Annotated in this window: 46 protein-coding genes; 19 read left to right on the top strand and 27 right to left on the bottom strand. The window is 37.7% G+C overall.

Going from position 1 to position 57,671, the window contains the following annotated elements:
• Positions 1 to 56: 56 nt before the first annotated feature.
• The 13 genes from H4J57_RS16770 to H4J57_RS16710 form a co-directional block, all read right to left on the bottom strand.
• Entirely contained in the window at positions 57 to 1,181 is a 1,125-nt protein-coding gene (locus H4J57_RS16770) for a zinc-binding dehydrogenase (protein ID WP_182243673.1), read from the bottom strand.
• A gap of 114 nt (positions 1,182 to 1,295) precedes the next feature.
• Positions 1,296 to 1,712 (bottom strand): DoxX family protein, encoded by a 417-nt coding sequence (locus H4J57_RS16765; protein WP_182243672.1) that lies wholly within the window; start codon positions 1,710 to 1,712, stop codon positions 1,296 to 1,298.
• Positions 1,713 to 1,847: 135 nt separating this feature from the next.
• On the bottom strand, positions 1,848 to 3,515 hold the full coding sequence (locus tag H4J57_RS16760) for an AMP-binding protein (protein ID WP_182243671.1): 1,668 nt from the start codon (positions 3,513 to 3,515) through the stop codon (positions 1,848 to 1,850).
• A gap of 82 nt (positions 3,516 to 3,597) precedes the next feature.
• Positions 3,598 to 4,779 carry an acetyl-CoA C-acyltransferase gene (locus H4J57_RS16755; protein WP_182243670.1) on the bottom strand — a complete coding sequence of 394 codons (1,182 nt, stop codon included), beginning with the start codon at positions 4,777 to 4,779 and terminating at the stop codon, positions 3,598 to 3,600.
• Positions 4,780 to 4,825: 46 nt separating this feature from the next.
• Positions 4,826 to 5,749, bottom strand: coding sequence for an SDR family NAD(P)-dependent oxidoreductase (locus H4J57_RS16750; RefSeq protein WP_182243669.1), 924 nt, complete (start codon positions 5,747 to 5,749; stop codon positions 4,826 to 4,828).
• Positions 5,750 to 5,790: 41 nt separating this feature from the next.
• Entirely contained in the window at positions 5,791 to 6,252 is a 462-nt protein-coding gene (locus tag H4J57_RS16745) for a MaoC family dehydratase (protein WP_182217076.1), read from the bottom strand.
• Between the two features lie 44 nt (positions 6,253 to 6,296).
• Complete coding sequence (locus H4J57_RS16740; RefSeq protein ID WP_182217075.1) at positions 6,297 to 8,102, bottom strand: acyl-CoA dehydrogenase; 1,806 nt, start codon at positions 8,100 to 8,102, stop codon at positions 6,297 to 6,299.
• 49 nt (positions 8,103 to 8,151) lie between these two features.
• Positions 8,152 to 8,913 (bottom strand): SDR family NAD(P)-dependent oxidoreductase, encoded by a 762-nt coding sequence (locus H4J57_RS16735; RefSeq protein WP_182217073.1) that lies wholly within the window; start codon positions 8,911 to 8,913, stop codon positions 8,152 to 8,154.
• Between the two features lie 65 nt (positions 8,914 to 8,978).
• Positions 8,979 to 10,022: a phosphotransferase family protein gene (locus H4J57_RS16730; protein WP_182243668.1), complete on the bottom strand. Its 1,044-nt coding sequence runs from the start codon at positions 10,020 to 10,022 to the stop codon at positions 8,979 to 8,981.
• A 52-nt stretch (positions 10,023 to 10,074) separates the two neighbouring features.
• Entirely contained in the window at positions 10,075 to 11,283 is a 1,209-nt protein-coding gene (locus tag H4J57_RS16725; RefSeq protein ID WP_182173479.1) for an acyl-CoA dehydrogenase family protein, read from the bottom strand.
• Between the two features lie 125 nt (positions 11,284 to 11,408).
• Positions 11,409 to 12,524 carry an NADH:flavin oxidoreductase gene (locus H4J57_RS16720; protein WP_182243667.1) on the bottom strand — a complete coding sequence of 372 codons (1,116 nt, stop codon included), beginning with the start codon at positions 12,522 to 12,524 and terminating at the stop codon, positions 11,409 to 11,411.
• 88 nt (positions 12,525 to 12,612) lie between these two features.
• Positions 12,613 to 13,383, bottom strand: a complete 771-nt coding sequence (locus H4J57_RS16715) for an SDR family oxidoreductase (protein WP_182243666.1) — start codon at positions 13,381 to 13,383, stop codon at positions 12,613 to 12,615.
• A gap of 36 nt (positions 13,384 to 13,419) precedes the next feature.
• The gene (locus H4J57_RS16710; protein ID WP_182243665.1) at positions 13,420 to 14,145 is read right to left on the bottom strand and encodes a histidine phosphatase family protein; all 726 of its coding nucleotides are present in this window, start codon (positions 14,143 to 14,145) and stop codon (positions 13,420 to 13,422) included.
• 313 nt (positions 14,146 to 14,458) lie between these two features.
• Between H4J57_RS16710 and H4J57_RS16705 the strand changes: the two genes are divergently transcribed.
• From H4J57_RS16705 to H4J57_RS16695, 3 genes are all read left to right on the top strand, one after another.
• A complete protein-coding gene (locus tag H4J57_RS16705; protein WP_182173488.1) occupies positions 14,459 to 15,358 on the top strand; it encodes a LysR family transcriptional regulator in 900 nt (299 codons plus the stop codon).
• Between the two features lie 305 nt (positions 15,359 to 15,663).
• On the top strand, positions 15,664 to 16,653 hold the full coding sequence (locus tag H4J57_RS16700; protein ID WP_182243664.1) for a permease: 990 nt from the start codon (positions 15,664 to 15,666) through the stop codon (positions 16,651 to 16,653).
• A gap of 23 nt (positions 16,654 to 16,676) precedes the next feature.
• Entirely contained in the window at positions 16,677 to 16,913 is a 237-nt protein-coding gene (locus tag H4J57_RS16695) for a thioredoxin family protein (RefSeq protein WP_182243663.1), read from the top strand.
• Between the two features lie 121 nt (positions 16,914 to 17,034).
• On the opposite strand, the gene H4J57_RS16690 is transcribed toward H4J57_RS16695, so the two are convergent.
• The 4 genes from H4J57_RS16690 to H4J57_RS16675 form a co-directional block, all read right to left on the bottom strand.
• Positions 17,035 to 17,445, bottom strand: coding sequence for a hypothetical protein (locus tag H4J57_RS16690; protein WP_182243662.1), 411 nt, complete (start codon positions 17,443 to 17,445; stop codon positions 17,035 to 17,037).
• 73 nt (positions 17,446 to 17,518) lie between these two features.
• Positions 17,519 to 18,532 carry a glycosyltransferase family 2 protein gene (locus H4J57_RS16685; RefSeq protein ID WP_182243661.1) on the bottom strand — a complete coding sequence of 338 codons (1,014 nt, stop codon included), beginning with the start codon at positions 18,530 to 18,532 and terminating at the stop codon, positions 17,519 to 17,521.
• Positions 18,522 to 19,802, bottom strand: coding sequence for an oligosaccharide flippase family protein (locus tag H4J57_RS16680; protein ID WP_259366886.1), 1,281 nt, complete (start codon positions 19,800 to 19,802; stop codon positions 18,522 to 18,524). Before H4J57_RS16680 ends, H4J57_RS16685 begins: the two co-directional genes overlap by 11 nt.
• Positions 19,803 to 19,995: 193 nt before the next feature.
• Complete coding sequence (locus H4J57_RS16675) at positions 19,996 to 21,462, bottom strand: sigma-54 dependent transcriptional regulator (protein WP_182243659.1); 1,467 nt, start codon at positions 21,460 to 21,462, stop codon at positions 19,996 to 19,998.
• A 303-nt stretch (positions 21,463 to 21,765) separates the two neighbouring features.
• On the opposite strand from H4J57_RS16675, the gene H4J57_RS16670 reads away from it, so the two are divergent.
• The 16 genes from H4J57_RS16670 (at position 21,766) to H4J57_RS16595 (ending at position 42,586) form a co-directional block, all read left to right on the top strand.
• The gene (locus H4J57_RS16670; RefSeq protein WP_182243658.1) at positions 21,766 to 23,052 is read left to right on the top strand and encodes a response regulator; all 1,287 of its coding nucleotides are present in this window, start codon (positions 21,766 to 21,768) and stop codon (positions 23,050 to 23,052) included.
• A 15-nt stretch (positions 23,053 to 23,067) separates the two neighbouring features.
• Positions 23,068 to 23,613, top strand: coding sequence for a heme NO-binding domain-containing protein (locus H4J57_RS16665; RefSeq protein WP_182243657.1), 546 nt, complete (start codon positions 23,068 to 23,070; stop codon positions 23,611 to 23,613).
• Position 23,614: 1 nt separating this feature from the next.
• A complete protein-coding gene (locus H4J57_RS20305) occupies positions 23,615 to 24,565 on the top strand; it encodes an ATP-binding protein (RefSeq protein WP_182243656.1) in 951 nt (316 codons plus the stop codon).
• 295 nt (positions 24,566 to 24,860) lie between these two features.
• Positions 24,861 to 25,592 (top strand): glycosyltransferase, encoded by a 732-nt coding sequence (locus H4J57_RS16655; RefSeq protein WP_182243655.1) that lies wholly within the window; start codon positions 24,861 to 24,863, stop codon positions 25,590 to 25,592.
• Between the two features lie 184 nt (positions 25,593 to 25,776).
• Entirely contained in the window at positions 25,777 to 27,072 is a 1,296-nt protein-coding gene (locus H4J57_RS16650) for a WecB/TagA/CpsF family glycosyltransferase (protein ID WP_182243654.1), read from the top strand.
• Positions 27,072 to 27,752: a sugar transferase gene (locus tag H4J57_RS16645; RefSeq protein ID WP_182243653.1), complete on the top strand. Its 681-nt coding sequence runs from the start codon at positions 27,072 to 27,074 to the stop codon at positions 27,750 to 27,752. The genes H4J57_RS16650 and H4J57_RS16645 overlap by 1 nt, the downstream gene beginning before the upstream one ends.
• A gap of 287 nt (positions 27,753 to 28,039) precedes the next feature.
• Positions 28,040 to 29,317 (top strand): polysaccharide biosynthesis/export family protein, encoded by a 1,278-nt coding sequence (locus H4J57_RS16640; protein ID WP_182243652.1) that lies wholly within the window; start codon positions 28,040 to 28,042, stop codon positions 29,315 to 29,317.
• Positions 29,318 to 29,324: 7 nt separating this feature from the next.
• A complete protein-coding gene (locus H4J57_RS16635; protein ID WP_182243651.1) occupies positions 29,325 to 30,716 on the top strand; it encodes a hypothetical protein in 1,392 nt (463 codons plus the stop codon).
• A gap of 386 nt (positions 30,717 to 31,102) precedes the next feature.
• Complete coding sequence (locus H4J57_RS16630; protein WP_182243650.1) at positions 31,103 to 32,371, top strand: O-antigen ligase family protein; 1,269 nt, start codon at positions 31,103 to 31,105, stop codon at positions 32,369 to 32,371.
• A complete protein-coding gene (locus tag H4J57_RS16625; RefSeq protein WP_182243649.1) occupies positions 32,364 to 33,506 on the top strand; it encodes a polysaccharide pyruvyl transferase family protein in 1,143 nt (380 codons plus the stop codon). The genes H4J57_RS16630 and H4J57_RS16625 overlap by 8 nt, the downstream gene beginning before the upstream one ends.
• A complete protein-coding gene (locus H4J57_RS16620) occupies positions 33,466 to 34,410 on the top strand; it encodes a glycosyltransferase family A protein (RefSeq protein WP_182243648.1) in 945 nt (314 codons plus the stop codon). Before H4J57_RS16625 ends, H4J57_RS16620 begins: the two co-directional genes overlap by 41 nt.
• A 265-nt stretch (positions 34,411 to 34,675) precedes the next feature.
• A complete protein-coding gene (locus H4J57_RS16615) occupies positions 34,676 to 37,942 on the top strand; it encodes an LruC domain-containing protein (RefSeq protein ID WP_259366882.1) in 3,267 nt (1,088 codons plus the stop codon).
• An 11-nt stretch (positions 37,943 to 37,953) separates the two neighbouring features.
• On the top strand, positions 37,954 to 38,481 hold the full coding sequence (locus H4J57_RS16610) for a hypothetical protein (protein WP_182243647.1): 528 nt from the start codon (positions 37,954 to 37,956) through the stop codon (positions 38,479 to 38,481).
• 218 nt (positions 38,482 to 38,699) lie between these two features.
• Positions 38,700 to 38,948 carry a DUF3297 family protein gene (locus H4J57_RS16605; protein WP_182173540.1) on the top strand — a complete coding sequence of 83 codons (249 nt, stop codon included), beginning with the start codon at positions 38,700 to 38,702 and terminating at the stop codon, positions 38,946 to 38,948.
• Positions 38,949 to 39,204: 256 nt separating this feature from the next.
• Entirely contained in the window at positions 39,205 to 40,353 is a 1,149-nt protein-coding gene (locus tag H4J57_RS16600; RefSeq protein WP_182243646.1) for an ATP-grasp domain-containing protein, read from the top strand.
• 118 nt (positions 40,354 to 40,471) lie between these two features.
• Positions 40,472 to 42,586, top strand: a complete 2,115-nt coding sequence (locus tag H4J57_RS16595; protein WP_182243645.1) for a S9 family peptidase — start codon at positions 40,472 to 40,474, stop codon at positions 42,584 to 42,586.
• 129 nt (positions 42,587 to 42,715) lie between these two features.
• Here H4J57_RS16595 and trxC read toward each other — a convergent pair whose 3' ends face one another.
• The 10 genes from trxC to H4J57_RS16545 form a co-directional block, all read right to left on the bottom strand.
• Complete coding sequence (gene trxC / locus H4J57_RS16590) at positions 42,716 to 43,138, bottom strand: thioredoxin TrxC (RefSeq protein ID WP_220470324.1); 423 nt, start codon at positions 43,136 to 43,138, stop codon at positions 42,716 to 42,718.
• A gap of 278 nt (positions 43,139 to 43,416) precedes the next feature.
• A complete protein-coding gene (locus H4J57_RS16585) occupies positions 43,417 to 45,813 on the bottom strand; it encodes an RND family transporter (RefSeq protein WP_182243644.1) in 2,397 nt (798 codons plus the stop codon).
• 40 nt (positions 45,814 to 45,853) lie between these two features.
• Positions 45,854 to 46,717, bottom strand: coding sequence for a VacJ family lipoprotein (locus H4J57_RS16580; protein ID WP_182243643.1), 864 nt, complete (start codon positions 46,715 to 46,717; stop codon positions 45,854 to 45,856).
• Between the two features lie 436 nt (positions 46,718 to 47,153).
• Positions 47,154 to 49,085, bottom strand: coding sequence for an EAL domain-containing protein (locus tag H4J57_RS16575; RefSeq protein WP_182243642.1), 1,932 nt, complete (start codon positions 49,083 to 49,085; stop codon positions 47,154 to 47,156).
• A gap of 4 nt (positions 49,086 to 49,089) precedes the next feature.
• Positions 49,090 to 49,749: a transglutaminase-like cysteine peptidase gene (locus tag H4J57_RS16570; protein WP_259366455.1), complete on the bottom strand. Its 660-nt coding sequence runs from the start codon at positions 49,747 to 49,749 to the stop codon at positions 49,090 to 49,092.
• Between the two features lie 63 nt (positions 49,750 to 49,812).
• Positions 49,813 to 50,451 (bottom strand): OmpA family protein, encoded by a 639-nt coding sequence (locus tag H4J57_RS16565; protein ID WP_182222906.1) that lies wholly within the window; start codon positions 50,449 to 50,451, stop codon positions 49,813 to 49,815.
• Positions 50,444 to 51,838 (bottom strand): TolC family outer membrane protein, encoded by a 1,395-nt coding sequence (locus tag H4J57_RS16560; RefSeq protein WP_182222905.1) that lies wholly within the window; start codon positions 51,836 to 51,838, stop codon positions 50,444 to 50,446. Before H4J57_RS16560 ends, H4J57_RS16565 begins: the two co-directional genes overlap by 8 nt.
• A 57-nt stretch (positions 51,839 to 51,895) precedes the next feature.
• Positions 51,896 to 53,269 carry an HlyD family type I secretion periplasmic adaptor subunit gene (locus H4J57_RS16555; protein WP_182173561.1) on the bottom strand — a complete coding sequence of 458 codons (1,374 nt, stop codon included), beginning with the start codon at positions 53,267 to 53,269 and terminating at the stop codon, positions 51,896 to 51,898.
• Positions 53,266 to 55,440 carry a type I secretion system permease/ATPase gene (locus H4J57_RS16550; RefSeq protein ID WP_182218377.1) on the bottom strand — a complete coding sequence of 725 codons (2,175 nt, stop codon included), beginning with the start codon at positions 55,438 to 55,440 and terminating at the stop codon, positions 53,266 to 53,268. Before H4J57_RS16550 ends, H4J57_RS16555 begins: the two co-directional genes overlap by 4 nt.
• 110 nt (positions 55,441 to 55,550) lie before the next feature.
• The coding region (locus H4J57_RS16545) for a tandem-95 repeat protein (protein ID WP_182243641.1) at positions 55,551 to 57,671 on the bottom strand (2,121 nt) is incomplete at its 5' end.

Below are 57,671 nucleotides of genomic sequence, written 5' to 3'. Positions count from 1 at the left end.
AGTGAAAAGCACAAATGGGGAGACCAAACCCAAAGCGTTCAGTCTCCTAACAGAGGTTAACTATTTTTGTTGGGATTAATCAGATATTTTTCGCCTGTTTTCTTAGCATTGTATTGTAAAACAATCGCTGGGGTCATCGCTTGTTCAAAACTTAATTCGTCAGTAAACGCACAAGCAAAAGTGGTTTTTATCTCATCGGCCACTTGCTTTTGTAATTTTGCGATTTGTTGTGGTTGCAACTTGCTCAAAAAGCTCATTAATAACCAACCGCCTATGCCCCATGTCATTCCGTAAGCGCGATTTAAGATACTTGGGGTGAAGTCTAACCCCCCATAAATATAAACTTGTTTATTAGTCTCTGAACCATAAGTATTAAAGCCAACAGCGTCTTTACTGCCAGACTGCTCCATTGCGTTTAGGATATCACTGACAATTTCGCCACCACCTATTGCGTCAAAGGCTAAAGTTGCCCCTGTTTCATCAATCGCTTTATACAAATCAGCCTTGAAAGTTTTACTCGATGAATCACAAATATATTGAGCACCAATTGCTTTAAGTATCTCGGCTTGCTGCTGACTTCTAACAATATTGACCAAAGGAATGTCTTGTGCCAAACATATTTTATTTAGCATTTGTCCTAGACTTGACGCTGCAGCGGTATGCACTAATGCACTGTGCCCCTCCATCCGCATGGTTTCTACCATACCTAAAGCAGTTAAAGGATTTACAAAAGAAGAAGCAGCATGCTTAGCTGTAGTCCCTTCATGGTGAACAATACAAGCTTGTGCGGGCACGCAACAATATTGGGCATAGGCGCCTCCGGTTAAAACCGCGACTGTTTTCCCCATTAACGACTGGGCAGCTTCACTATCACCGGCAGCAACCACAGTACCTGCGCCTTCATTACCAATAGGTAATACTTGATCTAAACGAGATTTAATTCGAGGTAGTATACTGCTATGCACAGGTGCACTGAGCGTTAATTTATCTGCACTTAATGCCGCCTCGGCTAAATTAGCAGGTCCAAACATCGGCCACATATCAGATGGGTTGATGGGAGCGGCTTCAATGCGAACGATCACTTCATGGGATTTAGGTGTCGCTACCTCGACCTCTTTTAAAGATAGTTCAAGTGTTCCGCTTGCAGAAATATGAGTAAATAATTGTTTTGAGTTTGTCATGATTAGATATTCTCCAGCTGTTTGTCGTCACTTTATGACGTGGTAATTTTTATAGCGTTAGGTGCTAGGTTTGTGTTGTGTTGGCTACAATAACGGTTACATCTATTAGCGTCTTTAAGGCTCAGTCACTTTACGACCCTCAAAACTAAACTTGCCTGTTCCTAGGCCAGTGATGATTAATAAACCGGCGATTATACCCATGTTTTTAAAGAAATTTTGTAATTCATGACTGCGTGCCACACCTTCTGTCATTCCCCAAAAGTCATGCATAAATAGGCTTATAAACAAGGTTAAACCCGCTAATATAAACGCAGACACTTTACCTTTGAAACCAACAATGATGGCCACTCCACCAATCAATTGAATAATAATGGTTAACACTAATAATAACGATACCATAGGAACATTGTGCTGTTCCATGTAGACACTGGTGCCCTCAAATTTGTTAATTTTACTTATCGCAGGGATAATAAAGTAAAGGCCCATCAGTAAACGTCCCAACAAAAGACAGCTATTTTCTAATATATTCAAGGGTAAGTCCTTATCGTGTTAATGAGTTTTTTAGCTTTCCAGCAGAATAAAAAACGCCTAAAGACTAGCATAACACTAGCCGTAGGCGTAAATACTCAATCGATTTATTAGTTGAAAAAAGTCAACTTTGTCTACTTATGCAACGTCTTTTCGTAACTCTTTTCGTAACACTTTACCGACATTACTTTTTGGCAACTCATCGATGAACTCTATCAACTTAGGACGTTTATAGTTTGTTAGCATTTCATGACAATGATCAAATATATCTTGCTCTGCTAAATTAGGATTTTTCTTAACAATAAAAACCTTAACCGCTTCTCCCGTTGTATCGTGTGGAATACCAATAGCAGCGGCTTCAAGTACACCATCATGCATAACGAGTACTTCTTCAATTTCATTAGGAAAAACATTAAAACCTGAAACGTTGATCATGTCTTTTTTTCGGTCAACAATTTTAAAAAAGCCATTTTCATCCATGGTGGCAATATCGCCAGTAGCTAGCCAACCATCTTTGAGCACTTCATCTGTTGCATCGGGTCGGTTGTGATAACCTTTCATCACCTGAGGACCTTTAACCCACATTTCACCGGGCTCACCTAGCGCAACTTCCTGACCATCATCGCCAATTAAGCGAATATCGGTCGAAGAAACAGGTAAACCAATAGAGCCATTATAGCTTTGTTGATTAAAAGGGCTCATCGTCACTAATGGCGCACACTCTGTTAAACCATAGCCTTCTAACAATCTTGTTTTAGTGACTTTTTCCCAAAGCTCGGCTACCGGACGTTGTACTGACATTCCGCCACCAAAACCAAGTTTTAATGGGCTAAAATCAAGTTGGTCAAACCCTGGGGTATGTAATAAAGCATTAAACAAAGTATTTACACCCGTGATAATAGTAAAAGGGTATTTAGCGAGCTCTTTAACAAAGCCTTTCATATCTCTTGGATTGGTAATTAAAATATTAGTACCGCCAAAAGGCATAAAACATAAGCAATTAGACGTTAGCGCATAGACATGATAAAGCGGTAAGGCTGTTACCATAATTTCTTTGCCAACTTCATATATATTTTTAGTCGCTGCATTTGATTGTTCAAGGTTAGCCACCATATTGCGATGGGTAAGCATGGCTCCTTTTGATGGACCCGTCGTACCACCGGTATATTGTAAGAAAGCTAGATCTGAACCAACCACTTTGACAGGCTTAAAGGTTAATTTAGCTCCTTTTGTCATCGCTTGATTAAACCTGACTGCTCCAGGAAAATTAAAAGCAGGCACCTGCTTTTTAACATGCCTAAGGACACTGTTAATAAGTAACCCTTTAACTGCCCCTAACCTGTCGCCTACAGCCGTAAGAACAATATGTTTAACATCGGTTTTATCAATAACTTTTTCAAGGACATGGGCGAAATTCTCGAGGATGAGAATAGCTTTAGTGCCTGAGTCTTTTAACTGATGCTCTAATTCGCGTGCTGTGTATAACGGGTTAACATTCACCACGGTAAGTCCAGCTAATAAGGCACCAAATAATGCAATCGGGTATTGAAGAAGATTGGGGATCATAATCGCGAATCTATCGCCTTTAACTAATCCTAAATCTTGTTGTAAATAAGCCGCAAAGTCATGAGCTTGTTGACCAAGTTCTTGATAACTAATGCTTGCTCCCATATTAATAAAAGCGGTGTTATCTTGATATAACTTAGTATATTTAGTAAATAAATCTGCTAATGAGTTATATTTATCTGGGTCTATTTCGAAATCAACACCAGGTGGGTAACTCTTTTCAAGCCAAATTTTTTCCATTATATTTATCTCCCCAATCACAAATTGTTTACGTGGCATTATTATTATAGTTACGCCACGGTAAATGTTTTAATTAAAACGGTTAAAGTACTTCAAACAGACCCGCTGCGCCCTGTCCACCACCAATACACATGCTGATCACAACATATTTAATTCCACGACGTTTTCCCTCAATCAGTGCGTGCATCACCATACGTGTGCCACTCATACCATAAGGATGGCCAATAGAAATTGCACCACCATTTACATTCAGACGATCTTCAGGAATGCCTAATTTTGTCGCACAATATAAAACTTGTACCGCAAAAGCTTCATTGATTTCCCATAAACCGATATCGTCAATCGTTAAGTTATTACGCGCTAACAATTTAGGTATCGCATAAATAGGCCCAATACCCATTTCATCGGGTTCACAACCGGCAACGACCATGCCACGATACACACCTAAAGGCTTAAGACCTCTCTGCTCAGCTAAACCTCGTTCCATTAGAACAACGGCTGCAGCGCCATCAGATAACTGCGAAGCATTGCCGCCCGTAATAGCGCCATTATCTTTGACCGCCTTTAAAGCCGACAGTCCCGCTAACGTTGTTGATGGACGATTACCTTCATCTTTAGTTAAGGTGACTGCTTCTTTACTGATATCGCCCGTCGCTTTGTCCATAACCAGCTTAGTACAGGTCACTGGCACGATTTCATCATCAAACCTACCCGCTTGTTGTGCTGCGGCGGTACGTTGTTGAGATTTAAGTGCATAGGCATCTTGCTCTGCTCGAGAAATACTATAGCGATTGGCAACGATTTCGGCCGTATCAAGCATCGGCATATAAGTTGCTGGTCGATAGGCTTTAACACTCGGGTCAACAGCTCTATACATATTCATTTTATCGTTTTGTACCAAACTAATGGAATCGCAACCGCCTGCAAGGACCACTTGTGCGCCATCACAAACAATATGATTTGCCGCAGTAGCAATAGACATTAAGCCTGACGAACATTGACGGTCGATAGTCATGCCTGGCACAGAAACCGGCAACTCAGCCGCCATTGCCACTTGCCGACCAAAATTCATCCCTTGATTGCCTTGCGTTAGAGCGGCACCAAAAATACAGTCTTCAATTTCATTGGCATCGATTCCTGCTCTTTCAACGGCGGCTTTAACCGCAACAGCCGCTAAAGTTGGCGCCGATAAATCATTAAAGGCACCTCGGTATGCTTTACCTATCGGGGTACGTGCGGCAGATACTATTACGGCTTCTCTCATCATTATTCCTTTTAATTATTATGTAAACGACAAACAAGTCGTCTATTTACTCTTGCTGCTGTGACTTCATATAAGCCATAGCTTTGCTGACAAATTTCTCACCTTGTTTTGATCCAGAAGATAAAGCTGCTTGGCCTGCTTCATCGGTTAACTGTGACCACTGTCCGCGCACGGATTCTGGTGTTTGTGACGACTGTGGGATAAAACAACCTTGAGTTTCAAACATGCTTGCACTTGAGTAACCGCCCGCACCTGCACATAAAATAAAACGGGTCGGCGCATCGTCATCGCAAAGGGTTAACAAACCAGCCGTTACCGCTTCAGGAGCAAATGCTTTTACAATTTCTTCAGGCATTAGGTCCTCAGTCATACGTGTGCCAGCAGTTGGGGCAAGCGCGTTAATCCTAATGTTATTTTTAAATCCTTCAATCGATAACGTATTCATTAACCCTAAAACTGCCATTTTAGCTGCGCCATAGTTAGCTTGGCCAAAATTACCATACATGCCACTGGATGAGGTTGTCATCACAATACGGCCATAGTTTTGTTCACGCATGATATCCCAAACAGCTTTAGTACAATTAACGCTGCCCATCACATGAACATCCATCACCAAGGAAAAGTCTGCTAAGGTCATTTTAGTAAAGGATTTATCTCTTAAAATACCGGCATTGTTGATTAATATATCAACACGACCCCATTTTTCCATGGCTTGATTAACCATGTCTTGTACTTCATCAAAGTTCGCAACATTTGCGCCATGGCTGATGGCTTCTCCACCCTTTTCTTCAATTAAACGCACAACATCTTGTGATGCTTGTGAAGACGCCCCGCTACCATCGCGCGCACCTCCTAAATCATTAACAACGACTTTTGCGCCACGCGCAGCAAGCGCTAAGGCATGTGAGCGACCTAATCCGTTACCTGCGCCGGTAACTATAGCGACTTTTCCTATAAAACTGATTGTCATGATATTTCCTTAAAATACTTTAAAATTACTTTTTAGCCATGTTATTTTACCATTTGTACTGAAATCCACTGTGCGACTAGCGCAGGTGTTTCACTGCCTTCAATTTCAACACTTACTTGGGTAGACAAACGATATTGTCCTGGTTTTTTTTCTTCAATCGCCAACGTTGTTGCATGTGCTCGAATACGACTATTGACCGCAACGGGTTGCAAAAATCTCACCTTGTCAAAACCGGCATTTAAGCCCATGTAAAATCCGTCAATGATAACGCTAAAGTCTTCAGCAAAATGAGAGAGCATTGATAGCGATAAGAAACCATGAGCAATAGTACCGCCAAAGGGTGTCGCTTTTGCCTTTTCTTCATCAACATGGATAAACTGATGATCGAGTGTACAATCAGCAAATTGATCAATTTGTTGCTGAGTAACTAAGTGCCAAGGCGTTGGTTTAGCTTGAAAACCTATATAATTTGCTAATTCTTCTTTGTTAATTATAGTTGGCATAAGGTGTCTCTATTATTTATTTAACTGCTATTTTTAATGACTTTTTAAAACCATTCAGCTTTCATCTGATAAGTGCTGTCATCACTGTCTATTAACAGCGCTGACCATAACGCTATTTGCGGTAATTCAAACCTGTAGAAATACTGTAAGGTTTGCAGTTTTCCTTGATAGAAATTTTCATCACTTTGGTGTGGTTTATTTTCAAGCGCTTTCGTGGCAACAAGGCCTTGTTTGAGCCATAACCAAGCGACGATCACATGTCCAAACAACTCGAGGTATTTAACCGAATTAGCTAAAGCTAAATCAATATTTTTGCTGGTCATGGCGGTTAATAGTGCTTCGGTAGTTAGCTGTAAACTTTTTACCGCTGCCGTTAGTTGTTGGCTAAATTCAGTTAAACTTTGATAATTTTTGGCTTGTTCTATCGTTATATTTATTTCAGTTAACGTTGCTAAGTATCCTGCCATCTTATTCATTGGCACCTTTCGCGTTAATAAGTCCAACGACTGAATACCCGTTGTACCTTCATGAATAGCGTTTAAACGATTATCACGATAAAATAATTCCACGGGGTGTTCATTAATATAGCCATGACCACCGAGTACTTGAATGGCTAGGTCATTGGCTTTAGTGCCATATTCAGAGGGCCATGTTTTAATAATAGGGGTAAGAAAGTCTAATAAGAGATGCGCGTGCTCTTTTTCTTCAGCACTAGCTGCTGTTTTCTCATCATCACTCAATTGTGTGCCATAAAGTACTAATGAAAATGCGCCCTCTGCGTAAGCTTTTTGTGCGAGAAGCATTCTTCGTACATCGGCATGTTCGATAATATTAACCATAGGTGATAGTGGATCTTTACTCGAGGGTAAACGACCTTGTGGCCGATTTTTAGCATAATCTAATGAGTACAAGTAACCTGCTATACCGATAACCGCCGCACTGGTTCCAACCATAATGCGTGCTTCATTCATCATATGAAACATATATTTAAGCCCTTGGTTTTCTTCCCCGACTAAGTAACCAACAGCACCGTTCTTTTCTCCAAAACTCAACGCAGTAGAGGTTTGAGCTCGCCCGCCCATTTTATGAAATAGTCCGGATAAGGCGACTTCATTGTCATCGCCAATTGAGCCATCGTCATTAAGCAAAAATTTTGGCACAACAAAAAGCGAAATACCTCTTATCCCTTTTGGCGCGCCGGTTAATCTCGCAAGCACTAAGTGAACAATATTTTCACTGAGATCATGATCACCACCCGATATATAAATTTTATTACCACTAATACGATAGCTACCGTCTTCGGCCTTAGTCGCTTTAGTGATTAAATCACCTAAGCCTGAACCACTGCCCGGCTCTGTCATCGCCATTGTGCCCATAAAACGACCCGCTCGCATTGGTTTTACCCACTTTTCGATGAGGTCTTCACTGCCATGCGCGCTAAGTAAATTAGCATTCGCGGTGGTTAACATGTTGTAACCTAAACCGACACCACCAGCGACAGTTAAATATGAAGTAGCGATGCTGGCGATGATTGGCGGCAGTTGCATACCACTGGTTTCATAATCTGCGGTCGCTGAAGATAAACCCGAGGCAATAACGGCATCAATAGCGGGTTTGAGCTCAGGAATTAAATGTACCTTTTTACCGTCAAACGTCGGTTGGTGAGTATCAAGTTTTTGACGAATAGGTAAGAAATGTTTTTCTGCTATAGTTTTAGCCGTAGCAATAACTTCGTTAAATGTATGCCGGTCATGATCTTGATAACGTTCTCTTTTTAAAAGAGACTCACTATCAAAGAATTCATACAGCATAAATTCAATATCTCGTTGATTCATTAATTCACTGGCCATTCGGGTCTCTTCTTATTAACTATTTAAAAAAGTAACACAAGATTATTGTTTACTGCGCTGATACACCGCCATCAATCGCGATACATTGCCCGGTCATATAAGTGTTCGCGGGTGACAGCATCATTAGCATCACGGCAACAACTTCTTTAGGCTCGGCTAAACGCTTCATTGGCGCACCTAAACTCATTTTACTTTGCATACTTTCATCGGCCATGTCAGTGACCATTTTAGTTAAGGTAAAAAAAGGACATATCGCATTGATACGAATATTATGGCGACCATATTCAACAGCGCCCGTTTTTGTCAAACCAATAACGGCATGCTTTGCCATAGAGTAAGCCGCAACTTTTGCCGCACCGCCAAGACCTGCCATTGAGCTAACGTTTAAAATGGCGCCACCTTGTTGCGTTAACATCTGCTTAATTTGATGACTCATGCCAAACTGCACACCTTTAACATTAACGGCAAATTGTCTATCCATCAGGGCTTCGTCAATTTCGTGTAAGGCATGAAAATCATGAGCAACACCAGCATTATTAACACCAATGTCAACACGACCAAATTTTTCAATGGCTAAGTCGACCATAGCTTTACAATCTGCATTTTTAGCAACATCGCATTGAAGTGCGAACACCTCAGCGCCTGAAGCTGCAATATCGTTGGCTACCTTGTTAACACCTGCTTCGTTAATATCACTGATCACTAACTTAGCACCACGCTGAGCTAACTCTTGGGCTAATAACATACCAAACCCCTGAGCAGCACCCGTAATAACAGCAACTTTTCCGGTAAAATCTAATAATGGATCCATTTTTTTTCCTTAAAATATTATTTGAACGTGTTTATTGTCATGGTGCTAAATTGAATAGCTAGCGGCTATTTTCTGACCTTTTCTTGCGCTATTATCTCAAGAGCCATCAGTGCTAAAGGTTCGACAAACTGACCAATTTTACTGGCATTTTCATTCGACGCATTGCCCTGTGACGCTCTTTTGGCAACACCTTGAACAATGGCGGCTAACCTGAAAAAACTAAAGGCGAGATAAAATGTCCAGTTATCTATCTTTTCAATGCCCATACGCTGACAATAGGTTGCCACATATTCTGCTTCCGTTGGAATGCCTAAACTGGCTCTATCTACCCCTTTTAAGCCATCGATACTGCCAATACCTTGGGGCATACGTAATCCCATACATTGATAGGCTAAATCAGAAAACGGATGTCCTAAGGTTGAGAGCTCCCAGTCAAGAATGGCTATAATTTCTGGTTTGTCTTTAGCAAACATCATGTTGTCTAAGCGAAAGTCGCCATGGACTAAACAAACTTTGCCATCATCTGCGGGCAAATTAACTTCAAGCCATTGGTTTAACTTGTCCATCGCTATTATTTTTTTGAGTTCTGAGGCACGATATTGCGCAGACCAACGATCATATTGACGTTGAAAATAATTACCTGCTTTTCCGTACTCACTTAAGCCAACACTTTCAACATTAATGCGATGTAAAGCAACCAAAGCATTGTTCATTGCGTCATACATTTTACTGCGATATTCATTAGTTTTGACTTCTGCTAATGAGGCACTCCAATAAACGCTACCATCACAATATTCCATCAGATAAAACATCGAGCCAATAATGCTAGTATCTTCGCAAAGGTGATAAACCTCGGCGACAGGAACGTCTGAAGATTTTAACGCGGCTAGCACTTTATATTCACGGTCAACCGCATGTGCTGATTTTAGGAGTTTTCCTGGCGGTTGGCTGCGCAAGACAAATATTCCGGACTGCGCTATCACTTTATAGGTTGGATTAGATTGTCCGCCTGAAAATTTATCAAGCGTAATGGGCCCGATAAAACCATCAAGATGAAGCGCTAAATAAGCGGTGAGTTTTTCAACATCAAAAGGTACGTTTGCTGCCATGTATTTATTCTCTTTCAGATTTAAGACGATTAATTTCAATAATCATTTAATGTTATGTCGATTTCTTTACTAAATCTCTTCCAAGTTGCATCATGTGAACTTGATCAGGACCATCTGCTAAACGCAAGGTTCTTTGAGCCGCATAAGCATGCGCTAAAAAAGTATCCTGACTAACCCCTACCGCGCCGTGACATTGAATAGCTCGGTCAATAACGTCAAGCGACATATTCGGTGCAACTATTTTTATCATGGCAATAATATCTTTGGCCGCTTTATTACCTTCAAGGTCCATTTTTTGCGCCGCTTTTAACGTCATCAAACGCGCTTGTTCAATTTGACAAGCTGAAATAGCAATATCTTCGCGTATTGATTGTTGTTTTATCATCGGACGACCAAAGACAATACGTTCATTAACACGCTTACACATTAAATCTAACGCACGTTGAGCAATACCAATCGAACGCATACAATGATGAATACGACCAGGACCTAAACGCCCTTGCGCGATTTCAAACCCTTTACCTTCAGCAACAATAATATTGTCGATAGGCACTCGAACATTTTCAAAAATAATTTCGGCATGCCCTTCTGGCGAATCATCATAGCCAAACACTTTCATTGGGCGAACCATAGTGACACCGGGTGTTCTCATTGGCACTAGCACTTGCGATTGTTGAATATAACGATTTTCATTGTCGGGGTCGGTTTTACCCATAACGATCATAATTTCACATTGTTTACGGCACGCGCCACTGATGTAAAACTTTTTACCGTTGATGACATATTCATCACCGTCACGTTCGATACGTAATTCAATATTGGTCGCATCACTTGAAGCAACTTCAGGCTCTGTCATGGCAAAAGCGGAACGGATTTTTCCTTCAAGTAGCGGCTCTAGCCACTGCTTTTTCTGGGCTTCACTACCATATTTAGCGAGAACTTCCATATTGCCTGTATCAGGAGCCGCACAATTAAACACTTCTGGCGCCCACATCACTTTACCCATAATTTCAGCTAAAGGTGCATATTCTAAGTTAGTTAAACCCGCACTATATTTGCCATAACTCAAAGGTAAAAATAAATTCCATAGCCCTTCTGCTTTTGCTTTCGCTTTTAGCTCTTCCATTAACGGCGGTGTTGACCAAGGCTCTTGTGCAACTTGTTCATGCATTTTCTGTTCAGCAGGATAAACATATTTATCCATAAATAAATTTACACGATTTATTAATGCGTTAACTTTGTCACTGTATTCAAAATCCATGAGAGATCCCTTTAATTTAATAGCGCCCGTTTACTAACGAGTGCAGTGAGAATTTTTTGTCACGATATTCAAAAATCATTGTCGGTTCAAAGTTGATTAATCAACCGACAATTGACTTAATTTATTTAACTTAACTTCATTAACGCTTCTTTATTAAATGGGGCTATTTGGTCTTCTTTTTTATCTCGTATTTTATTAACCCACTCTGGATCGACTAATAACGCTCGGCCAATAGCAACCAAATCAAATTCATCATTATTTAGGCGCGTTAATAAACCATCAATTCCAGTTGGGTTAGAAGCACCACCCAGGTCCATACTACCTTCACCGGTGAAGTCACTGTCGAGCCCAACACTGCCCACGGTTATTACCGGTTTATGGGTTATTTTTTTCGTCCATCCGGCTAAATTCAGCGTCGAGCCTTCAAATTCTGGTAACCAAAAACGGCGGGTGCTCGCATGAAATATATCGACCCCAGCATCACTTAATAGTGTTAAAAAAGTCGTTAACTCTGCGGGTGTTTGGCAAAGTTTTGCATTGTAGTCTTGTTGCTTCCATTGAGAAAATCTAAAGATAATAGGAAAATCTTCACCAACAGCGGCGCGAATTGCTTGAACAATTTCAACACCAAAACGGGTACGATTTTCTAATGAACCTCCGTAGCCATCATTACGTTGATTTGTGCCTTCCCAGAAGAACTGATCAACCAAATAACCATGAGCACCATGAACTTCAACGCCATCAAAGCCGATATTTTTAGCATCGAGAGCAGCTTGTGCAAAAGAAGCAACAACTTCGTCAATATCAGTTTGGCTCATTTCAATACCATTGGGGGCACCGGGTTTATATAAGCCAGATGGACTATAGGCAGGTACTGATTTATCAGGGCCAATACCTTCTTTTCTCACTGAGCCAACATGCCAAATTTGTGGCACGATTTTACCTCCAGCCGCATGTACCTCATCGACAACATGTTTCCAACCAGCTAAAGCTTCTTCACCAAAAATAGCAGGAACTCGCTCATAACCATTAGCCGCTTTATGCGAAATAAAAGTACCTTCGGTAATAATTAAACCGACATTACCTTCTGCTCTGCGTCGATAATATTTTGCAACATCGGTATTGGCAATATAGTTAGGCGAAAAGGTCCGAGTCATCGGGGCCATAACCGTACGATTTTTTAACGTGAGTCCACCTGATGAAAATGATTCAAAAAGTTTGGCTGAATTATTATTACTCATTGTGTTTCCTGAAATTTATTAATACTAAATATTGCAGCAGACAAATTAATGCCAACGGTTGCCAGAGCCTTGTTAATCACTTTATTGCCTAGCCAATTAGATAACCACCATCAACGTTAATCGCAGTGCCTGTCGTGTAACTTGATGCATTTGAAACCAAGTAAAGTACAGTGCCAGCCATTTCTTCAGGCTGCGCAATACGCTTCATTGGCACGTGATGCAACATTTGTTCAAGTATCTTGGGATTATTGACTAATGTTGACGCAAATTTTGTATCTGTGCCGCCGGGTAATAAAGCATTAACTCGAATATTAAATTGAGCACACTCTTTGGCAAAGGTCTTAGTCATAGAGATAACCGCGGCCTTGGTAATGGAATAAATCCCCTGAAAGTCACCAGGAATAACACCGTTAATAGAAGCCACATTGACAATAGCGCCACCATTATTTTCTTTCATTAGCTTTGCCCCAATAACAGACATGAAAAAATATCCGCGAATATTGACGTCGACTGTTTTTTGAAAAGCACTTAAATCAGTATCTAGCACATGGCCAAAATAGGGATTAGCCGCGGCGTTATTAACTAAAATATCAAGCTTGCCATGTTGTTCTTTAATCAAAGAAAAAATGTTTTCTATTTGGTCCATTTCTCCAATATGACAAGGTATAGCTTCAGCGCTGCCACCTGCGGCAATAATATCGTCAACAACAGTTTGGCAACCTTCAACTTTACGGCTAGAAACAATGACATGGGCGCCATTTTGCGCCAGTAATTTAGCTATTTGCTCACCAATGCCACGACTTGCGCCAGTAACCAAAGCGATTTTTCCTGTTAGATCGAATAAGTTAATCTTGTTCATGTTAAGTCTCCTTCTTAATTGTTAATATATTATCGATTATCTAAACGTAACCCAGTCTTCACCTGCTAGGGTCAAATGACTATAATTGTTAAAATAATCAATGCTTAAATTCTTTTCTGAAAAGAGTAATTTAGTAACACCAGTATTGCGTGACTGTTGATTGATGATTAATGTTTTTTCATCAGATAAGCCTAAAACATGCTGAATAATGACAGCTATGGTGCCACTTGAAGTAAAGATACAAATATTGTTTGTATGTTGATTATTTTGTGTAATAGTTTTTCTTGCCGTTAGCTCTTGCTTAATGACATCTTGTAATGCGCTAATACAACGTTTTTTGAATTGACTCCAACTTTCTTTATACTCATTGTCGTGGTTGCCACCTGTCCACCGAAGCAGTGCATTAGCAAACTCTTTTTGAAAAGCTTTATTTGCGCTCGGCTGTTTACTCATTATCGTAGCCATTTTTGAAAAATCTTTCCATTGCGCATCATAACAAGTTAACAATTCTTGATGATTAAACTCATTAAACCCTGAATGCAGTATCACAGGTGATGGTTCACTTTCATAACCCAGTAAGAAATGTTCTAGGGTTTGTCCATGTCGCAGCAAATCACCCGAGTAAATCTTTTCTGGTGCAGATATGGCTTGCCAATACTTACCCAATAAGCGCGATTGTTCACTGCCTTTTTCAGACAAGAGGTCGTAGTCGGCTTTACCAAAAGAGGCTTGCCCGTGACGTATAAGATAGATGGCCGTCATGCGTTTACCCTTTCACAGAAATAGGTTGCGATTTTAATAGCGGGCTTATTATCATCTTCATCACTTATTAATATTCTTTAAACATCTGTTTTTTCGATATATTGATATTAATTGCCAGTCAACAATTAAACAAATGAATAGTTATTATGACCTACTATTCATCTTACAAATAAAGAAGCCAAAATATAATAACGATTGATTAAATATATGACCCTAATTAAATTAAATAATAAACTTAATGATTAACTATTCATTTTATGAATAGAATGGCAATATTAATTTCTTATTTTACGAATTAGGTTGAAATATAACGATGAAAGTCGACTTAAATTTATTTGTGGTCTTCGAAGCCATTTACTGCGAAGGCAATATTACCAAAGCAGCATCAGCACTGAATTTGTCACAGCCAGCAGTGAGTCACTCTTTGAGTAAATTACGCGCACATTTTGACGATCCACTTTTTGTGCGACAAGGCAATGAAATGCGGCCTACTGTAGTGGCTAATAATGTAGTTGCAGATGTTCGTGAAGCTTTACGTCAATTACAAATATGTTTAGCACAGTCAAAACAATTTCAACCGATGACCTCGCGCAAAAGTTTTACCATTTCGTTGCACGTTGCCTTAGAAGCTTCTTACTTGCCGCCTTTGATACAGAGAATTCATAAAGAAGCGCCCTGGGTAAATATACAAAGTAGCCGCCGAGTTAATCGCCATGAACTGGAAAATAAACTCGCCAGCGGCGACATTGATTTAGCCATAGATACTTTATTACCCGTTAGCGACAATATATTACACACCCAATTAGAAAAAGATAAATTAGTCGTTATTGCACGTAAAAATAATCCACAAATTAACGCAATACTCGATTTAGAAAGCTACTTGGCGATGGACCATATTTTAGTGTCGTCGCGTTCTACAGGACCAAGCATTGAGGATTTCGAATTAGCTCGTCTTGGATTACAACGTAAAATAGGTTTGCGTTGTCAGCATACATTTTCAGCATGTCGTGTTATAGCTGGTAACGATATGTTGCTTACGGCAACAGAAACAACTGCTAAAATGTACGCGCAATTACTCGATTTGGTTATATACCCATTACCTGTGACACTACCTGATATTGATATGCATCTTTATTGGCATACAAACCTCGACTTTGAACCCGCTAACAAATGGCTTAGAAATAAAGTGATTCAAGCAACACCCGGCGTTTAAAGACGCTTATTGCTAGATATACCCTTTGCCTAACGCCTAAAATAGCTCAAAGGGAAAATATCGATCCTCAACGAACTCACCTACTAATACTACCGTCTTTTTATCGGCAATAATTAGCGATAACCTGACTTAAGTCAAAGTATAACAACGCTGTACTATTATAATAATGAGTATATCAATCGCTTATTATTGTCTTTTATCGGTTTAAATTTTACCGTCAAGGCTGTTTAAAACCGTGTTACAAAATCCATACTACCTTAGCGAACTTATTTTATTACTTATTATCCACCTCGATAGGACAGCTTATGTTTGAGATATTTACCGATTTAGCCACATGGTTAGTTGTTGATATATTTGGCTTATCTAGAACAACAAAACTAGGCGATGCCCTACATTTTTTTATCGAAGACACCACTAAGATATTCTTTTTGTTATTGATAATGATCTACGCTATTGCTTTATTAAGAGCGTCAATGAATGTTGAAGGTATTCGTGATTATTTAGCCGGTAAACATTCAGGGGTTGGTTATTTACTTGGCTCAAGTTTTGGCGCAATAACGCCGTTTTGTTCTTGCTCGAGTATTCCGGTATTTTTGGGTTTTACATCAGCAGGGATCCCTGTGGGTATAACGATGTCATTTCTCATTACATCACCACTGATAAATGAAGTAGCAGTATTGCTGTTACTTAGTTTATTGGGATGGAAATTTACCCTGCTTTACATTGTGGTTGGGATGTCTGTTGGCATATTAGGCGGTATTTTTCTTGATGCCATAAAAGCTGAACGTTGGTTGCAATCTTTTGCCGCCAAAGCGTTACAACGCGGTCAAAACACGGTAAGAGTTAAAATTGAACAATCTGCAATATTATCGTTAAAACAAAGACATACTTTTGCAAAGGAAGAGCTCAGCGAAATTTTTGGACGAGTATGGAAATGGGTCATCGTAGGTGTAGGGTTAGGCTCAGCTTTACATGGTTTTGTTCCCAACGGTTGGATTCAAGCGCATTTAGGCGATGGGCAATGGTGGTCAGTCCCTTCTGCAGTTTTACTTGGCATACCTTTATATTCTAATGCGACTGGTGTTATTCCTGTCATGGAAAGTTTACTTAAACAAGGTCTTCCTGTAGGTACCACACTGGCTTTTTGTATGAGTACTGTAGCTGCAAGTTTTCCTGAATTTATCTTATTAAAGCAAGTCATGCAATGGCGGTTATTGGCGATTCTTTTTATCCTATTGCTTAGTGCATTTACTTTAATTGGTTGGACATTTAATTTTTTAAGCCCCTTTATTTAACACCTAACTAAAGAGAAAATATTATGAAAGAAATAAAAGTACTGGGTACTGGCTGTACTAAATGTATAAAGACTATTGAAAAAATTTCTAAAATAGCTAAAGAATTGAATATTAATGTTCAGGTAATAAAAGAAACAGACCCTGAAGTTATTATGGAATATGGCGTAATGACTACCCCGGCAGTTTTAATTAATGATGTTAATGTACATAGCGGTTCTATCCCAGACAGAGATGCTATTCAGTCATGGTTAATCAACTAAGTGTATCTGGCAAGTGATACATACGGCTTAATAACTAACAGATAGCATTATCAAGCTGTAAGCAATGTTATATACAAATCTATCATTATGCCTGTTAAAGCATTTACTTTGCGTAAAATCGCTAAAAAAGATTTTTGAATGCATCCCAAATACCTAAAGATTCGTTTGGAAAAATATCTATTCCTAACCATGATTTTAATAAATAAATTAACAAAAACACACAACCAATCATGGCTAAACCAAAGACGAATATAAATAATAAAAACATAGCAAAAGCAATAAAACGTTCAGTGTGTGTAAGCCCCCTTCTATTAATACCCACTAGAAAAACAATATAGAAACTCCAAGGGAGAAAAGGCAATGCTAATGTAGGTCTAAAATCTACATTGTGACTTCGCCAGTCTTGCGTACTAATGCTTTTTTGTAATGCTTTACGTTGTTTATAAGTGAAACTTTCTGCAACAGATTTATCCATGCCACTTAATAGCTGATTAACTTTTGAGCTATCATCTGATTTATTATTACGCGCCATAGTGCCTCTAATTAACTATTATAAGTAGTACAAAAACTGATATAGATTATAGGTCTTCATTACACTTTTAACCTTATTGTTTAATTGAACTATTGCCAAAATTTAACATGGCAAACTTCTCTATTCGCCGATATAGCTTGCTCGGTAAAAACTTTAACCAAGCACAGCCTAACGTCATTATCGTGCGACTAGGCTCTTGAAAAAGGATCCTGTAATTACAAAAAATTGCTTGATGAATAAGCTTAAAAGCTGTCAGTTTACTTTCAGACTGTATCGCCCGTCTGGCTAAATAACGAAGCTGGTATGCCCTTGCTAAGCTATAAAACTGTTTGAAAAAGGTTGGATCAGAAGCTTGGTTTAGCATAACGGCATGTTGCCAACTTGAATACTGCTTATCAACATCTGCTGAAAGGCCAGTATAGTTAACTCGATAATAAGTTAAAGGTTTGGCAATACCAGCAAATTTCCATGTAGTGGTTAATGCTATGCGAGTCCATAATTCGATATCTTCAGATTGTCTCAAACTTTCATCAAAATACATTTTTCGATATTTATCTCTTTTAACACCAAAATAGCCAATTTCAGCTAATAACGCTATTCTAATCACTGGCGATGAGCCATTACCTACTGGATTACGACAAAAAATATGTTGTTTAGTTATATTGCTAAGCTTAGGAAATTGACCAACGCCCAAAACTGCGCCTTCTTCATTAACAAACAATGACGGACAGTAACTTACTCCTACCTTAGGGTTTGCTGATAAATGCTTGATATGCTTTACTAATTTATCTTTAGCCCAGTAATCATCAGCATCGAGCAAAGCAACATACAAACCACGAGCCGCATCTATACCGGTATTTCTTGCACCAGACAAACCTCGATTAGTTTGGTGAATAAGTCTAATTCTAGGGTCTGTAAATTTATTCACTTTATTTAAGGTATCATCAGTACAACCATCATCGACTAAAATAATTTCAAAATGATGATAGGTTTGTTTAAGAACGCTATTAATACTTTGTTCAATATATTTTCCAACGTTATACATTGGAATAATAACTGACACTATTGGAACTGCGTTAGATTTCATGTGATTTATTCCTATTAAATAAAGTGCGTAGGTTATAATTTAAGGGTTTTAGAACATTAATTAAGTAAATGGGGATTAAGCAAAATAGATTGTTAAAAAAGATAACAACGGCAAATTCCATTGGCTCTTTTGGCATCATAATAATGAGCGTGAGTAAAGAAACTGACAGGCAAACTAAACGAGTAAAGGTTTCAAGGTGGTATTGCTCTGTTGCTCGCTGAAAACAACAAAAAATATCAATAATTAAATTAGGTAATGCCACTAAACATAATATTGTGATGATAGGTACAGCTGACAACCATTTATCGTCGAACAAAATCGGTACATAAATAGGAGCAATTAAGGCCTGAAAAACGAATAAAAAACCAATGGATAATGAAAGAGCAAATATTTTCTTTTGTTGTGCTAATAACTGCCCTTGCCGTGCTAACTTGCAAATATAAGGATATAAAGCAGCCATATAAACTTGGTTAATTGACTGACTTAAACCTACCCCAGCATTTTTTGCAAAACTATAAAAACCAAACAACTCAGGGGTTAGTAACTTACCGGCAATAAAAGTATCGGCATGAACTCGAATTCCACGTAAAAATTCCGTATTAAAAAGCTTTCCTGATGTTCTTAACATGTGCTTGATTACAGTTTTATCAAAACCAACCCCATATGATTGAACCGGTGCGAATGAAAATAGCAACAACCAAAACAGTGAAAAGGCAATTTTACCCAAAGCAACAGCAAAGATATCAGCCCCAAGTAAAGCTGCTACCGCTATAGATACATTTTCGATGATGACACAAACACCATTTCTGATACTAAACCAACGCATTTTATTATCGCGCTGCAACAAAAATATTTTTACACTCACCCAAGGATAGAGCAGATAAATTACAGCCATTATTTTTAGTAATGAGGCAATATTATCATTGTCATAAAGTGACGATAGAAAGTCTGCAGAGCTCCACTGACCTATGGCGATAGTAAGACAGATAGCCCATTGGATGACTATACCACTTTTTGCAAAACAAGCGACTTGCGCTTGTTTGCAGTTAATAATTTGACTACCTACACCGGCTCGTAATATTAATGCAAAGACATCGTGAAAGGCCAGCGCTAACATAGCTGTACCATAAGAGATTGGCGATAATTGTGCGGCAAGTACAACGATAGTGAAAATTCTAGAGACTTTAGCAACAAACTCTGCGCTAAGTAACCAAATAGTATTTGATAACAGCTCAATTACCGCATTAACTTGCGTCCTAAATAAAGACATTAACTGCACTAGAACACTCCTAAATTATCATTGCTAAATCGTTAACAATGATACAATCAAGTTTCGTTCCAATGTTTGAATTATTTTAATACACTGATTATTATGAGTTTTATTTTATACCCAGGTGATGTACTGATAATAATTTGCACTTTGAAAAAAAATTACCCGCGCTTTTTGCAAATTAAAAATGGTATTAATCTAGCGTTGGTACTTGCCATTGCTGAATTTTTCGATAAAGCGTTGATGGACTCACACCTAGTTCACTGGCCGCTTTGACGATGTTATCTTCACACAAGGCAATCGCTTGTTCAATGGCATACTTTTCGACATCAGCTAAGGTAATTATTGAAGGTGTTAAATTAGCTGTATTGAGCATCGGTGTCTGCATATTTATATCATCTTGTGCCGAGGCAACCGCTTTTTGCGGGGGAGGTGTTGCAAGAGCAGGCTGCTTAAACTGCTGACCAAGTTGCTGAACAATCACTTGTTCAGAAATTAAGGGTCCTTCAGACATAATTGTTGCGCTATGAATAATATTTTGCAGTTGTCTAACATTACCTGGCCAAGAGTATGATGTAATTAATGCCTCAGCCTTAGTTGAGAAACCCACAAAAACTTTTTCTTCAATTTTACTAAAGTGACTTAAGAAATATTCAGCTAACTTCACAATATCACTACCACGTTCATTTAAAGCGGGTAACACAATAGAAATGACATTGAGCCGATAAAAGAGATCTTCACGTAGTTTCTTTTCATCAATGGCAACTTGAGGGTCTCGATTGGTTGCACTGATAAAACGAATGTCTACTTTTTCTTCTTTACCGCTACCGACCTTTTGAAAACAACGGGTTTGAATAAAACGTAATAATTTAGCCTGTAAACTGATATCCATTTCACCAATTTCATCAAGAAATAAGCTGCCGCCGTTGGCCAATGACGCTGCACCGTCACGATTTGAAACAGCACCAGAAAATGCTCCTTTGATGTGACCAAAAATTTCTGATTCCATCAGTTCTGAGGGTATAGCGGCACAGTTGAGCGCAATAAAAGGTCCGTTTTTTCTTTTACTTAAGCGATGAATTGCCTGTGCAGCAACTTCTTTTCCTGAGCCACTAGGCCCAGTAATAAATACAGAGGCACTGCTGGGGGCGCTTTGTTCGATACAAGAATAAACAAATTGCATCGGAATTGAATCACCAATAAAGCCTTCAAATTTTGCTTTATGATATTTTTGGTATTGATCAATTGTTCTTCGCATTAAGGTACGCTCAGCAAGTATATGCTGAAGGTGTAATGCTTGCTTTAACTTAACAATAAGTTCGAAATTATCCCAAGGTTTATGTAAAAAACCCCAAATGTGCCCTGAATTAATCGCATTAAGTACCATATCCATGTTGTCACAGCCCGTTAAAACAATACGAACAGTTTCAGGTGAAATTTGAGCAACTTGTTCAAGTAATTGATTGCCGTCCATATTGGGCATATTGATATCAGAAACAATGACATCAACATGACATTTTTTAATCACCTCAAGTGCTTCACCGCCGCTAGCAGCTGTTAAAATAGTCGCATCCACTTTACCCGCAATACGTTGTAGCGATCTTAAAATAGCGGGTTCATCGTCAACAAATAAAATGACCGATTTATTCAAATTTTGCATTTTTTTCCTTAAAATCAAGACTAATGCCCAATAACTTTTCTATAAAACAGTGTTACATTTAGCTATAACTATTTTTATTCCACATTTAAAACTTAAGGTATCGCCTCAACAATTACAAATATTGTTAAGGTAAATTGACTTATTAATTATAATAATATCAATAATTTTTGAATAAATAACCGTTATAGCTATAATATATATATTATTTATCACTATAAAGTAAAAAATAGATAATATAGTGGTCGTTATAATTAACATCATTAAAACTATTTATTTCAGTTGTAAAGTTTGTAGGGAGAGATTATGTCAGATAGTAGTACCCAAAATGCTTTGTATTCAGATATGACTGTTTTATGTGTTGATGATGAACGAATTATACTCAGGACTTTGCAACGTTTATTTCACCGCAAGTCATATAATGTCATTATTGCTAATAGTGCTCAAAACGCACTAGAAATTTTAGAGAAAACGCACGTAGATATCATTGTTTCTGATATGAGAATGCCTGAAATGGACGGCGCAGCGTTATTAGCAATAGTTGCTAATTCACACCCAGACACTTACCGAATAGTATTAAGTGGTTATGCTGATTTTGAATCAACCGTGGCTGCAATTAATTTAGGTAAAATCAATCGTTTTATCAATAAACCCTGGAATAATAATGACCTAATTAATGCTGTTGAAGAAGGTTTGGAGATCACCCATTTAAAAGAGGAAAACTATAATCTAAAACGTAAAATTGAAAAGAAAAATAAATTACTTAAAAGCTTAAATCATGACTTAGAGGGAAAAGTAAATTTACGCACCAAACAAATTAGAACGTCATTAACAAGAAATGAACAAGACAATAAAGCCTGTGAGAAAATGTTATTTAACTTCATTGCGATCAGTCCTGATCTTAATGCTGATTTTGCGAAAAATGTAGCACAATTAGCCGGTCGATTAGGAGAAAAGCTCTGTCTAGATAAAGAAGCATTGCATGATATTTGCTTATCAGGTTTTCTCAACGAAATTGGATTGTTAGGGTTTGATTCGACCATTGTTTGTACCCCCTTTAATTTACTCAATTTCGAACAAAAAAAGATTTTTTTGACTCAGGGAGATATTGCTCAACAAATTCTCTCGCCAGCGCAACGTTTAAATGCTGTAAAAGCAATACTAACCTACCAATTTCATTCACTAGAAGAACTAAAAAATAAAGTTAATAGTAAAACATTGCTTGCCTGTAAAATAATAAGTGTTGCAAGAGATTATTGGCGATTTTCTTGCGGTAAGATTGATGTTAAAAGGCTAGATCATAAGCAAGTACTGGTCGCGTTAAATAAATCGAAAGGTATTAAATATGCCAAAGAAGTTTTAGATATATTAATGGCCAACCCCGAATTAGTTATTGATAATATTTCTGAAAAAGGCTTAACGACACGACAACTTTTACCCAACATGATATTAAAATATGGTTTGTTTTCTGCAAATAACTTGCTTATTTTAGCTGAAGGACATGAGTTTACCGAACACACAATTAATAAGTTAATTGAATACGAGATTAATCAAAAACACCAATTTAAGATTGTTATTGAATCATTATCATAATTTAAGGAAATGGCCATGCAAGGTTCTATATACACCATATTTTCCGAAATGGTCATTGAAAAATTAGGCATATCTGCATGGAATGAGTTGTTAGATAAAGTAAAACCAAATTCTGAAGGTATTTATACTAACAGTATGCAGTATGAAGACTCCGAAATAATGTCTTTTGTTGCTGAACTATCGACATTAACCCAAATAGATCCGCCCACGTTAGTTCGCACCTTTGGTGAATATTTATTTATCCATTTACTTAATCGTAGCCCTGCTAACTTATCACATATTGATAATTTAAAAGATTTTCTCATTTGTATTGAAGGTGTTATTCACAAGGAAGTAAAGCGTGTTTATCCAGATTCTTACTTACCAAGTTTTAAATTCGATGAAAAACCTAATGGCGATTTAATTATGTTTTATCAATCTAAGCGCAAGTTATGCCATCTTTCTGAAGGATTAATTTCGGGTGCTGCTCAACACTTTAAACAAGCTATTGTAATTAAACACCCTGAATGCATGCATGATGGAGCCAAGAAATGTAAATTAGTAATATCTTTCAAGGATTAACATGACTAAAGAAGACGCGTATAAAACTGCCTATACCCGCGAAAAAAAGGCACGACAGTTGGCGGAAAAGCTACTTGAGGATAAAACACGACAATTATACGAAAATGTTTTAAACCTTGAAGGGGTTGTTGCAGAATTAAAAACAACCCAAGCACAACTTATCCAATCGGAAAAGATGTCTTCACTGGGACAACTTACGGCTGGTATTGCGCATGAAATTAATAATCCTATTGCTTACTCGTACAGTAACCTCTTTTATTTATCTGAAAATATTACTGAATTTTTTAAACTCGACAAAATTATACAAGATAATTTACCTCTCAAAGATAACGTTGACTCAATGTTGCAACAATATCAAAGTATGCGTAAAGAAATTGATGCTGACTATTTAATAACTGACATTCCTTCTCTGTTAGCCGATACCATTGAAGGAGTAGAGCGCGTTAAAAACATAGTTAAAAATTTAAAGAAAATCTCTTATAAAGGAGATGAAGCCTTTACCGCTTTTAGTATTAATGACTGCATTAAAGAATGCATTAAAGTATCTGCTAATGAAATAAAATACTCTATGGCCATTAATCTAGAACTTTCTGATTGTGGTGACGTTATTGGGCAACCATATGATTTAAATCAGGTCTTTATTAACTTATTTATGAATGCTTCACATGCCTGCTCAACCCATGGGATATTGACCATTACAACAACCCAAGAGCAAGATAGCGTCATTATTTACGTGCAAGATAATGGTAGAGGAATAAGTGAAGAAAACATATTAAAAATATTTGATCCTTTTTATACCAGTAAACCTGTTGGCGAAGGTACTGGTTTAGGTTTGCCGATATCACATGGCATCATTGAAAAGCATCACGGTACAATTACAGTCACGAGTGAAGTCGGTGTTGGTACATGTTTTAAAATAAGCCTACCGCTTGCAAATCCACCGATTAACTAACACGCGACACTTTTTTCATAAACCAACCTTTTAACTATAAAGTGTTGGTTTAGATGCCTTTATTTGCTAGCATCAGCATAAACTTTGTCACTTATAATATTTATCAAGGTAAGTTCGCATTTTGCAACAGCCCCAAAAAAATTCACCATCTTTATCTATATAATACTTTCTTACTCGCTGTTAGCCCATTAGAAGAGCGGTTTATCAATAATGGAGTAGTTATTGCAGGTTACTTAGTTGAGTACTTTTCACAGATAGAGAAGTTATTAACCCATTTGCAGTAAAGGTGACATGTATGACCAATACAACATTAGTACTCAGCATTGCCTTAAATGGTTACCAGTTGATGTATAACAAAGAACTAGCAACACACAAAAACTATGCTAAAAAGCAAGGATACTGCCATCAAGCGGTAACTCGGCCTTATATTTCTAAATTAGGTGTAGAGTGCTGTTGGCTTAAGTTAACGCTAATGCGAACAGCTTTACTCTCGGGATATGACACCGTTATATTTTTAGATGCTGATACAGTGGTAAATGATAATTGCCCCGCTTTAAAAACAATAGTAGAAGATGAAAAATATATTTATATGGCCAAAGGTTATTCTAATCGCTTTAATTCTGGTGTACTCATTGCCCTGAATAATAAAAAAACCATTGCATGGCTGACAAGTATTATTGATTCCAGACTTGCTAGCATACAAAAAATAAACAAGGTTGGCTGGGGTGAAAACGGTCATGTCATAGAATTAAGTAAAGGGGTGAGTTTTATAAAAGAGATCGAACAAAAATGGAATAATACTTTTGACTATGACTTAAGTGACTATATTCGACACAGCAATTGTGGCCCTATGCGCACCAGCATTATCAATAATTTATTTCATAAAATTGTTTTCGCTCTCTCTGCCCGCATATTAGCCTTTGTTAATAGAAAACAACCAACGTCAGTTCCAGCAAGTAACGAAGACGACCTGTCGCGAGAAACAAATATCATCTTATCGCTTTATCCAAAATTAGTCCGTTGTTAGCATCTTAAAATAAATTGCAAAATGATAATTTAAATTTTTATTTTGCAATTCAGTACTTCTCTTTTTTTTAAAAATCAGCCACCAAAAAATAAAATAATTATAAAACAGACACATAAAGCAAAAATCAAGTTGGCACAACTTAAGCACTGTACACGTTAACTAATAATAATTTAGGTTAGCTGAAATGATAAAAACTAAAATTTCACTACAAACAAAAACTCAATCGTTTACACACCTCGATGCCATTAAGCATCAATACCGTGGCAACATTGTCGATAAGCCCATAGCACTGATCCTTATATTAATACTGCTTCCCTGTTTCCTGTTAAATATAACCTTGGCGATAACGACAAGAAGAAACTTATTTTCAAAAAAATACAAGACTGATGCCTTAAGCAGAAAGGTAACATTACACCATTTTAGTTGTGGCCTTTGGGTAAAAACTGCAGTTTTGTTTGATATTTGTTTAGGTAAGATTTCTTTTTGCGGTATTCCCTTAACTCATCGACTTTCACCCGACATACAGCTTTGTGTCCTTAACCAAATTAAGTGTAAAACAGGAATTTTTAGTCTTTATGACTTGCACCTTAAAACAGGGATAACGGTGATGACGCCCGAGCAACTTCTTGAACAACAACTCAATGGTAACTTAGCTAATTATCTAGCGCTTATGAGTAAAAGTTTTATCTCGATTATTATTTATGGCCAAAAAATTAAAAGACTTAAAGAATCTAAGTACTTATCTTTGTTTGGTTTAGACGTTAAAAATACTTCAATGGCGGAAGCTGTTGAATGGATAACATGTAGTGATATACCTACAAGTAAAACGAAAATAGGTTTTTTTATTAATGCGCATTCCATTAATTTGTCGATTAGCAATCCAACCTTCTTTAACCAACTAACAAAAGCCGATGCATTGTTCGCTGATGGCTCTGGTATGAGATTAGCAGCAAAAAAAGCAGGTTTCTTGCTTAATGGCAACAATAACGGAACAGATATGTTACCTCATCTTTGTAAAAACTGTGTTGAAAGTAGTCAATCTTTATTTTTCTTCGGTGCTAAGCCAGGGATTGCAGATCAAGCAGCAAATGAATTAAGCGCTCAATTTCCAGGACTCAATATTGCAGGCACCGAGCATGGTTATAACGACACTGAGAGTACCTCAAAAATTATCACCACAATAAATAAAAGTGGTTGCGACGTTTTATTAATTGCTATGGGCTCACCTATACAAGAACAATGGTTACTTGAGCACAGAGACCAATTACGATGTAAAACAGCATTAGCCGTAGGTGGATTATTTGATTTTTATTCTGGCAGTATTTCACGTTCGCCGATGTGGTTAAGAGAAATGGGGATGGAGTGGATTTGGCGCTTAATGCAAGAACCTCGTGAAAAATTTAATCGTTATGTTATTGGTAACCCACTTTTTTTATATAGAACCTTTTTACTTGGCTTAGTAAATACTGGAGTAAAATAATGACTATTCAAATATTAAATAAAATTAAAAATCAGGCGCTATTTACTAAAACACACAAAGCTATTGTTATAAATTACCAACACAAAGGCATTCCAGTTATTTTACAGCAAAGTATTGCCCTACTTGCGTTAATACTCATTAGCCCAGTACTGCTAATCCTGATTATTTTAATTAAAACAGAAAGTCTGGGTGGTGCGTTATTTTATCAAACTAGAGTGGGTGAAAATGGTCGACATTTTAAAATGTATAAATTTAGATCAATGTATTTAAAATCTGACCCACTTTTTAAAGAACCAGACCCTTCTCAAAGTTCTCGTAAAGGTGTTTGTAAGAAGTACATTAATGACCCTAGAATTACCAAGATTGGCCAATTTATTAGAAAATATTCTATTGATGAGTTACCACAATTATTTAATATTGTTAGAGGGGATATGTGCTTAGTAGGCCCAAGACCCGCATTATCAATTGAAACTTATGAATATGATAATTTTATCCAACCTAGATTATTTACTAAGCCTGGATTAACCGGTTTATGGCAAGTATCTGGTCGCGCAGACACTAATTTTGAAGAACAATTACAGTTAGACAAATGTTACATTAAGCAACAAAGTTTTTTAATGGACTGTAAAATAATAGCCTTGACCATTCCAGCTGTATTAATGGCCAAAGGTGCTTATTAGTTGAAACAACCTATAACATTTACCTAAAGTATAAGATGGCTTAAAAGTAACAGTAAAGTGAATTGATTAACGCATAATCAATTCACTTTTTTTATTTTTATCAGCGAATTATCTATTTATTTGTATACAAAGACTTTTGCAAAATAGATATAGCCTATTGCAAATTGCAAACTCATCTTTTTTAAAAACAAAAAACATATAAAATACAACAAGTAAAGTAAAGAAAATCAATTGGTACGTTAAGTGCAGTAACGGTGTAGAGAGTTAAAATCGTTATGGAGAATTCAATGTCGTTTCACCCACCTAAAAATTACAAAATAATGCCAGCGCTTATCGCGCTCATTGGAATTTTAGTTTTACAGGGGTGTGCTAAGCACTCATCCGTAAATATTGATAAGTCTGCACTTAGATTTTATGGCACGCCAGCTGACAATGGTGATGACTTTATTCATGAGCAAGCACCTAAAACGCTATTTTCAGATGGATTAAATTGTAGTCAGTTTCAAGACATGGGCGCAGCCCTAAATTATAGAACAGACAAGCCATTAAATTTACATTCGTCAAACATGAAAGCTTCAGCAGAGAATGACCCTATTCTTGCGCAAGGTTTATTATTAAGTCCTGGGGATTTAGTTGAAGTGCTTATTGAAGATGGTAAAGGTTTTAATGGCCGTTATATTGTTGATAACGCGGGATATGTAAAACTACCTATTATAGGTGTTGTTTCAGCAGGCGGTGCGACAACCAATAAATTAGAAACCAAAATTGAATTAGCCTTAATTAGAGCAGAAATATTTCACCCCTCTAGTGCTAGCGTTACCATATACGTATTAAATTGGTCATCAATTGAGGTTTCTGTGGCAGGTGCAGTTTTTCAACCTGGTACGGTATTAATTAATAAGAAACCAAATGGTATTCAAAATACCGAACATTTAGATGCATTTGGTGATTATTCAACGACGCGATTATTGTCTGAAGCGATCAGAGGAGCTTCGGGTATTCGACCTGATGCAAAATTAGATCAAATAATTTTACTGCGGAAAGGCTGGCAGGTTCAAATAGATATGACAGGGATGCTCTCTGGAGAATTAGTTAAGGATTATCCATTAGTAGCAGGTGACCGCATTATCGTACCCAGTACCGGTTGTTTTCAAGCACACTTAGTCAGACCTAGCTTAATTACACCTAAGGGATTTCGTGTTTTTATGTCTAACCTCATTGATTCAGCTGGAGATAATGCAAGTGCAGCCGTAGGTAGATATTCAACCAACCTGCCCTATGGTACACGCTTATTACAAGCAGCGGTTTCTGCTAATTGTGTCGGTGGTAAAGATTGGACCAATGCACCACGTCGAGTAGTTCTTGCGAGTAAAAATCCAATTACCGGTGAAACACAAGTTATTGAGCGCTCTGTAGAAGCGTTAATGACGACACCAAATCAAGGCAATATTAACCCTTACTTAATGCCTAATGACGCCGTTGCCTGTTATGACTCAGATATTACTAACTTTCGTGATATCGCCAAAACAGTTGTCGACATCCTGCTTCCTATTAAATTGTTATAGGTGAATTATGAAATATCCTATCGTAACGTTAACGTCATTTGGCCTATTCAGAGCAAGAATATACTCAGTGTTAAAGCGCCCTTATTTAGTGATTGGTTTAGCTTGTTATTTAGTTGTTGCATTGCTTATTATGCTTTATTTGAATAAGGCTCCGTCATTTACCAGTGATATGGAAATGGTATTACCTGGAACAGGTAGCAGTAACAGTGTATCACTGGATAATGTCGGCCAAGTTGTTTCACAAACTAACACCCCTTTTTCTGGTGGTGGCTTTAACCCACGTGTTAATTATAAAGAGATGCTATCAAGTCGAGGTGTTAGGGGGCGTGCTGCTGAAAAACTAAATATTTCGCTTGATGAACTTGGTAAGCCAAAAATTAAGCTCACCGAGCAAACCTCTATTATTTCATTGTCGATGAATGCTGGCAGCTCAAAATTAGCACAAGAAAAAACCTTTGCCATCTATGAATCTTTACAAGACGAGTTGAGTAATCTTCGCGCCGATGAAGTGTTACGACGAGACCGAAGTATCAACCATGTTCTTGACCAATACCGGGAAAAAATGAATATAACCCGTAATGCTATTGTTGATTTCCAACAGCGATCCATTGTTGTTTCAACCGATCAAATGAATCAATTGGTTAAAACCTTATCCGGTGTTAAAGAAAAACGACTTTATGTGAAAGCTGAAACAAAGCAATTACAAGAATATATTTATCAATTAAGTGAAGAGCTTGGGGTTTCACCCAAATTAGCAGGACAAGCATTCGCCCTGCAATCAGACGTTGAATTCAAAGCTTATATTACCGAATTAAAAGAAAGTATCACTCAACTCACCGAATATAGCTCTCGATGGGGTGTTAATCACCCTAAAGTGAAAGCACAACAAAAAAGATTAAACTTTACCCGAATTGCGATAAACCAGAGAAGCAGTGAAATGTACGGTGTTAATTCAAGTGAGATATTCAATTCCTTAAATTTGGATTTGAACCCAAAACGGGCTGAGTTATTCGCTGACTTAATTGCCGCTTATGCAAAACAAAAAGGCCAAGATTCAATGTTTGCTGATTTAGGACGTTCTGTTGAACATCTCGGTGACCAATTAAAGGTGTACTCAAGAGAAATAGTGGAATTAGAGCGGTTACAGAGAGAATTTAATATGGCAGAAGCTATTTTTACCTCAGCAGCAGCAAGATTAGAAGCAAGTAAAGCAGACATTTTTGCCTCGTATCCGGTATTGCAAATGCTGACAACCCCCTCTTACCCAATGAAACAAGGTAGTCCTAAAAATATCATTGCCTTTGTTGTTGCTGTAGCTGGGTTTTTATTCATTACCTTTGGCTTATTGGTTTTATCACAACGCAAAAAGTTAATTCAAGTTTTACTCAAGAAAAACTAATTTGGCTAATAGAAGTTAACCCTATCAATTCTTAGTCGCCTTGATATAGCGTTAGTTTTAGCCTTGTCTTAGACTGCTCCTTATTTTATCAACTCTATTCCCCAAATTGTGAAGGTTAAATCTATAAATAATAAAGATATTTTATAAAGACATAATGAATTGCAAAATGAAAACCCTATTTTTATTTTGCAATCAAAAGACAACACCCACCTCAACCAGAGATAATAAGCCATATAAAATCAACAACTTAATCAGCAAGATAGTGTTGGCACAGTTTAAGCTATAAGTAGGTTAGCATCAATTTATTAATGATTAATGCAATGCTGGCTAAAGATAATAATACTTTTATATTAAGCCTTTATTCATCCATTTGGACAACTTAACTTATGATTTCACACCACCCCACTGCAAGTTCTACCGAAGAAAGGCTAGTTTGGTTTGGGTTAACACTTACCTATCCATTCTTCGCATTCGGTGGTCTTTATGTTATGGGTTCAGTGATAGGTTGGATGATCTTTATTGTGGTTTTATTACGTTGGTATGTAAACGGAAAAGATAAAAATGCAGTTATACCGGCCATTGTTTGGTTATGGATCCTCGGTGGTTTTTTTATGTTAGTCGCGCTACTCATTGGTCATTCAAATTGGGACCTGGGACTAGCGAAAACCATTAAGTCTTCGATTGGTTGGGCAAAAGGATGGGCACTGATGCCGCTATTTTTATTTATTGGTGCCTTTGTTGATATTAAACCACAGTTAGTGGTTAGAGCCGTATGTGTTGTTTCGTTTCATTCGTTAATTTTTGCCAGTGTTACTGTTGTTCTTTATATGGTTGGCGCCCCGGGTGATTTATTTATATCACCGCTACAAGTGATTGGCGGACCCGGTGAAAGCTTCTTTACAGTGAGTTTATTTGGTTTAAACCCTGAAACTGGTGGTGGTCGTTGGAGGTTTTTTACTCCTTGGGCACCTGCTGCAGGATTTATGGCATGTATATTTTTAATTTTTACTAGCCAAGAGAAAGAACCTTTTTGGAGAAACTCTGGTTTAGCCGGTAGTTTCATCATGTGTTTACTCTCACAATCACGTGCTGGTTGGGTTATTTATATCGCATTAGCGCCACTATGCTTTTTCAGTAAACATTTTAAAAATCCACTGCTTATTATACTTTTTGGCTTGTTCATTCCAGCCATTTTATTATTAGGCGAGCCATTATTTAATTTAATCACTAACAGCTACGAAGGCATTAAAGCTTCGCGCCCTGATTCAACACGAGTACGTAATACGCTAGAAGTACTTGCATTGCAACGTTGGGAGTCAGAAGCGCCAATTTGGGGACATGGCATTGTTGAGAAAGGACCAAAAATCGTTGAAGGAATGCATATAGGTTCACACCACAACTGGTATGGACTGTTATTTGTCAAAGGCATAGTAGGACTTTTAGCATTAGCTATACCTTTAACGTTTACCTGTATCTATTTATTTTGGCATAGCCTTAAAAGCGAGATTTGTTATACCGCTGCGCTGATGGCAATCGTTTTTATCTGTTACTCATTTTTTGAAAATCTAGAAATATTAAGTTTTATTTATTGGCCAGCACTTTTATGGATAGGCATTGCCCTTAATCCACTAAAATCAGGAGAAAGACATGTTTAAGAAATACGATGCTTATTTAGTAGGCTATTACGGCATGCAAAATAGCGGCGATGATGCGCTGATGTATGTAACGGCCTGGGCGGCTCAACACATTATTGGTTGTGAAAATACCTTAGTAGGTTTGTACGGCGATTACCGCAGAGAAACACAAACGGATCATCAACTACCACTCAAGTTTAACCAGCAATTTCGGGGGCAAAATAGGTTACTACATTATAAAGCTGCACTTCAAAGTAAACGTATTATTTTTGGTGGTGGCTCGGTTTTACACAGTGAAACAGATATAAACCTTAAAAGACAATTAATGTCTTTATCAAGCCCTAAGAATAGCTTAGCAGTAGGCGTTGGAATTGGTCCGTTCAATTCAACTGCCGCAGAAAAAGCATGTGCAAAATTTTTAAATGAATGTGGTTATATTGGCGTCAGAGACAGTGAAAGTTTAGACATTGCTCAAATTATCGCCCCTAATGCTAACGTTAATAAAACGTTTGATTTAGCACCATTACTGCTGTGTTCAGATAAATATAAACCTGAACAAGTCGAACGTAAAGGCATTGCACTGTCGTTATGCTCTGTTGCTATTAATGCGATGGGCAAAACAAATAAAGGTGCTGAACAGCAAAGGTTTCACCAATTTACTCAGTTAATAACACAGTTATACGCCCAAACAGGTGAACCTATTACCTTAATTGAGTTTAACGGACATAGCTCATTAGGCGACTGGAAAATCAACAATAATATTATTGCTTGTTTAAACAAAACAGTGCCCGTAACGATAGAAAAATATCAAGCAGATCCCATTAAATTACTCGAAAAACTGGGCACTTATAAAGCTATTGTTAGTATGCGTTTACATGGTTCTATTTTAAGTTATTTAGCTAACACACCCGTGCTGTCAGTTAATTATCACAGTAAATGTAAAGGTTGGTGTGAAGAGATTGGCCTAGCACAAGACTATCAAATAGATTTATTTAATCTCAATATTAAATCAATTGTTAATCAAATCGTAAAGGGTTTATCAACAAATTTTATACCGCCAACGTTATCAGTTGATAGCGCTTTAAAAAAATCTTTATCTAACTGGAGTGATCAAAATGAAAAACATAAAATTTACTGTAATTATTCCGCTGTTTAACAAAGCCGAACATATCTTAAGAACACTTAACAGTGTCGCATGGCAGAAATACCCCGCTACTGAAATTATTGTTATTGATGATGGCTCTACCGATAATGGCGCCTTAATTGTAAAAAATGCCGATATGGAAAATATAAAACTCATACAACAACAAAATCAGGGCGTGTCTGCCGCTCGTAATAATGGTGTTGCGTTGGCAAGCAATGAATACATTGCATTTTTAGATGCGGACGACCAATGGTTACCCTTATTTTTAGATGAGATAGCTCGCTTAATTGTTAAATTCCCTCAAGCAAAGTTTTTTGGAACACGCTACCAAATTGTCGAATCTGAGCATAACTATATAGATGCAAAAATAAAACTAAAAAACATCGACCCAGAGGGCGTGATATTAGCTGATTATTTTGATATTGCCTCACAAGGAGACCTACCCTTCACTATGTCTTCTATGGTCATTCAACGGTCATTATTTAACGACATTGGTGGTTTTCCTCTGAATGAACCTATAGGTGAGGACCAAGATTTATTCTGTCGGGTTGCGTTAAATACAGATATTGCTTATTCACCAAATATTCACTCTCTTTATCATAAAGATGCGCAAAACCAAGCAAGTAAAAATAATATTCCTTCTGCAGAGTGTGGTTTTAGTATTCGGATAACTGAGCAAGCATCTCGATTTAAAGCTAATAAAAGCTCAACCAATATGCTTAAGTATAGTGCAACACATTTGTGTCACTTGGCAAAACTCAATATTGGTGATGGGCATTTTTCCCAAGCGAGGACTTTATTATCAGACCCTCGTTGTAAGCTAAAACCTAAACACTTAGTGGGACTTTATGGATTGTCATGGATAAAACAAACAAAACAATGGCTAGTCAACAGTTTTCAATATAAACAGTTATAACGGTTAACCAGATGACCGCCAAAAGCCGCATCTCAATAGAGCCGCGGCTTGATCCTTTATCAGTCCCCATTAATAAAATAGTAACCTTACTTTATTCTATTTTGCAAAATGATAATTTTCGCAAAACAAAAATATAAAAACTAATGTAACAAAATTAATATCAAACAATATCAATAACCTAATCACAAACCCCATCTTGGTTCATTACTTGCAGCACCTATCTTAAGTAACAAATAAGATTTTACATACAATTGAGGGCAATAAGATGAAAAGGAATAATGCTTATATTTGGGATCACAATTTGGCTAATATTGATGTTAACGCATTAATAAGTAATATTATGGGTAATGGCGCCATACATTATAGACGCGCAGCAAAACAAGCGAGTTTGGTCATATCCACTTGTCTGTTTTTTGCCCTATCTACTGCACAGGCTAGTAATGGACCTTTATTAGATTCAGCGCTAAATAACCAATCACTTTATGCCAGCGGTTATATAACGATGGGTGCACGCACAACCGTTGGTGGCAATGCTCAAAGTGCTACCGCAATTACGCTCGCCGCCGATGCGGTGGTAGGGGGTAATACAGAAGCCGGAACTGCGGTAACCCTTGGCGCTGATGCAACTGTTGTTGGCTATATTGAAGCGGGATCTACTGTAACCTTAGGTGTGGCTGCAATTATTGAAGGTTCTATTTTGGCTGGAACCACCGCTACCGTCGGTGCTGACGCCGTTGTTAATGGTGAACTTGTCGCTGGAACCACCGTAACGATTGATGCAACGGTGGAAGTTGTGGGTGATGTTTTAGCTGGAACGACAGTAACAATTGGTGCGGGTTCAATTTTTCATGGTGATGTTGATGCCGGAACCACCACAACCATCGGTGCTGGTGTTCAAATTGATGGGATCCTTACCGCCAATTCTTTGCTGGTACCTCCTTCTCCCCCCTTAGTAACCAATCAAGAAGCTTTACTTACATCGATACAAACAACGTTGAAAGCTCTGGGCACAGGCACAGAGCTTGTTTCTATTACGTTTGGGACCAACAATGAAACGCTCGAAGCAGGCATTTATAGTACGATAGATTATCTAACCATCACTGGGGGAAAAACCCTCACACTTGATGGTAAAGGTGTCGATGGCACATGGATTTTTAATATTGCTAACTACTTAAGTTTTGCGATTGATGCAAAAGTAATATTGTTAAATGTAACCGACAACAGCACCGTTATCTGGAATGTCCTAGGCGACAAAACTGGCTCGGCGGGTTATACCCAACTAGGTGCAGGCGCTGAAACCACAGGCTTCATTTTTGCTAAAGGCTTCGTCCAGACCGGCGCTAATGCTGTGATAGAGGGCATAGGTAATGATTGTGGGGGGGCTTATTCTGCGACAAATTTTATCGAATTTGGCGCAGATAGCGTAATCGGACAGCCGGGTTGTACTAACGGTATGACCTTGTCAGTAAGCGAAGCTATCGTTGGAAAACCTTTTGCGACTTGTCCCGCCGAGGCTTTTTTAATACAAGATACCTTGGCGACGTTATATAGTGTTCAATTGGCCACAGGACAATACCTGCAACTATCAAATACCATGGGAACAACTAATGAGCTTAATGCCATGGGCTTTAATACTCACGATCAATTCATTTATGCCTGGAGCAATGAATTCGAACAACCTGTTCGTATTAATAGTGACTATCAAGTTACCTCATTGACTACATCAGGATTACCAGATGTATCATTTGATGTCGGTGATATTGCCATTGATAGCAATATCTATTACATCTATAAACCGGGTGCTTCTTACGGTTTATATGCTATCTCCTTAGATTCATCAGATGCTAACTATCTGATAGCTCAACTGATTATAGATGGCAGTAGCTTGGATCTGGATATTTTTGATATGGCCTTTCATCCATCTGATGGCTTTGCATACAGTGTCGATAGCCAAGGGGACCTATATCGTATTGATGTTAATAATGGCAGTTCTACATTAATTAATAATATTGGTGAAACAGGAATATTTGGTGCTGTTTATTTTGATGTTGATGGAAACCTTTATATTAGCCGTAACAACGATGGTAAAATATTTAAAATAAATACTAATGAAGCCAATCCAGTCGCCGATTTATTTTCTTATGGCCCAAGCTCAAGCAATAACGATGGGGCACGTTGTGCATTAGCCCCTGTTATTGCGACAGATGCCGCAACAATAGATTTCGGTGATGCTCCAGCCTCATATGGTAGTCTCGCTGTAGATAATGGTGCTCGCCATAGTACCGAAAATAATGCTATTTTTATGGGTACTAGCGTTGATGCCGAATTTGATAGCTATCAATTTCCACTAAGTGATGATGAAACAGACGGTAATAATGATGATGATGGTGTTGCTTTTGTCACAGGTATTGAAGTCGGTAATTCAGCAGTACTGCAGCTGTTAGCTTCCTCGTCAGCTTTTGTTAATGCATGGATAGATTTTGACGGCAATGGTGTTTTTGGCTCTGACGAAAAAATTCTTGATGCTAAACCAGTAGTGTCAGGTAATAACACGATCTCTTACAACGTGCCTGAATGGGCGGATCCGGGTAGTACCTGGGCTCGTTTTAGGATCAGTAGCCTTAGCGAGATAGGTCCAACTGGCGGTGTAAATGATGGTGAAGTTGAAGATTATATTGTGGATATAACAGAAGCTAACGTTAGCATAGAGTATTACCCAAGTGCTTCTGGCTGGGCTACTATTGCCTTTGAAGATAATTGGCCAATAGTAGGCGATTATGACTTCAATGACTTAGTGATGAACTATCGTATTAGTGAATATATACTTGATGGTGAAGTTATTCGAGTGAAACTTGAAGGACAAATTGCCGCTGTTGGCGGGTCTTATCACAACGGATTTGCTTTTCAATTGCCTGGTATTAGCAGAGAAAAAATTAACGAAGATGCTATCCGCTATACCATTAACAACGTGCCTCAGCTCAGCTCACCTTTAGAGCAGGGGCGTGATAAAGCCATCGCAATAATTACCAACGACATATGGGACTATGTAAGTGCGGGTGAAAACTGTAAGTATTACAGAAGTGAACCAGGTTGTGGTTCTAAAATTCAAATGCATTTTTCAATGACACTGCCAATGACTCATGCAATTCCTAGTGAAGAAATGCCTGCGTTCCCTTATGACCCATTTTTATTCGCTACTGAAAGCTATGAACATGGTTATGTATTCGGACAGGCTCCTGGTAGAGCATACGAAATACATTTGCCCAATAAAGCCCCTACCGAAGCTTTTAGAACAGACTTTTTTAACAGAGGTGAAGATAAGAGCGAACCTGATAATGAGCGTTACTTTGTTAATGAGAATGGTATGCCTTGGGCGATCAATGTCGGTACACAATGGCAATATCCTCTTGAATACATGGATGTAATTTACGCTTACCCCTTGTTTTCTAGCTTTATTATCAATGAAGGTCGTATTGATGATGACTGGTTTATAGAAAATAATGCCAATATAAATAATACATTTTTAGATTAAAGGAGTGACATATGAATAAGCTATATATTAGTGTTCTATTAAGTGCTTTATTAACAGCATGTGGCGGCGGTGGTTCGGCCGGAGAAACAGTATCAGTTACGCCACAACCGGTAGTAGAAGAACAGCCAGAGATTATTGTACCCGACCCAATTGTAACCCAACCTGTGGTAACTGAGTTTATCTTAGCAGAAACTAGTCCCCTAGAAGCAGGAGACGTGTTAGAAAGTAGTGCACAAACCAGTGGTGATATATTAGTACCTGATGGCTTTTCATTAAATAGTGAGCGTTCATTTAATTTAACAATAATCAGGTCTGATGATGATGATCAAGCTGCCTATTTATCACTGTGCAGTGATTATCAAGAAAATAGCGATGGGAGCTATAACATTAATTATAATAGCTGCTTACTAAGAACATCATTGAATGAAGCGGTTTTTGAAACTGTAATTACCGTCACTAATGATACCGAGGGTTTAGTTGCAGCATTATGGTTTCTCGATGGGAGTAGGAATCCAATCATCAAGGATTGGCGCTTCTAATAACGGTATTGCAACGATGAGTAGATTGACTTGGATAGCCTTTAGTTTTTCTACTCGATAACGGCTTTAAGTATTGAAGATTATCCCCCTTACCGGCGTTATAAACTTGAGGTTTATTTAGACTTTTAAACAAAGGCTAAAAATTTATCACAACAGCGCTTGAGCGCTATCTATATATTGCCTACAATAGCGCAATTTTTTTATCATAGGTCACAAACATGAACGATACTACATCGCTACCCGCTTTACCCGATCGCCTATCAGGTAATCCCCGAAGCCCACATCATGTAGAAGAAATTTTTCAACACGAGATAGGTATTCGACTTAATGGCAAAGAACGTTTCGATGTTGAAGAGTATTGCATCAGCGAAGGTTGGGTAAAAGTCACCATGAACAAAGCGTTAGACCGTCGTGGTCAGCCACTTTTAATGACGGCTAAAGGCACAGTTGAAGCGTTTTACCGTTAAGCCTTATCAATAAAAAATAATAAGCTAATATGCCTTCTCCAAGGCATATTAAATATGGGTCAGCAAAGCGTTATCTACCTCGCTGCCTGACCCTACTTAACAATACAACGACGATCCAAATTTCTAGACTGTTTGAAATTTTCATCTCCCCTCTTCTACTGCGCTAAATTATCTAAATATTCTTATATATTAATTTATATATATTCACTAGACTCAGCAGATAAATATGTGATTTAGAAATTATCAGAGGTACTGAGTGGCGAATGTATTAATCGTGGGTAGAAGAGGTCGATGTTATCGAGCCGCATTAAAGCTGGGCCATAACGTTTTTCTCTGGAGTGATGGTCCCCTTCACGAAAGTCGAAAAGAAAAATTGTCGGGCTGTATTGAAACATCATTTGAAAGCGCAGAAAAAATGCTTTTAAAAGCTGAAATAGCAGCAATTCGTGAATTTAATATTGAATATGTTATCGCAGCCACTGAATCAAGTGTCGATATTGCTGCTATGGTTCGTCAAGAATTCAAACTGACAGGCACGCCACTTAACATTACCCGTATCTTACATAATAAAAACGAGATGAAGCTCAAAGCTTTAGAGCACAACATTCCTATTACAAAATTCCATCTCATCAATGACAACGATACGCCACAAGAATTAGTTGATAAGTTAGGCCTGCCACTTGTTGTTAAACCTGTAGCCGAATCAGGTGCAAGAGGTGTTATGGTGCTAAAAAGCTTAGCGGAAGTAGCATTGCATTCAAAGCCCGGCCTACTGGCTGAAGCTTTTGTTGAAGGAAGTGAAGTTAGCGTAGAAACGTTGATCCATAATGGCGTGCCTATTTTTCATAATATAACCGACTATCTTCATCAATGGAAAAAATCAATATTACCGGCAAATTTAACCCTAGCATTGCAAGAAAAAATCATCGCGATAAATGATCAAGTCATCAAAGGATTTGGCGTTAAAAATGGTATGACTCATGCTGAATTCTATCTGACTAAAACGGGGCCAGTATTTGGCGAAATGGCCGTTCGCCCACCAGGTGGATACTATATGGAACTCATTCAATATGCCTATGGTTTCAACCCATGGAAAACCTATGTAGAGTTAGAAACTGGAGCGACTCCAACCCCGTTACCTGTCAAAGCTAATAAATTTGCTTGCGTACTCATGATCCATCCTGGTCCAGGAACTATTGATGAGATTTCCGGTATCGAGCAATGCAAAGCACTCAAAGAAATAGACCAATTTAAACTTAATATTGCAGCTGGAGATGAAGTTTACGCACACGACAGTACCAGCAGCGAGGTTGGTCATGTATTTATGTCAGGTGATTCACAAGAGATATTACTTGAGCAATTAAAGTTTATCGAAGATAACCTGATCATTAAGATAAAAACATAGCGAGCTCTGCATAGTCTCTTTACAAGCGTTCACTTAATCTAAAAAAGCTCGATAGACTTTTATCGCGCTTTTTCTTAAATTATTATCATTTCATTTATTATTTAACTAGGAGCACTTAGTGCCAACATCATCATTTATATCAGCGGCGTCAGACAAAAAAATTATAGCACCAATAGCTACAAAAATTCCTCATACGATGGAAAAACACAATCACCAACGCATCGATAATTATTATTGGATGCGTGATGACCTGCGCAGTGATGAAAAAGTTTTAGCACACCTTAATGATGAAAATAATTATGCTGATGCCATGTTGGCCAAGCAAAGACCTTTACAAGCATTACTTTTTAATGAACTTAAAGACAGGATTGTAAAGGACGATAATACCGTTCCAGCAAAAGATGGAAAATATTGGTATCACAGCGAAATTAATGGCGAGCAAGAGTTTTCCAACTACTACCGAGCAACAAGTTTTACAGGTGCAAATAAAACACTCTTATTAGATGTTAATGAGCGCGCACAAGATCATGAGTTTTATGATTTAGGGGACTTATCAATAAGTCAAAATGACCAAATCATGTCAATATCTGAAGATACCGACAGTCGTCGTATCTATACCATTCATTTTAAAGATTTAACTAAGACATCTGATGGGCCAGATGCTTATTTAGCCGATATTCTTGTTGAAACTGAAGGACAAGTTGTTTGGTCGAACGACAATAAAACCCTTTTCTATGTAAAGAAAGATTTAGAAACTTTGCTTGGCACACAAGTATATCGCCATACATTAGGAACACCACAAGCTGATGATGTGCTTGTTTATCAAGAAGACGACCACCGTTTTTATATCAGCTTAGATAAGAGCAGAGATGACTCTCAGCTTTATATTTGTTTACATGCCACTGAATCTACACATTATTTAGTACTCAGTGCCGATGAGCCCAATGGGCAGTTTACCGAATTATTACCTTATCAAGAACAACATGAATATCACGCCGATAAAATGGGTGAATTTTTTTATATTGTGACTAACTATCAAGCTAAAAACTTCAGGTTAATGAAAGCCACGGCTGCACTAATTGATGATATCAATAACTGGCAAGAAATTATTCCCCACAGAGAAAATGTACTGGTTGAAGGCATTGAATTATTTCACCGTTTCATTGTAATAACCGAAAGAGAAAATGGTCAAATTCGTTTTATCGTGCACACAACTCAGGGAGAAAATGCCGGTCATCACTATCCACTATCTTTTGATGACCCCTGTTATTTTGCTTGTCTTGACGAAAATCCGGAGCCAAACAGTACCATCGCAAGATTATATTATTCTAGCTTAACAACACCCGATTCTTTATTTGAATTTGACTTAGCAACAGGTGAGCGAAAGTTACTGAAACAGCAACAAGTCTTAGGTGGCTTTAACCAAGACGATTATCAAGCAGAACGTCTATTTATTAACGCTCGTGATGGTGCAGCAGTACCAGTGTCAATTGTTTATCGTCGCAATAGTTTTAAAAAAGATGGTACCAACCCACTTCTTCAATACGGTTACGGTGCTTATGGCTTAACCATAGATCCTGATTTTTCGAGTCAAACGTTAAGTTTACTTGATAGAGGATTTGTTTATGTTATTGCCCATGTTCGTGGCTCAGAAATGTTAGGCAGGCACTGGTATGAAACCGGAAAAAAAGCGCTTAAACAAAATACCTTTAATGACTTTATTGATGTTACTAAGGCATTAGTTGCCCAAGGATATGGCGCTAAAGATAAAATATTTGCTTCTGGCGGTAGCGCTGGCGGCTTATTAATGGGCGCTGTGGTCAATCAAGCACCGGAACTATACTTAGGCATTGGCGCTCATGTGCCCTTTTTAGATGTGTTAACAACGATGCTCGATGAAAGCATACCGCTAACCACCAATGAATATGACGAATGGGGTGATCCAAACGAAGCACAAGCCTACCAAGATATTTTATCTTATTCACCAATGGATAATATCACTGCTCAACACTACCCAAATATACTGGTGACCACCGGATTACATGACTCACAGGTTCAGTACTTTGAACCAATGAAGTGGGTAGCTAAAATGAGAGAGCTTAAAACAGATGATAATTTGTTGTTATTTAAGACAGATATGGACGCTGGCCATGGCGGTGCATCAGGACGATTTAAAAGTTTAAAAGAAAAAGCTTTAGAAATGAGCTTTTTTATCTCGCTATTAAACGAATAACGTTAACTGATAAAATCGTTTAACTTGTTACTCACAAGGATAATCTTTGTCTCTTGTGAGTAACCACAGCACCTATAAAGAATGTTCTTTACGACACTTATAATGTGTTTGTCATCGGTAAATTTTCAGTTAGCCATTGTCTGAACTGTGCTTTGGGTAAGGCGCCGGACATTCAGCAATTTCTCTGCCGTGATGAAATATCATTAAAGTAGGAATAGAACGGATATTATGCCCTCCTGCGGTATTTTGATTGCTTTCAGTGTCTAACTTCACAAAACAAGCTTGTGTAAACATATCGGCAGCAACCTGTTCAAAAGTGGGTGCAAATTGTTTACAAGGCCCGCACCACGGTGCCCAAAAGTCGACAACAACAGGTAAACCGTTGTCGGTAATATAACGGTTAAAGTTTTTATCGCTACCAACAACAGGGTTAATAGAAAGCACAGCTTTACCACACTTACCGCATAGAGGCTGGTCATTGAGCTTAGCCTTAGCTAGACGATTTTTCGTACCGCAACTTGCGCAAACTATTTGAATAGGTGAATCAGTCATAGTAAATCTCACTAAAAAGTATTTTAAAATTCGTTTAATATAAAAAGTAAATATGGGTCTGTACGGGCTTTAATTCAAGCATCTAAATTAAGACCGTTAATTGCAACCCCATATAACTAGTTACTTATTGAAATATATATCTATTTATAAAGAATAAAAACCGCCACAATTAAACTTTACCCTTATCAGTTTTCGCATTAGCCGATCAGCACTTAACGTGTGCTTTGATATTTAAATTTTTTAACTGATTCATTAGCTCGATTAATATCTTTAAAAGATTAGCTTTGTTTAAGGTTATTTTTAATTAAATATTTTTTCAATAATACCGGTAATGTTGTGATGTCGGTAACCAGAGCAACTATCATCGCCACACTGGTCAGTAAACCAAATAATATGCTTGGCACAAAATTAGAAAATATTAAGGTGCCAAAACCGATAACAATAACGGTAGTCGTATATATTAAGGCATAGCCAATCGATAAATTTGTCCGCTTAATCCAATCATCGCTATTTGCTTGGCCAAGTTCCATTTCTTCTATATAGCGGTGAATATAATGAATAGTATCGTCCATTGAAATTCCCATAGCTACGGCGGCTATAGTAATAGTCATTAAATCTAGCGGAATCGAAAATATCCCTAAGACGCCCATAATCACTACGGTAGTAATAAAATTAGGCACCAAAGCAATCCAGGCAACTTTGAACGATGAAAATATAATCATCAGTGTTATCGCCATCGCACCATAAACAATGAGTATCGTCAGCACTTGCGAATCGAGCAAGCGTGACAGTACATCTTGATAAAGGATGAACAAACCAGTTAATGTATACTGCTGCTCTTTAATGCCCATTGCAGATAATTCTTTATGAATATCTGCCAACAAATCGGCTCTATTTAGATCTTTAGTACTGTCTTGAACCCGCATAGAAATTCGTATTTGGTTATTTTTTTCTGAAAAGTAAGCGCCAAAAAGTTTCTGCTGTAACTCAATATCTAAACTTTTGTAGAGTGCGGTAAGTTCATATTCTGTCAGGGGTTTACCATAGACAACTTGAGCAATTTTAGTGAAGTCAGCAATTGAGGTAATCGCACCAATGGCTTGCTCTTTTGCTAACATATTTTGAATATCTGTTACCGTCTGCACTGCACTGGCTGAGATAACTAATCCTGATTTTATTTGCTCATTTGGAATATTCAATAACAGGTCAAATGGCGTCGATCCACCAAACTCTTGATCGATAAAGGTCAGCTCTTTTCGAACATTGGTTGATTCACTAAAGTAATTTAAAAAACTATTCTCTGCCGTTAACTTTAGGCAACCCAAGGCACCAACAAGGGTGATCAAAGTAGATATAATAATAATCTTTTTTGGCTGATTTATAACAAAAGTTGCTGCGCCTTTCATTCCCCTTTCAATCTGATGATGCTGCTTAACAAAACCTTGTTTATTAAAAATGACTAAGAGTAATGCGGGGAAAAAAGCCAAGCTAACAATGAAGCTGACCAGCATAGCAACAACCATCATCCAACCGAAACTTATAACCGGCTGAACACCACTAAATATAAGCGAACCAAAACCAATAGAGGTCGTTAAACCTGCATAAAAGCAGGGTTTTATTTTTTGTTTAATGGTTGCCAGTACAAGTGTTTGATGATCCCAGTCGATGTGTTTTAACACCAACTCTTGGTAATGTACAATAAGGTGAATTATCATCGCTAAAGACAAAATAATTTGCAGGGCAAATACATTCGCTGAAATAACAGTAACTTTAAAATCCAGTGCCGCGAGTAAACCTATCGTCATAACAACACTTGTTGCACAGCAAACTATGGGTAAAACTACCCAACTTACTTGTCTAAACAAAAACCACAACAACACAATAACCACCAGAATAATTAAAGCACCAAAAAGAACTAAATCATTCTGGATAATTTGAATTAACTCATATGACAATAAATTATTACCGCCTAAATAAAAGGCCCCGTCTTTTTTATAGGGCAATAGAAGCGCGCGAATATTTTCAATTTCATCAATACGAGTTTGCTCGAGTTGCTTATTAAGTTTCTGCTGTTGTTGCTTTAACGCTTCAAGTGCATCTTGTTCTTTATCGGTGAGTTCTCGGGTTAATAAGTGACGTTTAATGTCAATAATATCGTCATTTACCTGTTCAACTTTTTTATTTGTCTTAAAAACCACTTGCAACGACAATGCCGTTTGATCTTTGTTAATAAGCAAGCCCTCATACAAAGGGTGTTTTTTTAAACTTAGCGAGAACGTTTGCTCATCAAACTTTCTATTTTCCCAAGTTAACTCTTCAACATCCGCAGAGACTGTTTTAGCAGAAGAAAAAATAGGCACATTAACAATACTATTGACCTGTTTAACACGAGATACTTTCTCTATTTTTCTGCCAAGCTCAGATAAGATATCAAGATTAATTGTCGAAAATAACTGTCTGTTACTAGGTTTAAATGCAATCAGTATAAATTCTTCAGAGCCATAACGTTGATTGGCTAGCTGGGTTAGAATGTAATGTTTATTGTTATCGACTAACAAAGTATCTGCAGATGCATCAATCTCAAAGTTTTTCGCTTGCCAGGCTAATGTAGCCGTGAGTATGCAAAAAATAATACAGCTGGTATAAGCCCAAAAGGTTGCACTCGCTTTAAACATATTTATTCCACTTTTGGGTTAGAAGTACTAACAAAAGGCGTTATTGTTGCTTTTGCTTTTCGGTTTTAAAAACTTCATTACGACGTGCTTGACCATCACGTTGGATACTTTGCATATATAAATTACGTGTAAACTCATAAGGGTTTTCAACATCAGTTAATACCTGGGGATACTTAGCTAAAATAGGCGTTTGTGCTTGAATACCATCAACCAATAATAATTGTTGAGCTGCCCTCTTATCATTAATAAAATTAAGAGGATGTGCTAGGTAGTTGAACGATAATGATGCCGTATCACGTAAGTCTGAAGGCCCAAGTAAAGGTAAAACAAGATAAACACCATGTCCGACGCCATAAGAAGCAAGAGTTTCTCCGAAAGTTGTTTTATCACGTTCCAGTTCCATCATGCTGTTGGCTGGGTCAAATAAACCAAACAAACCTATGGTACTATTTACCAACACTCGAGCAAGACTGTTACCCGATTTAGAGAGCTCTCCTTGAAATAAATGATTTAACGCGTAAAGCGGTTCACGTAAATTGTAAAAAAAGTTTCGAATACTTTGATCAACAGGCAAAGGAACAACTTTTTGATAACCTACTGCGAAGGGGCTAAGTACGTAGCGATATACTTTATCATTAAATTTAAAAATGGGCTCATTGATAAATCTTAATGAATCTTCTGGCTCTTCATAGCTGATGACGCTCGGGATATTTTCTTCAGCCGCTATTTCATAGGGGCCTTTCAGCGGGGATTCACTTATTATAGCTTTTTCAACAATGGCCTCATCGTTTAAAGATGAGCACCCTACTACCTGTGTCAAAAATAATAAGAATAAAGTACTTTGTGCTAGGTTTTTAATAAACCTCGATAAATTAAATTTTTTAGTATTATTGATACTTGTCATTCTAAATCCCTGGAATTTGAACAAACTATGAATAACTCATAGTGTTAAATATGACATACCTCTAATGACTTGTGGTTGTTTATTTTAAGATAAATCGTTTATTTAACACATCACTAATCACTTGCTTTTTTGTACCTTAGTCCAAGGTTCTGTACAAAAAAGCAATAATGTTGTTTGCTTGCGCTAACAATTGACTAATCCTTTTGTTATTAATTGTTCTTTTGTAATGGATTAAATTAAGAAGCGTAACGTTTTCATATTTTACTGGCGTTGCTATATATGGGTAAATATTTGATAAAAATTTTCTCCACTTATAGCATTCCTTAAAGAGACAAAAGATGAATATTGTCTCTTTCATAAAATAGTGCCTAAAAAACACTTAATCTAGATAGGAGAGCTAAATTATTAAGCCATTAAAACTTTAATACCCATAAATTTAACTGAGATTAATATCAACGTCTTCAACTGGAGAAATATAGCCTTGATAACCCTCTGCTTTTAATGAATTAAAATCTGCTAATTGCGCTTGGTCTTCAATTCCGGTAATAATAACCGAGATATTCAGTCCTTTCGCCACATTGACTAGCGCACGGCAAAGTTCTTTATTGTGATTTAACTTCTCATAATAAGCGAAAGATAAGTCTAATTTTATATAATTAGGTAAGAGTTTTTGTAAATATTCTAAAGAGCCAATTTGACGACCACACTGGTCAATACCTATCTTAGCACCCGCTGCTCTTACAATTTCTGCTAGCTGATAACATTGCTCAAACGAGGTTATGGCTGCTGATTCGGGTATTTCAAAAGAAATACGTTCGGCATAGGCGGATTGCTTAAGGTATTGCGCTAACCAATGAATAAATTGTGGATCTTTTAAACTATCATGCGTTAAATTAATCGCGATGCCCTCATCTGCAAGGGCCAAAATATTCTGCTGTTCGATTGACTGCAATAAACATCTGTCTAGCTGAGCACCTAACGATAACAACTCTATAAATGGCATAAACTCAGATGCGGTGACAATTTGTTTGTCTATGTATAAACGACAATATATTTCGCGCTGAATAACTTGTTGAGTCGTCATAGCTAAAATTGGCTGCCATTGAAAACTAAAATGGTTGTTATTAATAGAATCAACCAATTTACTGCGCCATTGTTCACGGCTATATTTTTGTGGTTGATCCGCATCTATCCAATGACTTATTTTATGCTCGCGTTGTGCTTGTTGTAGTGCATTATCAGATTGAGATAACAAGTCAGCCGAATTCATGTTATCAATGCGTTGACTAACACCTAAGGCAAAACGAGTATTAGGTGTGCAACCTGCTTTTGCTATCTCTTGATTAATGATCCTAATTAATGACTGCAAGTAGACTTTTATGACGCTTTTTTCTGCTTTAGTGATCAAAAATGCAAATTCGGTGTTGGCAATTCGTGCAATAATACATTCGCTGATTTCTGGCAACTCGGCTTGCATTCGTTTTGACACAACCTTAATAATTTCATCTCGGCCTTGATAGCCATACTTACTATGAACATCTTCAAGCCAATCAAACTTAGCTAAAATAAGTCCGCCAAATCCAGGCTCATTTAACCAATTATTGATTTGTGCAGACAAATATTGTCGATTAGGCAATTGAGAAACCTGATCGATAAATTTATCTTCTTTTAATTCATTAACCTCTTCATCCAAGGTCGAAAATATTTGTTTTAACTGTCCTGACATCGAATTAATCGCGCCAACGACATCTTGTAACTCTATAGTTTTCGGTAACTCAAGGTCTTGACCAAACTTACGTTGTGAAATGTTTTTCGCGTGTATAGCTACATTATGTAATGGTTTTAAAATTCGATTCAATTTGAACCTTAAAACAATAATAGAAAGAATAAAAAGCAAAGATAAAATCATCAAAGTGTCATTCATCACCCGCCATAACTCTTGATAACCTAACGCGGGGTGACCTTCAATTTCAATTGTTGCTAGTTGCAACCAACCTGAGGTAATTAAACTTTCTTTTTTTTGTATGGCAAATAAATCTAGATTTATAAACCATTGTGGAACCCCTTCAATAACAATTGGATTTTCCCAAATTTGCTCTTTGCCATCAACCAGCCATTTAAGCGTCACCTTGCGATAGAAGCCGCCTTCAAAAATGACATTAACCAAGGTTTCTGCTGTGGCTACATCTCCAGTTTCAATATGAGGCCTCAACATTAAACCTAACGAAGTTATAGTGTTGTTTAAATCAGAATCCATCTGCTGATTCATAAAGTCGCGGGTTTGTGTAAATTGAAAATAAACTAAACTGGTCATAACTAGTAAAAAAAGTGCGAACAGTAATGAGTTTATTTCTCTAAATAGGGTCATGGTCTTAAAACTCCATTTTAATTTTGGGTTGTTTAAGTTTTGAAGTAGTTATACGCTGTCTTAAGTCTCGCCAAAGTTTAAGCTTTGATGATTTTCCACTAAGAATTCCTTGCCCCTTTGCTTTGTTCAACCATAATTGACTGGCATTAAAACTATATATAGGGATCAGATCGTTGCGCTGATTTGCGGGTTTTATAACACCGTCTAGATTATCTAAAATTAATGGTACGGCACTAGGCGTTTCGTAGTAAGCGAGTACCATATGGTATTGATTAAGATTGACGGCTTTTACCATAGTGATCCTCATTTTTTCATCCGCAATACCCATTTCTAATAAGGTAAAATATTTAGCAATTGAATAGTCTTCGCAATCGCCACCATTAACACCGATAAATTCGATAGGTGTCGCCCAATAATTGCTCACCCCCCAAAGTTTACTATCATCAATAAACCTAAACATATTAAAGAATTGATTAACTTCTTGTAATGTTTCTAAGGGTGAATGTTGAACTTTTGGTTGCATTAATTTAAACCAGGCTTTGCCTCTTTTACCTGCTCTTTCTCCATAACTTTTTTCTAATGATGAGACAATTTCTTTTTCATTAAGGGGCTGTGTAGATTGAGCAAATATAGCCGCTAAACATATTGTGGTGATGAGAAGCATTTGGATGGGCTTGATGACCATCCATTTAAAAAAAGAACTTCTTCTAATGCTACTCATTAATAATTAATTAGCTTGGTTCACTGTATAAATGGTCCATTTGAGATCATCAATTTTTTCTATATGAGATATCTCGGCCATTATACGACGATTTTCAGCATGCGCTTGTTCAGTATCTGCTAAGTTTTCTAAGCGTTCAAAGCCATAACCAATTGAAGAGATACGCTCTTCATTAATTTTAAAATCATTGATTAGTACCAAAGCAACCGCTTTAGCGCGATTATTTGACAGCACTTGATTTAATTTTGCCACGCCAACTTTACTGCTATGCCCTTCAATCACTACATTGATTTGCGGATTCATTTTAAGAAGTTCTGCTAACTTACTGATGTCTTCATTTGCTTGGTCTGACAGTTGATAAGAATTGTTAACAAATTTAACATCAATTTTAAAAGGCATTATTTTAGACGTTTGAGTACCACAACCATAATTGTCAATCGCAGCACCAATAGAAGTCCCATCACATTTTTCACGCGCTTTTACTACACCATCACTGTCATAATCAGTTAAATCATAAAGCTGCTGTACCGAGTCTTCTAATGTAACTACAGGAGTATCAGCACAAGCACTAATAAATAATACTGCAAAAGCGACCACTAAATATTTTGCCGTAACTTCTATTGGCTTAATTGATAACTTATTCATTGTAAGCTCCTTGTTCGTATTCGTGTTCACCTTTCCATTTTGATGATCTTGTTACTCTCAATGAATCAAGTAGCAGGCCTGTTGCATTTAACAAACGATACTGAGCGCTTAATTCATTAAAGTCTGCATCAAGGTAATCCTTACGAGCTTGAAACAATTCATTTTCGGTATCAAGCAGATCGAGAAGATTTCGCTGCCCAATATCGAACTGCTGTTTGTAGGCTGCCTGTGTATCTTTAGATGTAATAACATGTTGCTTTAGATATGTTTTTTGTAAAGCTAACATTTCAAAAGCATTCCACGAAAGACCAAAACTTTCAGTAACTTGACGGTGAGCGTTATAATTAATTTCCTGCGCTTCTGAAATTTTATAGGCTGCACTTCGTTCGGTAGCAATGTCTTTTCCACCCGAGTAAAAGTTGTAGCGTAAGCGCAGCATTGCTGTTGCATCATTTCGATGACCACCTACGTCAGCGCCAAATCGATTAATACCACTTTCACCACCAATATCATTGTCAGAATTTACACCGAGCTCTAAAGATAAGGTTGGGTAATACCTAGCGTTTATTGAGCTTTTAAATGAACGAGCCGCATTAATATCTTGCTGAGCAGCTTTAATTACCGGATGACGTTTTATTGCTAGAGTTAACCCCGTTGCTTTATTTTTAGGTAACATATCAGCATCAGGTACTGGTAGCACAAGGTTACTCGGTTGTGTATTCGTTAAACGAATAAATTGTGACCTAGCGTCAAGGTTATTATTACGCGCCGAAATCATGTTAGCTTGCGCGCGGGCTAGCCGCCCTGTAACTTGAGACAAGTCGGCAATATTACCCAGTCCTGAATCAGTACGTTCTTTTATTTGATCATAAATGACTTGGTGTGAGGCAATGTTTATTGCTGATAATTTAACAAGCTCATCTGTTTTTATAAAATTTAAATAGGCTTTAGCCACTTGTAAAGCAAGATCTTCCGCATTGGCAATTAATGTCCATTGCTCAGCGCTCGCTTCGAATTTAGTTCTATCTATTTCATTACTCGTGTACATGCCATCAAAAAGAATTTGTTTAATACTAACACCAAATTCACCACGGGCTAATTCAGTTTCACCGTCATCGCCGATGGTAGCATTTCGTCTATTTCCGGGAGTATCTGTATATTCATAACCATAACCAGCAGTTAAATCAATAGTTGGAAAATAGCCTGCTGAGGCACGATTAACATCTTCTTCTTTAGATTTAAATCGTGCAAATGTCTGACGAATATCAGGATGTGTATCAAGTGCGTTTGCAACGGCTGCCTCTAAACTTTGGGCATAGCTATTAGCGGAATATAATCCCGATAAGCCTAAACACCAAACCATAGTTACTTTATTTAATTTAAACATAATGTTATTTATAAATACTCCATATTCTTATTATTGTTAATTGCTAGTAGACAAGCCTTACCGTTCCCTTAGTGCAGCCTCATTCGCCCGTAATATGGGGTTTAAAATATATTCTAAAATTGTTCGTTTACCCGTAATAACATCAACATCTGTTAGCATACCTGGAATAATTGGCATTTCTTTGCCATTTTTATTCTTAATGCTTGAAGCATCTGTACGTACTCTAATAAGATAAAAACTGTTTCCCTCTTCATCCTGTGTTGTATCGGCACTTATGTGCTCTACTTTACCCGTTAACCCGCCATATCTTGTAAAGTCATAGGCAGTGATCTTAACAACAGCTGGCAATCCAGGATAAATAAACGCAATATCTCTGGGCTTAATTTTTGCTTCAACCATCAATTTATCTTCGGTGGGCACAATTTCAGCTATGGTTTCACCCGGCTTAACTACTCCACCTAAGGTATTAATGTGTATGGTTTTAATAGTACCAATAACCGGCGATAAAATTAATGCTTTCGTTACTTTATCTTGAGCACCAACCTGTGATTCATTAATTCGAGATAGTTTATTCTCTAATTCATTAAGCTCTGATCTCGCTTCTGTTCTATAAGCAAGTGCTGTTTCTCGACGATTTAAAATTGACTCTTGTATGGCAGACTTTAATTTTGGTGCTAACAAACGAACCGCACTTAATTCACCTTTAAGCTCATTCACGCTACGTTCTAACTTATAGAGTTCGATTTTTGAAACAATGTTTTTTTCTGCAAGCGGTCGTGTTAAGTCGAGTTCTTTACTGGCTATCTCATAACTTATTTTTAAGGTATTAATTTTCGAAACTAATTCAGCAACTTCTTGTTCCCTTTGTTGTATCTGCTGGGCTTGAATTGCTAATTGATTGATTAAATTGTCTATTCTTCCAGAATACTCTTCTTGTTGTCTTTCAACCATAAACTTAGCGTTTTGTTGTAAATCGTCTGGGTAAACGGGTACTTTTATATTTATTTCTATTTGTCGTTGCCAACTTTCGCTAACACCAATCAATATACTTGAAAGCTCGGCTCTAAGGCGAATGACATTCGCTCTTAGGCTACTCACCTCCTGTTTTTGTTCTGCAAAGTCAGATCTAAAGCGAGTATCATCAATACTTGCAATCGGCTGCCCTTTAATTACTTGCATACCTTCTTGAACAAAGAGTTTTTGTAATACACCACCATCTAAACTTTGTATAATTTGTACTTGAGTTGATGGTATTACCTTGCCCATTCCTGAAGTAACTTGTTGAAGTTCGGAAAAATATGACCAAATAAGAAAACAAAAAAGTAATCCAGCCATTGCCCATATAGTTAACCGATGTAAACTTGGCACTTCCGTTAGCATTGCACCATATACATCATCAGCCATTTCTAGGTCTTGCTGGCTAACCTTCATAAGTTCGCCTCTTGATTTAAATTTTCGCCTTTGAGTTGCGCTAATACTTTATCTTTTGGACCGTCAATAATCAATTTACCTTTATCTAAAACAAGAATGCGGTCAACCAATTTTAATAAATCCATTTTATGGGTAATTAATAACATAGTGCGATCTTTTGCCGTTGCATTGATTGCTTCAATAAACTTCTTTTCAGCACGAGCATCAAGACTCGCGGTTGGCTCATCTAACAGTAATATTTGAGGTGAATTTAATATCGCTCTGGCTAAAACAATTGACTGTCTCTGGCCACGTGATAATGCACTACCACTTTCCCCCACTTGTTGGTCAAGGCCTTGACTATTATGATCGGTAAAAGCACTGACACCAGACAATTGAACCGCTCTAATAAGTTGATACTCAGTAACTTGACGAGTACCAAAGAGGATATTGTCGCGGATGGTACCATGAAATAAGACAATATCTTGTGGTAAATAGCCAATGTTTTTTCGTAAGTCACTAGGGTGAATTTGCCGGTGATTTAAACCATCAAATTGAATGCTACCCTTGCTTGGCTGATAAAGACCTAATAGTAATTTAGCTAGCGTTGTTTTACCCGAACCATTATGGCCAACAATGGCGATTCTTTCTCCTTGATTAATTTTTACTGACATTGGCTGCAAAGAGTCACTTTCTGCATTAGGGTACTTAAAACTGATATTTTCAGCATTTATATTGCCGCTGAGTTTTGTTCGACTAACCAAATGAGCTTTGTCTTCAAATTCGCCTTCTTGCTCCATTAAAGTATCAAGTTGTTTCAAAGCACTTAAGGTTTGATTAGAGCGCGTCATTAGGCCAGCAAGCTTAGCAATAGGAGATATAGCACGACCGGTTAACATAACAGCCGCTATAATTCCCCCCATCGAGATTAAGTTTTCTGATACCCGATAGACACCTAACACTACAACGGCGACTACTGATATTTGTACAATAAAACTCGCAAAATTTAAGACCGAATTAGTGATCATTTTAGATTTAAGTAACCAGGTCGAGGTATGACCAACCATTTGCTGCCAAGCTCTTTGCACAACACCTTCTGCGCCATTAGCTTTAATAGATTCTAAAGCGCTTAAACACTCAATCAGATGTCCATGGCGTAAACCCGAAAACTTATTACTTTCTTCTATCGCTTTACGCAGTTTAGATTGATTTAATAATGTGTAGCCAATGATAAGTATTGAGGCAATAATTGGAAACATCACTAAGTCTCCTGCAACAAGCCAAATACAAAACATAAAAAGCACAGCAAAAGGTAAGTCAACTAAGGCACTTATTGTCGCAGAAGACAAAAACTCTCTAACACTGTCAAATTCACTCAGCTGCTTTGCCATTCCACCGACACTTGGCGAGCGTTTTTCAAGCGGTATACCAATCACTTTAGCAAATAATTTTGAAGAAACTTCAATATCAATTTTCTTGCCTGCAACATCAATTAGATAACCACGAAGTTGTTTTAAAATAAAATCAAAAATATAAGCGACACCGGCACCAATGGCGAGTACCCAAAGCGATTCAAAAGCGAGATTAGGTATGACTTTGTCATAAATGTTCATCACAAAAAGTGGTGATACCAGAGCAAAAACATTGATCATTACTGACGCAATAATTACATCTCGGTATATCGATGAAGTATTCTTAATTTTCTGCCATAACCAATGTTCTTTTGAACTATTAAGATGAACATCGAAATTTCTATCACCGCGATATTGCTGCTTTATTAAAAATAAATAGCCAACAAAACTCGATTCTAATTCCTCTATTGTTAACTGTTCTTCACCGCCAGTTTCAGGTAAAGAAACTGTTGCTATATTTTTTTCAATATCGAGTTCTTGTAATACTAAGGCTTTTTTATCTTTTAGCATCAAAATACAAGGTAACAACATTGAGGGTAATTCATTCAAGCCTTTACGCACTAATTTTGCACTTAACCCTGCGCGAGATGCTGCTTGAGGTAATAGCTCTGGTGTAAGATTAGCACCAGTAAGTGGTAAACCAGCCGCAAGCGCTTCAGGAGAGCACGGGTTACCATAATGCTCTGTTATAAGCACTAAACTGTCTAACAGAGGATCTGAACTTAACTTTTGTGAAGCGTTAATTGTCCATTGAGTTGACTGTTGCACTGTTGATTGCACCTAGTATGTTATCCCTTAAAAAAGCGAATAAGCTAATGATGTTGGAAAATACATCTCATCATTAGCTCATTGTACTTGTTATGTTTTGCTAATTAATTTACTCGACTTAATCATATCTGGTCTGAAGTGTCGAGTTCAATGGGCAATGGCACAATTTCTGATGACGCATCACTGTTCAATGTTACACCTTTATTTAAGAAATTATTGGTGATGATTGTTTCAGTATTTGAAAGCGCGTCGACCTGATCAATATTTTCTAAGGTCAAGTTTTCGTCTGCATAGATAACTGTAACTTCACTTTCTTGATCTGTATTTAAGTCACTTTGCGAAAATTCATCAAACATAAAAGTTTCACTCTGGCTTTGCACCAAAAGATCACTTAAATCATAATCAGTTGCAATATTTGAACCTTGATTGCCTAGACTTTGGCTGGTAGCAGATTCACTAAAAGACAAGTCGATAAGTTCGCCGTTAGATAAAGCAGAGCTCTCATCATTAGTATCGTTGGCGTTGTTAGCATCATTAGCATTTGTAAATGTTATGGTTAAGGTTGCATCATCTGTTTCAGCATTAACAGTATCACCATCTTGGACGGTGTAGACGATTTCAATCGATGAAGGGATGATACTAGCGTCCGTTCCAAATGGTAAGCTAAAACTATATTGCCCGGTATTATCCATAACAAAAACACCAAAACCGGTGTCTATTGTGTAGGAAGTGTTACTAGCATCAAATACGTATACTTGTCCGTCGTATACAAATTGAACTAAGGTTACAGTGCCGTCATCTGATGTATCCTGGTTATCACCGCTGCTTCCATCATTGATAATATTCCCACCGATACCATAACGGGTAGTAACCCCTCTTCTCTCGGTAAATACAACGTTATTATAATCATCAACCGCATCAGGCGCTGAGTCATTAATACTGATAGTTACCGTTGCTGTATCGGTATCGGTGCCATCACTTAAGCTGTATTCAAAACTTGGTGGAGTGGCGCCTAAAACATAGCCCTCACTATTTTGATAAGTAAAGTCGCCACTAGCATTAATACTTAAAATCCCCCCTTCGACATTAATAATAGCAAAGCCATCTGTTCCAAAGCTTAGTTCGACGCCATTAATATGAGTAATCACTAATGTTGAACCGTCACCACCATCAGTATCGATAACACCATCACCATCGTGATGAAGTATAATATTGCCTGAAACGCTTTCCCCTTCATCAATATTAAAGCCGTCATCTTCTGCAACCGGTGGATCGTTCACTGGTGTTACTGCGATTGTCACAGTACCGGTATCAACATCCGTACCATCACTTAAAGTATAATTAAAGCTTGGTGGTGCACCTACCAGATCGTTACCATTGTGGGTGTAAGTGAAACTGCCATCAGCCTTGATTAAGATAAAACCATCTTTGATATCTACACGGGCTTCACCCGTTAATGGATCAAAGACTAAATCAACGCCATTGACTTGAGTCACGCTCAGGCTAGCACCATCGCCGCCATCGTTATCACTCACGCCATCGCCGTCGTCATGGCTGATCACATTGCCACTGACGATTTCGCCTTCGTTAACACTAAAATTATCATCAGCCGCAACTGGTGGATCGTTCACCGGCGTGACCGCAATCGTTAAGGTCGACACATCGGTATCACCAGCACCATCAGTAACGGTGTAGCTGATCACTGGCACGGTACCGTTGAAATTGTCATTGGGTGTAAAAGTGTAGCTACCGTCTGCATTTAAGGTGAGCTCACCTTCCGTAAGAATAACGGTATCACCTGCATTATACGTATTACCGTTAACCATAAAGCTGGTGACAGTTAATGGTCCATCTGCTGTTTCTGCATTATCTAACACATTGCCTGTTGCTGTTGTGTCTTCAGCTGTTGTAACAGATTCATTGTCATCAGTAAGATCTGATAAAGGTGTTACTGAAATTGTTAAAGTAGAAATTTCTGTATCACCAGCACCATCAGTAACGGTGTAGCTGATCACAGGCACAGCACCATTGAAATTGTCATTTGGTGTGAAGGTATAGCTACCGTCTGCATTTAAGGTGAGTTGACCTTCAGTGAGAGTAACTGTATCACCTGCATTATACGTATTCCCATCAACAGTAAAACTAGTTACGGTTAACGGTCCATCTGCAGTTGCTGCATTATCAAGCACATTGCCTGTCGCGATTGTATCTTCTGCAACAGTGACGTTCTCATTATCATCGCT

This window comes from Colwellia sp. BRX8-7 (assembly GCF_014077275.1).
In the GTDB taxonomy this organism is placed as follows: Bacteria; Pseudomonadota; Gammaproteobacteria; order Enterobacterales; family Alteromonadaceae; genus Colwellia_A.
This window is presented reverse-complemented; position numbering and strand designations above follow the sequence as displayed.

Excerpts from the sequence above, each read along its gene's own strand:
- H4J57_RS16770 (WP_182243673.1), bottom strand. The coding sequence starts at position 1,181 with ATGACAAACTCAAAACAATTATTTACTCATATTTCTGCAAGCGGAACA.
- H4J57_RS16760 (WP_182243671.1), bottom strand. The coding sequence starts at position 3,515 with ATGGAAAAAATTTGGCTTGAAAAGAGTTACCCACCTGGTGTTGATTTC.
- H4J57_RS16755 (WP_182243670.1), bottom strand. The coding sequence starts at position 4,779 with ATGAGAGAAGCCGTAATAGTATCTGCCGCACGTACCCCGATAGGTAAA.
- H4J57_RS16750 (WP_182243669.1), bottom strand. The coding sequence starts at position 5,749 with ATGACAATCAGTTTTATAGGAAAAGTCGCTATAGTTACCGGCGCAGGT.
- H4J57_RS16745 (WP_182217076.1), bottom strand. The coding sequence starts at position 6,252 with ATGCCAACTATAATTAACAAAGAAGAATTAGCAAATTATATAGGTTTT.
- H4J57_RS16740 (WP_182217075.1), bottom strand. The coding sequence starts at position 8,102 with ATGGCCAGTGAATTAATGAATCAACGAGATATTGAATTTATGCTGTAT.
- H4J57_RS16735 (WP_182217073.1), bottom strand. The coding sequence starts at position 8,913 with ATGGATCCATTATTAGATTTTACCGGAAAAGTTGCTGTTATTACGGGT.
- H4J57_RS16730 (WP_182243668.1), bottom strand. The coding sequence starts at position 10,022 with ATGGCAGCAAACGTACCTTTTGATGTTGAAAAACTCACCGCTTATTTA.
- H4J57_RS16725 (WP_182173479.1), bottom strand. The coding sequence starts at position 11,283 with ATGGATTTTGAATACAGTGACAAAGTTAACGCATTAATAAATCGTGTA.
- H4J57_RS16720 (WP_182243667.1), bottom strand. The coding sequence starts at position 12,524 with ATGAGTAATAATAATTCAGCCAAACTTTTTGAATCATTTTCATCAGGT.
- H4J57_RS16715 (WP_182243666.1), bottom strand. The coding sequence starts at position 13,383 with ATGAACAAGATTAACTTATTCGATCTAACAGGAAAAATCGCTTTGGTT.
- H4J57_RS16710 (WP_182243665.1), bottom strand. The coding sequence starts at position 14,145 with ATGACGGCCATCTATCTTATACGTCACGGGCAAGCCTCTTTTGGTAAA.
- H4J57_RS16705 (WP_182173488.1), top strand. The coding sequence starts at position 14,459 with ATGAAAGTCGACTTAAATTTATTTGTGGTCTTCGAAGCCATTTACTGC.
- H4J57_RS16700 (WP_182243664.1), top strand. The coding sequence starts at position 15,664 with ATGTTTGAGATATTTACCGATTTAGCCACATGGTTAGTTGTTGATATA.
- H4J57_RS16695 (WP_182243663.1), top strand. The coding sequence starts at position 16,677 with ATGAAAGAAATAAAAGTACTGGGTACTGGCTGTACTAAATGTATAAAG.
- H4J57_RS16690 (WP_182243662.1), bottom strand. The coding sequence starts at position 17,445 with ATGGCGCGTAATAATAAATCAGATGATAGCTCAAAAGTTAATCAGCTA.
- H4J57_RS16685 (WP_182243661.1), bottom strand. The coding sequence starts at position 18,532 with ATGAAATCTAACGCAGTTCCAATAGTGTCAGTTATTATTCCAATGTAT.
- H4J57_RS16680 (WP_259366886.1), bottom strand. The coding sequence starts at position 19,802 with ATGTCTTTATTTAGGACGCAAGTTAATGCGGTAATTGAGCTGTTATCA.
- H4J57_RS16675 (WP_182243659.1), bottom strand. The coding sequence starts at position 21,462 with ATGCAAAATTTGAATAAATCGGTCATTTTATTTGTTGACGATGAACCC.
- H4J57_RS16670 (WP_182243658.1), top strand. The coding sequence starts at position 21,766 with ATGTCAGATAGTAGTACCCAAAATGCTTTGTATTCAGATATGACTGTT.
- H4J57_RS16665 (WP_182243657.1), top strand. The coding sequence starts at position 23,068 with ATGCAAGGTTCTATATACACCATATTTTCCGAAATGGTCATTGAAAAA.
- H4J57_RS20305 (WP_182243656.1), top strand. The coding sequence starts at position 23,615 with ATGACTAAAGAAGACGCGTATAAAACTGCCTATACCCGCGAAAAAAAG.
- H4J57_RS16655 (WP_182243655.1), top strand. The coding sequence starts at position 24,861 with ATGACCAATACAACATTAGTACTCAGCATTGCCTTAAATGGTTACCAG.
- H4J57_RS16650 (WP_182243654.1), top strand. The coding sequence starts at position 25,777 with ATGATAAAAACTAAAATTTCACTACAAACAAAAACTCAATCGTTTACA.
- H4J57_RS16645 (WP_182243653.1), top strand. The coding sequence starts at position 27,072 with ATGACTATTCAAATATTAAATAAAATTAAAAATCAGGCGCTATTTACT.
- H4J57_RS16640 (WP_182243652.1), top strand. The coding sequence starts at position 28,040 with ATGTCGTTTCACCCACCTAAAAATTACAAAATAATGCCAGCGCTTATC.
- H4J57_RS16635 (WP_182243651.1), top strand. The coding sequence starts at position 29,325 with ATGAAATATCCTATCGTAACGTTAACGTCATTTGGCCTATTCAGAGCA.
- H4J57_RS16630 (WP_182243650.1), top strand. The coding sequence starts at position 31,103 with ATGATTTCACACCACCCCACTGCAAGTTCTACCGAAGAAAGGCTAGTT.
- H4J57_RS16625 (WP_182243649.1), top strand. The coding sequence starts at position 32,364 with ATGTTTAAGAAATACGATGCTTATTTAGTAGGCTATTACGGCATGCAA.
- H4J57_RS16620 (WP_182243648.1), top strand. The coding sequence starts at position 33,466 with ATGAAAAACATAAAATTTACTGTAATTATTCCGCTGTTTAACAAAGCC.
- H4J57_RS16615 (WP_259366882.1), top strand. The coding sequence starts at position 34,676 with ATGAAAAGGAATAATGCTTATATTTGGGATCACAATTTGGCTAATATT.
- H4J57_RS16610 (WP_182243647.1), top strand. The coding sequence starts at position 37,954 with ATGAATAAGCTATATATTAGTGTTCTATTAAGTGCTTTATTAACAGCA.
- H4J57_RS16605 (WP_182173540.1), top strand. The coding sequence starts at position 38,700 with ATGAACGATACTACATCGCTACCCGCTTTACCCGATCGCCTATCAGGT.
- trxC (WP_220470324.1), bottom strand. The coding sequence starts at position 43,138 with ATGACTGATTCACCTATTCAAATAGTTTGCGCAAGTTGCGGTACGAAA.
- H4J57_RS16585 (WP_182243644.1), bottom strand. The coding sequence starts at position 45,813 with ATGTTTAAAGCGAGTGCAACCTTTTGGGCTTATACCAGCTGTATTATT.
- H4J57_RS16580 (WP_182243643.1), bottom strand. The coding sequence starts at position 46,717 with ATGACAAGTATCAATAATACTAAAAAATTTAATTTATCGAGGTTTATT.
- H4J57_RS16575 (WP_182243642.1), bottom strand. The coding sequence starts at position 49,085 with ATGACCCTATTTAGAGAAATAAACTCATTACTGTTCGCACTTTTTTTA.
- H4J57_RS16570 (WP_259366455.1), bottom strand. The coding sequence starts at position 49,749 with ATGCTTCTCATCACCACAATATGTTTAGCGGCTATATTTGCTCAATCT.
- H4J57_RS16565 (WP_182222906.1), bottom strand. The coding sequence starts at position 50,451 with ATGAATAAGTTATCAATTAAGCCAATAGAAGTTACGGCAAAATATTTA.
- H4J57_RS16560 (WP_182222905.1), bottom strand. The coding sequence starts at position 51,838 with ATGTTTAAATTAAATAAAGTAACTATGGTTTGGTGTTTAGGCTTATCG.
- H4J57_RS16555 (WP_182173561.1), bottom strand. The coding sequence starts at position 53,269 with ATGAAGGTTAGCCAGCAAGACCTAGAAATGGCTGATGATGTATATGGT.